The 56,581-nt window shown below is 63.9% G+C and carries 57 protein-coding genes (1 of these 57 cut by a window edge); 31 read left to right on the top strand and 26 right to left on the bottom strand.

Annotated elements, in window-relative coordinates; translation table 11 throughout:
- Positions 1-159 carry the 3' portion of an autotransporter domain-containing protein gene (locus CG471_RS09885; RefSeq protein WP_099231757.1) on the top strand. Its footprint begins 3,057 nt before the window's first position, so 159 of the gene's 3,216 nt are visible here — the last part of the coding sequence; its start codon lies off the left edge, out of view; the stop codon is at positions 157-159.
- Positions 160-431: 272 nt separating this feature from the next.
- Here the strand turns inward: CG471_RS09885 and gatB are convergent, their stop codons facing one another.
- The 3 genes from gatB to gatC all read right to left on the bottom strand — a co-directional run bounded on the left by gatB (position 432) and on the right by gatC (position 3,834).
- Entirely contained in the window at positions 432-1,937 is a 1,506-nt protein-coding gene (gatB, locus tag CG471_RS09880) for an Asp-tRNA(Asn)/Glu-tRNA(Gln) amidotransferase subunit GatB (protein WP_010337156.1), read from the bottom strand.
- Between the two features lies 1 nt (position 1,938).
- Entirely contained in the window at positions 1,939-3,423 is a 1,485-nt protein-coding gene (gene gatA / locus CG471_RS09875) for an Asp-tRNA(Asn)/Glu-tRNA(Gln) amidotransferase subunit GatA (protein WP_099231756.1), read from the bottom strand.
- A gap of 123 nt (positions 3,424-3,546) precedes the next feature.
- Positions 3,547-3,834: an Asp-tRNA(Asn)/Glu-tRNA(Gln) amidotransferase subunit GatC gene (gene gatC / locus CG471_RS09870; RefSeq protein ID WP_004211845.1), complete on the bottom strand. Its 288-nt coding sequence runs from the start codon at positions 3,832-3,834 to the stop codon at positions 3,547-3,549.
- A gap of 171 nt (positions 3,835-4,005) precedes the next feature.
- Between gatC and CG471_RS09865 the strand changes: the two genes are divergently transcribed.
- The 3 genes from CG471_RS09865 to CG471_RS09855 all read left to right on the top strand — a co-directional run bounded on the left by CG471_RS09865 (position 4,006) and on the right by CG471_RS09855 (position 6,200).
- The gene (locus CG471_RS09865) at positions 4,006-5,130 is read left to right on the top strand and encodes a DUF3089 domain-containing protein (protein WP_099231755.1); all 1,125 of its coding nucleotides are present in this window, start codon (positions 4,006-4,008) and stop codon (positions 5,128-5,130) included.
- 132 nt (positions 5,131-5,262) lie between these two features.
- A complete protein-coding gene (ruvX, locus tag CG471_RS09860) occupies positions 5,263-5,736 on the top strand; it encodes a Holliday junction resolvase RuvX (protein WP_004211843.1) in 474 nt (157 codons plus the stop codon).
- A 299-nt stretch (positions 5,737-6,035) separates the two neighbouring features.
- The gene (locus tag CG471_RS09855) at positions 6,036-6,200 is read left to right on the top strand and encodes a hypothetical protein (RefSeq protein WP_004211842.1); all 165 of its coding nucleotides are present in this window, start codon (positions 6,036-6,038) and stop codon (positions 6,198-6,200) included.
- Here the strand turns inward: CG471_RS09855 and CG471_RS09850 are convergent.
- Positions 6,182-6,589, bottom strand: coding sequence for a MerR family transcriptional regulator (locus CG471_RS09850; protein WP_099231754.1), 408 nt, complete (start codon positions 6,587-6,589; stop codon positions 6,182-6,184). The genes CG471_RS09855 and CG471_RS09850 overlap by 19 nt on opposite strands.
- A gap of 78 nt (positions 6,590-6,667) precedes the next feature.
- Between CG471_RS09850 and CG471_RS09845 the strand changes: the two genes are divergently transcribed.
- On the top strand, positions 6,668-7,417 hold the full coding sequence (locus CG471_RS09845; protein WP_099231753.1) for a MauE/DoxX family redox-associated membrane protein: 750 nt from the start codon (positions 6,668-6,670) through the stop codon (positions 7,415-7,417).
- 18 nt (positions 7,418-7,435) lie between these two features.
- Here CG471_RS09845 and CG471_RS09840 read toward each other — a convergent pair whose 3' ends face one another.
- From CG471_RS09840 to serB, 3 genes are all read right to left on the bottom strand, one after another.
- A complete protein-coding gene (locus CG471_RS09840; RefSeq protein ID WP_099231752.1) occupies positions 7,436-8,929 on the bottom strand; it encodes a murein L,D-transpeptidase in 1,494 nt (497 codons plus the stop codon).
- A 68-nt stretch (positions 8,930-8,997) separates the two neighbouring features.
- Positions 8,998-9,255, bottom strand: a complete 258-nt coding sequence (locus CG471_RS09835; protein WP_099231751.1) for a hypothetical protein — start codon at positions 9,253-9,255, stop codon at positions 8,998-9,000.
- Between the two features lie 160 nt (positions 9,256-9,415).
- Positions 9,416-10,294: a phosphoserine phosphatase SerB gene (gene serB, locus CG471_RS09830; RefSeq protein WP_099231750.1), complete on the bottom strand. Its 879-nt coding sequence runs from the start codon at positions 10,292-10,294 to the stop codon at positions 9,416-9,418.
- On the opposite strand from serB, the gene miaA reads away from it, so the two are divergent.
- The 8 genes from miaA to leuA all read left to right on the top strand — a co-directional run bounded on the left by miaA (position 10,293) and on the right by leuA (position 18,435).
- The gene (gene miaA, locus CG471_RS09825; RefSeq protein ID WP_099231749.1) at positions 10,293-11,237 is read left to right on the top strand and encodes a tRNA (adenosine(37)-N6)-dimethylallyltransferase MiaA; all 945 of its coding nucleotides are present in this window, start codon (positions 10,293-10,295) and stop codon (positions 11,235-11,237) included. The two genes, serB and miaA, sit on opposite strands and share 2 nt — an antisense overlap.
- A gap of 104 nt (positions 11,238-11,341) precedes the next feature.
- Positions 11,342-13,093 carry an acetolactate synthase 3 large subunit gene (locus CG471_RS09820; RefSeq protein ID WP_099231748.1) on the top strand — a complete coding sequence of 584 codons (1,752 nt, stop codon included), beginning with the start codon at positions 11,342-11,344 and terminating at the stop codon, positions 13,091-13,093.
- Positions 13,090-13,437 carry a hypothetical protein gene (locus tag CG471_RS09815; RefSeq protein WP_010337168.1) on the top strand — a complete coding sequence of 116 codons (348 nt, stop codon included), beginning with the start codon at positions 13,090-13,092 and terminating at the stop codon, positions 13,435-13,437. The genes CG471_RS09820 and CG471_RS09815 overlap by 4 nt, the downstream gene beginning before the upstream one ends.
- On the top strand, positions 13,437-13,952 hold the full coding sequence (gene ilvN / locus CG471_RS09810; protein ID WP_004211828.1) for an acetolactate synthase small subunit: 516 nt from the start codon (positions 13,437-13,439) through the stop codon (positions 13,950-13,952). Before CG471_RS09815 ends, ilvN begins: the two co-directional genes overlap by 1 nt.
- A gap of 184 nt (positions 13,953-14,136) precedes the next feature.
- Positions 14,137-15,156: a ketol-acid reductoisomerase gene (gene ilvC, locus CG471_RS09805; protein WP_004211826.1), complete on the top strand. Its 1,020-nt coding sequence runs from the start codon at positions 14,137-14,139 to the stop codon at positions 15,154-15,156.
- A 144-nt stretch (positions 15,157-15,300) separates the two neighbouring features.
- The gene (locus CG471_RS09800; RefSeq protein ID WP_099231747.1) at positions 15,301-15,921 is read left to right on the top strand and encodes a YceI family protein; all 621 of its coding nucleotides are present in this window, start codon (positions 15,301-15,303) and stop codon (positions 15,919-15,921) included.
- Between the two features lie 4 nt (positions 15,922-15,925).
- Positions 15,926-16,531, top strand: coding sequence for a YceI family protein (locus CG471_RS09795; protein ID WP_099231746.1), 606 nt, complete (start codon positions 15,926-15,928; stop codon positions 16,529-16,531).
- Positions 16,532-16,761: 230 nt separating this feature from the next.
- Positions 16,762-18,435, top strand: coding sequence for a 2-isopropylmalate synthase (leuA, locus tag CG471_RS09790; RefSeq protein WP_097382649.1), 1,674 nt, complete (start codon positions 16,762-16,764; stop codon positions 18,433-18,435).
- Between the two features lie 137 nt (positions 18,436-18,572).
- Here leuA and CG471_RS09785 read toward each other — a convergent pair whose 3' ends face one another.
- Positions 18,573-19,955: a M20/M25/M40 family metallo-hydrolase gene (locus tag CG471_RS09785; protein ID WP_257211489.1), complete on the bottom strand. Its 1,383-nt coding sequence runs from the start codon at positions 19,953-19,955 to the stop codon at positions 18,573-18,575.
- 194 nt (positions 19,956-20,149) lie between these two features.
- Between CG471_RS09785 and CG471_RS09775 the strand changes: the two genes are divergently transcribed.
- The gene (locus tag CG471_RS09775; RefSeq protein ID WP_099231743.1) at positions 20,150-21,451 is read left to right on the top strand and encodes a dicarboxylate/amino acid:cation symporter; all 1,302 of its coding nucleotides are present in this window, start codon (positions 20,150-20,152) and stop codon (positions 21,449-21,451) included.
- Positions 21,452-21,487: 36 nt separating this feature from the next.
- Here CG471_RS09775 and CG471_RS09770 read toward each other — a convergent pair whose 3' ends face one another.
- The 3 genes from CG471_RS09770 to CG471_RS09760 form a co-directional block, all read right to left on the bottom strand.
- On the bottom strand, positions 21,488-22,255 hold the full coding sequence (locus CG471_RS09770) for a ThuA domain-containing protein (protein WP_099231742.1): 768 nt from the start codon (positions 22,253-22,255) through the stop codon (positions 21,488-21,490).
- A gap of 71 nt (positions 22,256-22,326) precedes the next feature.
- The gene (locus CG471_RS09765; RefSeq protein WP_099231741.1) at positions 22,327-22,713 is read right to left on the bottom strand and encodes a RidA family protein; all 387 of its coding nucleotides are present in this window, start codon (positions 22,711-22,713) and stop codon (positions 22,327-22,329) included.
- Positions 22,713-23,867 carry an alanine racemase gene (locus CG471_RS09760; protein ID WP_099231768.1) on the bottom strand — a complete coding sequence of 385 codons (1,155 nt, stop codon included), beginning with the start codon at positions 23,865-23,867 and terminating at the stop codon, positions 22,713-22,715. Before CG471_RS09760 ends, CG471_RS09765 begins: the two co-directional genes overlap by 1 nt.
- A gap of 219 nt (positions 23,868-24,086) precedes the next feature.
- Between CG471_RS09760 and trmFO the strand changes: the two genes are divergently transcribed.
- Positions 24,087-25,433, top strand: a complete 1,347-nt coding sequence (gene trmFO, locus CG471_RS09755) for a methylenetetrahydrofolate--tRNA-(uracil(54)-C(5))-methyltransferase (FADH(2)-oxidizing) TrmFO (RefSeq protein WP_099231740.1) — start codon at positions 24,087-24,089, stop codon at positions 25,431-25,433.
- A 16-nt stretch (positions 25,434-25,449) separates the two neighbouring features.
- Here the strand turns inward: trmFO and CG471_RS09750 are convergent, their stop codons facing one another.
- Positions 25,450-25,914, bottom strand: a complete 465-nt coding sequence (locus tag CG471_RS09750) for a hypothetical protein (protein ID WP_099231739.1) — start codon at positions 25,912-25,914, stop codon at positions 25,450-25,452.
- A 45-nt stretch (positions 25,915-25,959) separates the two neighbouring features.
- Positions 25,960-26,619, bottom strand: coding sequence for a hypothetical protein (locus tag CG471_RS09745; protein WP_099231738.1), 660 nt, complete (start codon positions 26,617-26,619; stop codon positions 25,960-25,962).
- A gap of 139 nt (positions 26,620-26,758) precedes the next feature.
- Here CG471_RS09745 and CG471_RS09740 point away from each other — a divergent pair, with 139 nt between their 5' ends.
- The 3 genes from CG471_RS09740 to CG471_RS09730 are packed head-to-tail and all read left to right on the top strand — an operon-like array spanning position 26,759 to position 29,939.
- Positions 26,759-28,678, top strand: a complete 1,920-nt coding sequence (locus CG471_RS09740; RefSeq protein ID WP_099231737.1) for a TadE/TadG family type IV pilus assembly protein — start codon at positions 26,759-26,761, stop codon at positions 28,676-28,678.
- Between the two features lie 59 nt (positions 28,679-28,737).
- Entirely contained in the window at positions 28,738-29,271 is a 534-nt protein-coding gene (locus CG471_RS09735) for a TadE/TadG family type IV pilus assembly protein (RefSeq protein WP_257211488.1), read from the top strand.
- Complete coding sequence (locus tag CG471_RS09730; protein WP_099231735.1) at positions 29,268-29,939, top strand: TadE/TadG family type IV pilus assembly protein; 672 nt, start codon at positions 29,268-29,270, stop codon at positions 29,937-29,939. Before CG471_RS09735 ends, CG471_RS09730 begins: the two co-directional genes overlap by 4 nt.
- A 64-nt stretch (positions 29,940-30,003) precedes the next feature.
- Here CG471_RS09730 and CG471_RS09725 read toward each other — a convergent pair whose 3' ends face one another.
- From CG471_RS09725 to eno, 4 genes are all read right to left on the bottom strand, one after another.
- Complete coding sequence (locus tag CG471_RS09725) at positions 30,004-31,371, bottom strand: pyruvate dehydrogenase complex E1 component subunit beta (protein ID WP_004211797.1); 1,368 nt, start codon at positions 31,369-31,371, stop codon at positions 30,004-30,006.
- On the bottom strand, positions 31,371-32,444 hold the full coding sequence (gene pdhA, locus CG471_RS09720) for a pyruvate dehydrogenase (acetyl-transferring) E1 component subunit alpha (protein WP_004211796.1): 1,074 nt from the start codon (positions 32,442-32,444) through the stop codon (positions 31,371-31,373). The genes CG471_RS09725 and pdhA overlap by 1 nt, the downstream gene beginning before the upstream one ends.
- 230 nt (positions 32,445-32,674) lie before the next feature.
- A complete protein-coding gene (locus CG471_RS09715; RefSeq protein WP_004211795.1) occupies positions 32,675-32,986 on the bottom strand; it encodes a septum formation initiator family protein in 312 nt (103 codons plus the stop codon).
- Between the two features lie 90 nt (positions 32,987-33,076).
- Positions 33,077-34,351: a phosphopyruvate hydratase gene (eno, locus tag CG471_RS09710; RefSeq protein ID WP_004211794.1), complete on the bottom strand. Its 1,275-nt coding sequence runs from the start codon at positions 34,349-34,351 to the stop codon at positions 33,077-33,079.
- Between the two features lie 793 nt (positions 34,352-35,144).
- Here eno and CG471_RS31760 point away from each other — a divergent pair.
- From CG471_RS31760 to CG471_RS09690, 4 genes are all read left to right on the top strand, one after another.
- The gene (locus CG471_RS31760) at positions 35,145-35,453 is read left to right on the top strand and encodes a phage holin family protein (protein WP_180275659.1); all 309 of its coding nucleotides are present in this window, start codon (positions 35,145-35,147) and stop codon (positions 35,451-35,453) included.
- The gene (locus tag CG471_RS09700; RefSeq protein ID WP_099231734.1) at positions 35,450-35,773 is read left to right on the top strand and encodes a hypothetical protein; all 324 of its coding nucleotides are present in this window, start codon (positions 35,450-35,452) and stop codon (positions 35,771-35,773) included. Before CG471_RS31760 ends, CG471_RS09700 begins: the two co-directional genes overlap by 4 nt.
- A complete protein-coding gene (locus tag CG471_RS09695; RefSeq protein WP_099231733.1) occupies positions 35,766-36,419 on the top strand; it encodes a hypothetical protein in 654 nt (217 codons plus the stop codon). Before CG471_RS09700 ends, CG471_RS09695 begins: the two co-directional genes overlap by 8 nt.
- Before the next feature lie 104 nt (positions 36,420-36,523).
- The gene (locus tag CG471_RS09690) at positions 36,524-36,745 is read left to right on the top strand and encodes a DUF4170 domain-containing protein (protein WP_004211788.1); all 222 of its coding nucleotides are present in this window, start codon (positions 36,524-36,526) and stop codon (positions 36,743-36,745) included.
- Positions 36,746-36,808: 63 nt separating this feature from the next.
- Here the strand turns inward: CG471_RS09690 and CG471_RS09685 are convergent, their stop codons facing one another.
- The 6 genes from CG471_RS09685 to carA all read right to left on the bottom strand — a co-directional run bounded on the left by CG471_RS09685 (position 36,809) and on the right by carA (position 43,270).
- Positions 36,809-37,468: a rhomboid family intramembrane serine protease gene (locus CG471_RS09685; protein WP_099231732.1), complete on the bottom strand. Its 660-nt coding sequence runs from the start codon at positions 37,466-37,468 to the stop codon at positions 36,809-36,811.
- A 4-nt stretch (positions 37,469-37,472) separates the two neighbouring features.
- Entirely contained in the window at positions 37,473-37,949 is a 477-nt protein-coding gene (gene greA / locus CG471_RS09680; RefSeq protein ID WP_004211784.1) for a transcription elongation factor GreA, read from the bottom strand.
- Between the two features lie 81 nt (positions 37,950-38,030).
- Positions 38,031-41,366, bottom strand: coding sequence for a carbamoyl-phosphate synthase large subunit (gene carB, locus CG471_RS09675; RefSeq protein ID WP_099231731.1), 3,336 nt, complete (start codon positions 41,364-41,366; stop codon positions 38,031-38,033).
- A complete protein-coding gene (locus CG471_RS09670) occupies positions 41,359-41,727 on the bottom strand; it encodes a hypothetical protein (protein WP_099231730.1) in 369 nt (122 codons plus the stop codon). Before CG471_RS09670 ends, carB begins: the two co-directional genes overlap by 8 nt.
- On the bottom strand, positions 41,727-42,095 hold the full coding sequence (locus CG471_RS09665; RefSeq protein WP_099231729.1) for a ribonuclease E inhibitor RraB: 369 nt from the start codon (positions 42,093-42,095) through the stop codon (positions 41,727-41,729). Before CG471_RS09665 ends, CG471_RS09670 begins: the two co-directional genes overlap by 1 nt.
- Positions 42,092-43,270, bottom strand: a complete 1,179-nt coding sequence (gene carA, locus CG471_RS09660) for a glutamine-hydrolyzing carbamoyl-phosphate synthase small subunit (RefSeq protein ID WP_099231728.1) — start codon at positions 43,268-43,270, stop codon at positions 42,092-42,094. The genes CG471_RS09665 and carA overlap by 4 nt, the downstream gene beginning before the upstream one ends.
- Positions 43,271-43,423: 153 nt before the next feature.
- On the opposite strand from carA, the gene CG471_RS09655 reads away from it, so the two are divergent.
- From CG471_RS09655 to CG471_RS09625, 7 genes are all read left to right on the top strand, one after another.
- Positions 43,424-43,876, top strand: a complete 453-nt coding sequence (locus CG471_RS09655; protein ID WP_099231727.1) for a GatB/YqeY domain-containing protein — start codon at positions 43,424-43,426, stop codon at positions 43,874-43,876.
- Between the two features lie 64 nt (positions 43,877-43,940).
- Positions 43,941-44,384, top strand: a complete 444-nt coding sequence (locus tag CG471_RS09650) for an endonuclease domain-containing protein (RefSeq protein ID WP_099231726.1) — start codon at positions 43,941-43,943, stop codon at positions 44,382-44,384.
- Complete coding sequence (dnaG, locus tag CG471_RS09645; RefSeq protein WP_099231725.1) at positions 44,381-46,270, top strand: DNA primase; 1,890 nt, start codon at positions 44,381-44,383, stop codon at positions 46,268-46,270. Before CG471_RS09650 ends, dnaG begins: the two co-directional genes overlap by 4 nt.
- 43 nt (positions 46,271-46,313) lie before the next feature.
- A complete protein-coding gene (gene rpoD, locus CG471_RS09640; protein WP_099231724.1) occupies positions 46,314-48,353 on the top strand; it encodes an RNA polymerase sigma factor RpoD in 2,040 nt (679 codons plus the stop codon).
- 220 nt (positions 48,354-48,573) lie between these two features.
- Entirely contained in the window at positions 48,574-49,257 is a 684-nt protein-coding gene (locus CG471_RS09635) for a hypothetical protein (protein ID WP_099231723.1), read from the top strand.
- Positions 49,258-49,356: 99 nt separating this feature from the next.
- Positions 49,357-50,202 carry a MoxR family ATPase gene (locus CG471_RS09630; RefSeq protein WP_099231722.1) on the top strand — a complete coding sequence of 282 codons (846 nt, stop codon included), beginning with the start codon at positions 49,357-49,359 and terminating at the stop codon, positions 50,200-50,202.
- A gap of 250 nt (positions 50,203-50,452) precedes the next feature.
- The gene (locus tag CG471_RS09625; RefSeq protein ID WP_099231721.1) at positions 50,453-51,505 is read left to right on the top strand and encodes a hypothetical protein; all 1,053 of its coding nucleotides are present in this window, start codon (positions 50,453-50,455) and stop codon (positions 51,503-51,505) included.
- Between the two features lie 64 nt (positions 51,506-51,569).
- Here the strand turns inward: CG471_RS09625 and CG471_RS09620 are convergent, their stop codons facing one another.
- A complete protein-coding gene (locus CG471_RS09620) occupies positions 51,570-52,439 on the bottom strand; it encodes a DUF3617 family protein (protein ID WP_099231720.1) in 870 nt (289 codons plus the stop codon).
- Positions 52,440-52,562: 123 nt separating this feature from the next.
- On the opposite strand from CG471_RS09620, the gene CG471_RS09615 reads away from it, so the two are divergent.
- On the top strand, positions 52,563-53,417 hold the full coding sequence (locus CG471_RS09615; protein WP_099231719.1) for a DUF817 domain-containing protein: 855 nt from the start codon (positions 52,563-52,565) through the stop codon (positions 53,415-53,417).
- Here CG471_RS09615 and CG471_RS09610 read toward each other — a convergent pair.
- Complete coding sequence (locus CG471_RS09610) at positions 53,405-54,769, bottom strand: methyl-accepting chemotaxis protein (protein WP_180275658.1); 1,365 nt, start codon at positions 54,767-54,769, stop codon at positions 53,405-53,407. The two genes, CG471_RS09615 and CG471_RS09610, sit on opposite strands and share 13 nt — an antisense overlap.
- 146 nt (positions 54,770-54,915) lie before the next feature.
- Between CG471_RS09610 and CG471_RS09605 the strand changes: the two genes are divergently transcribed.
- The gene (locus CG471_RS09605; RefSeq protein WP_099231717.1) at positions 54,916-56,091 is read left to right on the top strand and encodes a VWA domain-containing protein; all 1,176 of its coding nucleotides are present in this window, start codon (positions 54,916-54,918) and stop codon (positions 56,089-56,091) included.
- Between the two features lie 330 nt (positions 56,092-56,421).
- Here CG471_RS09605 and CG471_RS09600 read toward each other — a convergent pair.
- Positions 56,422-56,581: transposase (locus CG471_RS09600; RefSeq protein ID WP_143560160.1), on the bottom strand; the 160-nt coding region annotated here is incomplete at its 5' end.

Genomic DNA, 56,581 nt, shown 5'->3' with positions numbered 1-56,581 from the left:
TTCGTCCTGGTCGCCGACAAGCGCACCAGCGGCTGGACCGGCCGGGCCCGCCTCTATGGCGGCACCGACACGTTCCGCGTCGGCGGCGAATTCGGTGCGGAAGAACAACAAAATCACGTCGCAATCTCATTCCGGGCGACGGTTAACTTCGTCCTGTGACGTCTGAATAAGGAATTGGCGGGCCACACCCCACAGACCCTCCCGGTCCGCCAGTTGCGCCACGGCATGATGTTCCTCCCCAAGGGACGCCAAGGCAAAAAGAGGGGCGTCGCATGGGTTTCACCCGAGCGGCGCCCCTTTTTCATGGGCTAGTTCCGTGCCGCCCTCGCAGTCGCTTGGTGCAGCAACGTCCAAGCATGTGGCTACGACTAAAAAAAGGGGCGATGGCATCGCCATCACCCCTTCCTTGCCTATCAATTGACGTCCTGCTGTCAGCCGGCGAGCGCCTTCTTGACCAGTTCGTTGACGACCTGGGGGTTGGCCTTGCCCTGCATCGCCTTCATCGTCTGGCCGACGAAGAAGCCGAACAAAGCTTCCTTGCCGCCGCGATACTGCTCGACCTTGTCGCCATTCTTGGCGAGGACATCGGCCACAGCCGCCTCGATCGCGCCAGTGTCGCTGGTCTGCTTCAGGCCCTTTTCCTCGACAATCTTGCCAGGCTTGTCGCCGGTTTCCAGCATGATCTCGAACACCTGCTTGGCGATCGTGCCGCTGATCGTGCCATCGGCTACCAGTGCCAGCAATTCGGCGCCTTCCTCGGGGCTTACCGGGCTTTCCTCAAGGCTCTTACCAATGCGGTTGAGCGCGCCATACAGTTCCGACAGCAGCCAGTTGGCCGATGCCTTGGCGACCTCGCCCTCGCTCTTCTTCTGAATACGCGCGCCTTCCGCCAGCAGCGCCTCGAACCAGCGGGCGGTGTCGGCGTCGGCGGTCAGGGTCGCGGCATTATAGGCGGACAGGCCCAGATCCTGCGCATAGCGGCGCAGCTTCGCGTCCGGCAGTTCGGGCAGCGACTGGCGGCATTCCTCCAGGAAGGCATCGTCCAGTTCCAGCGGCAACAGGTCGGGATCGGGGAAGTAGCGATAGTCGTGCGCATCTTCCTTCGACCGCATCGAACGGGTCTCGTTGCGATCCGGGTCATAGAGGCGCGTTTCCTGCACGATCTTGCCGCCGGCCTCCAGCACGTCGACCTGGCGGTTCGCCTCATGCTCGACCACGGCCATCACGAAGCGGACCGAGTTCACATTCTTGGTCTCGGTGCGGGTGCCGAACTCTTCGCCCGGACGACGCACGGAGACGTTGACGTCCGCGCGCATCGACCCCTGGTCCATATTGCCGTCGCACGACCCGACATAGCGAAGAATGGTTCGTAGCTTCGAGAGATAAGCCCCTGCTTCGGCAGGCGAACGCATGTCCGGCTTCGACACGATTTCCATCAGCGCCACGCCCGACCGGTTGAGGTCGACATAGGAGCTGGTGGGATGCTGGTCGTGCATCAGCTTGCCGGCATCCTGCTCGACATGGATGCGCTCGACGCCGATCACCTTGGTGCTGGCTTCGGGGTTCTTCTCGTCGAGGACGATCTCGATCTGCCCCTCGCCCACGATCGGGTGATAGAGCTGGCTGATCTGATAGCCCTGCGGCAGATCCGCATAGAAATAATTCTTGCGGTCGAAGCGCGACCATTTGTTGATCTGCGCGTCGATCGCCATGCCGGTGCGCACGGCCTGGCGGATGCACTCGCGGTTGGGCACGGGCAGCATGCCGGGCATGGCCGCATCGATCAGGCTGACCTGCGTATTGGGCTCTGCGCCGAACGCCGTCGCGGCACCGGAAAAGAGCTTCGCGTTCGACGTCACCTGCGCATGGACTTCCAGGCCGATCACGACCTCCCACTCGCCGGTTGCGCCCTGGATGCGATAGGTTGATTCAGTCATATTACCACCACTTGTCCGGGCGTGCGCTGAAGCCAGCGCGTTCTTCAATTGCGAGCGATGCGTTCAGCACGGTCTGTTCGTCCAGCGCCTTGCCGATCACCTGCAGGCCGATCGGCAGGCCAGCCGAATCCAGCCCGCCCGGAATCGCCATCGCCGGCAGCCCGGCCAGCGAGGCCGGCACGGTGAAGACGTCGTTCAGATACATGGCCAGCGGATCGGCCTGCTTCTCGCCCAGCGCGAAGGAGGCGCTCGGCGCGGTCGGCGTCAGCAGCAGGTCGCACTTTTCGAACGCCAGTTCGAAATCGCGCGCGATCAGCGCCCGCACCTTCTGCGCCTGGGTATAATAGGCGTCATAGAAGCCGGCCGACAGCACATAGGTGCCGATCATGATGCGGCGCTTCACTTCCGGGCCGAAGCCGGCCGCGCGGGTCGCGGCATACATGTCCTGCAGCCCCGCCCCATCGGGCAGGTCGCGCTGGCCATAACGCACGCCGTCATAGCGGGCGAGGTTCGACGAAGCTTCGGCCGGCGCGATGATATAATAGGTCGGCAGCGCATATTGGGTATGCGGCAGCGACACTTCGACCACTTCGGCGCCGGCGTCCTTGAGCCATTCGATGCCGCGATCCCACATGGCGGAGATTTCGGCGTTCAGGCCATCGGGGCGATATTCCTTGGGAATACCGACCTTCTTACCCTTGAGATCGCTCGACAAATTGGCTTCCCACTGCGGCACGGCCAGATCAAGCGAAGTCGAATCCTTGGGATCGAAGCCCGACATGACTTCCAGCAGGATCGCATTGTCGCGCACGGTGCGCGCCATCGGCCCGGCCTGGTCCAGCGAGCTGGCGAAGGCAACGATGCCGAAGCGCGAGCAGCGGCCATAGGTCGGCTTGATGCCCGAAATGCCGGTGAAGGCGGCAGGCTGGCGGATCGACCCGCCGGTGTCGGTGCCGGTCGCCGCCGGGCAGAGCCGCGCGGAGATGGCCGAGGAGGAACCGCCCGACGAACCACCGGGCGCCAGTGCGGCATTATCACCGCCGCCGCGCCGCCAGGGCGAGATCACATTGCCATAATAGCTGGTCTCGTTGGACGAACCCATGGCGAACTGGTCGAGATTGAGCTTGCCCAGCATGCCGGCGCCGGCCGCCCACAGCTTGCTCGACACGGTCGATTCATAGGTCGGCACGAAGCCTTCCAGCATGTGCGACGCGGCAGTCGTCTGCGTGCCTTCGGTGCAGAACAGGTCCTTCATGCCGATCGGCACGCCGGCAAGCTGGCCCAGCGTCTCGCCGGCAGCCTTGGCCTTGTCGGCGGCGTCGGCCGCTGCCAGCGCCTTTTCGGGCGTCTCGACGATGAAGGCGTTCAATGCCTTGGCAGCGGCGACATTGGCATTGAAACCCTCGGCCACTTCGCGCGCCGAAAAATCGCCCGCGCGGAAGCCGTCGCGGATTTCCGCCACTGTAAGATCAGTAAGATCAGTCAAATTCTTTTCCCCGTTCGGGCTGAGCGAAGTCGAAGCCCTCTACTGAGCGAAGCGAAGCTGCCTCCCTGCGGTCGGCCGAGCCCTTCGACAGGCTCAGGGCGAACGGATGGGGAGGCACCCGCATCATTCGATAACTTTCGGCACCGCGAAGAAGCCATGTTCGGCCTGCGGCGCATTGGCCAGCACCTTGTCACGCACATTGCCGTCAGTGACGACATCGTCGCGCAGGCGTTGATGGTTGGGGATGACGGCCGTCATCGGCTGCACGCCGGTCACGTCCACCTCGCCCAGCTGTTCCACCCAGCCAAGGATATTGTTGAGTTCGGGCACCATGGCTTCCGCTTCCGCATCCGTCACCGAAATGCGCGAAAGGCTGGCGATCTTTTTCACGGTCTGAAGGTCTATCGACATGGGCCAAGCCGCTAGCACCCGCACCAGTCCGCTTCAAGTGTCCTGCTGCACCATCTGCCATCTTGCATGCGCCCATCTTGCATGCCCCCATCTTGCATGACTGCCGCGCATGGGCCAGACAGGCCGCACGAAGGCGGGGCGATCCCCGCACAGGGATGGAGACGAGAGCAAGTGGCCCGCAAATTCCTCTATATCGTCGCCGGCCTGGTCGTGCTGGTGCTTGCGATGCTGCTCGCCTATCGCATCTGGGGGATGCAGATCATGCGGGCGGTGATGGTCCCGCGCGAAGCGTTCCAGCCGCTCCAGCCCCTGCCCGCCAACGCCTATGACGATCCGAAAATGTGGATCGCCCGCCCCGACCTGACCAAGGACAATCCCGCGCTCTGGACACCGCAGGGCGCGGCCAGGCTCGCGCCGCCCGCGCAGAAGGCCGCCGTCTTCTTCATCCACCCGACCAGCTATGTGACGCCGCTTGGCAATGCCCATTGGAATGCACCGCTGGACGATGCGGAAAGCAATGCGACCGCGCGCCGCTTCGTGCTCGGCCAGGCCAGTGCCTTCAGCGCCGCCGGCAATGTCTGGGCGCCGCGCTATCGCCAGGCCAATTATGGCGCCTTCCTCACCACCGGGGCAGAGGGCGACCAGGCGCTCGCAGCCGCCTATCGCGACGTGACCCAGGCCTTCGCCGCCTTCCTCAAGGCCAATCCCACCGGCCCGCTGATCCTCGCCGGCCACAGCCAGGGGTCACGCCACCTGCTGCAACTGGTGCGCGAACAGGTGGCGGGCAAGCCGGTCGCCGACCGGATCGCCGCCATCTATGCCGTGGGCTGGCCGATCTCGGTCGAGGCCGACCTGCCTGCATTGGGCTTCCCCGCCTGCGCCAGGCGGGATCAATCACACTGCATCGTCAGCTGGCAAAGCTATGCCGAACCGGCCGATCCGTCCGCCGTGGTCGAAAGCTTCGAGCGCAAGCAGGGCCTCAATGGCCAGCCGCGCAAGGGCACGCACATGCTCTGCACCAATCCGATCACCGGCACCTTCAACGGCAATGCGCCCGCCAGCGCCAATATCGGCACGCTCGACGCCCGCACCGCCGACAAGCCAGCTCATCTGGTCGCCGGCATCGTGCCTGCCCGCTGCGACACCAGCGGCGTGCTGATGATCGGCGAGCCGGTCGACATGGGCCCCTACACGCTGCCCGGCAATAATTATCACGTCTATGATTATAGCCTGTTCTGGGGCAATGTGCGCGACGACGCCCGCCAGCGACTGGCGGCCTTTACCAAGACACACTAGACCTTGATCGCTGCAAGCCGAACCGGCTTGAAGCATGAATCAAGGCCCAGGAACAAAGAAGAGAACCTGATCCACGTTATCGGCGGAAGCGCCGCGCGCTTCCACCTCAAACGATCAGGTTCAGGGGACGTAATGAAACTTGTCACGACTGACCGCGCGGAATTTCGCGCAGCCCTGCCCGAGGGTGGCCGCCTGATCGGCATGGATGTGGGCACGAAGACGATCGGCCTGGCCCTGTGCGACGCGCAATGGTCGATCGCCAGTCCCGCCTACACCGTCAATCGCGGCAAGTTCAGCAAGGACAAGCCGGCGCTCGAAGCCTTCATGGCGCAGCAGCAGGTCAAGGGCATCGTCATCGGCCTGCCGCTCAATCTCGACGGCACCAACAGCCCGCGCAGCCAGGCCAGCCGCGCCTTCGCCCATAATGTCGCGGATATCGGCCTGCCCGTGCTGCTGTGGGACGAGCGCTGGTCGACCCAGGCCGTCACCCGTACCCTGCTGGAAGCCGACGCCAGCCGCGCCCGCCGCGACGAACTGGTCGACAAGCTCGCCGCCAGCTACATCCTTCAGGGCGCGATCGACGGCCTCGTCGCCGGGCTGGAATAGGCACGCCTGTCCTACAGCGTGCCGCCCGGCTATATTCCCGGCGGCTCTTTCCTATCGTGATCCCCCGCCACTTTCCGATAGGATCAGCGGAACGCAACATAATGTCAGAATGTGCGGGAAATGTGCGAAGTTAAGCGCACGATTTCCAACATTTACCCTGCCCCGCTCGCGCCGCCCAAGTTGCATATATCTGAACTAACAGCGTTAAAGCGCCGTTTACGTGATCGCGCTCACGGATTGATCGGTGCGAAAGCGATATTCCCTGCCCTGCAATCGAACGGAAAAGGGCGGACGGATCGATGACCGAAGGCAAGAGTCCGGAAGATATCTGGCACATCATCAGCGAACAGCGGCGCATGATGCGCGACCATTTTCGCCGTGATCCCACCAGCTACTCGGTGCGTCGGGAAATGTCGCGCCGGCAGATGGCGCAGAAGCAGGACGATCAGACGCAGGACGTCTGAGCGCCGTCGTCGAACGCCGCGATGATCGGGCATGGCCCCTCATCGGAGGCATGGCATTGCCGGGCCAGCCGCGTCAGCGCCGCCCGCGCCGCCTCCAGTTCCGCGATCTTCACATCCAGCGCCGCGATCCGATCGGCCGCCAGCTCGCGCGCCCGCTTGCGATCCTGCCCGGCATCGAGCTGCAGCAGTTCGCCAATCTGCTCCAGCGTGAATCCCGCCGCCTGCGCCGACCGGATGAAGCGCAACCGCCGCACATCGCCCTCGCCATAGCGGCGCACGCTGCCCACCGGCCGATCGGGCGCATCCAGCAGGCCGCGCCGCTGGTAGAAGCGCACCGTCTCCACCCCGACATCGCCCGCGCGGGCCAGTGCGGAAATTGTCATGCTCATGCCTTGACTCCGTACCATGGTACAGACCCTATATGAGCGGCATCGCACTCGATACAAGCCTGACACAAGGACGATGCAATGCCCCAAGGACCGGAAAAGGTCGCTCAACTCTACCGTATGGTGATGCCCGGCCATGTCTGTCCCTATGGCCTCAAGGCGCGCTGGCTGCTGCGCCGCCATGGCTATCGGGTCGACGATCACGCCCTCTCCAGCCGGGCCGAGACCGATGCGTTCAAGGCGCAGCATGATGTGAAGACGACGCCGCAAATCTTCATCGATGGCCGGCGGATCGGCGGTCACGACGATCTGCGCCGCTTCCTGGGCCTCAAGGTGCCGGTGCCCGGCGCGACCAGCTATGTGCCGGTGCTGGCCGTCTTCGCCGTCGCCGCGCTGCTGGCGCTGGCGATCAACTGGCTGACCTTGGCGCCGCTCATAGGCCTGCTGACGCTGGAGCGGTTCATCGCCATCGCCATGATGCTGCTCGCCATGCTGAAGCTGCAGGATGTGGAGCGGTTCGCGACCATGTTCCTCAACTATGACCTGCTCGCCCGCCGCATCATTCCCTATGGCCGCGTCTATCCCTTCCTGGAACTGGGCGCGGGCGCGCTGATGCTGACCGGTCTTGCCCCCTGGCTTTCGATCCCGGTCGCCCTGTTCATCGGCGGCATCGGCGCGATATCGGTGTTCAAGGCGGTCTATATCGAGAAGCGCGAACTGAAATGCGCCTGCGTCGGCGGCAGCAGCAACGTGCCCCTGGGCTTCGTATCGCTGACCGAGAATGTCATGATGGTCGCCATGGCGCTTTGGATGGTCGCCGGCATCCATTGAGCCGGTTGGACGGGGAGACTACTCCCCGTCCCGTCCATAATCGTCGGGCAGAAACTGCACCCCGTCCGCCGTCGGCACCACCGTCAGATAGGTGAGATAGACCGGCACCGGCCGGGGCAGCGGCACATATTGTTCGGGCGCGTCGCTCTCTGCCGTCGGCGTCTTGCCGAAGAACCAGCGCCCCAGACGCTGCGCATCCTCCAGCCGGACGCAGCCATTGCTGAAATGGCGCACCGGCTTGGCGAACAGCGCCCGATCGGGCGTGTCGTGCAGATAGATGCCCAGGTCATTGGGGAACATGAACTTGATCTTCCCCATGGCATTATTGCCGCCGGGCAACTGGCGCACGCGCAATTCGCGCTGCCCCGCTGCCACCGCCTGCCAGTCGATCTCGCTCTGGTTCAGCGTCTGCGCGTCGGCGGTCCAGTCGCTCAGCGCCTCATAGCGCATCTTCCTGAGCGTCGCCCCATCCAGGATCTTGGGTGCGATCTTGCGCTCGACCAGGTCGGGCGGGACATTCCAATAGGGGTTGAGCGTCGCATAGCGGATCATGCCCGCCATCATCGGCGTCTGGCTTTCCTTGGCGCCGGCCACGACCTTCATCGATCCGTCCAGTTCGCCGCCGCTATAATAATAGAGCCGCGCCGATGCCGCATCGACCTCGACATGCCGCACCCATGGGCCGGGCAGCAGCCGCGCCCGCTCCAGATTGAGCGTCAATATCCGGCCATAATGGCCCGGACCACGATTGAGCGCCGCGATCGTCTGCGCGCCGGCAATGCCGTCCGCATCCAGCCCATGATCGGCCTGGAACAGCTTGACCTTGGCCGCCAGCGCCTTGTCATAATCGACCCCGTCGGGCAGCCCCAGCCGATGGCGCAGGATCGCGATCTCGCCACTCGATCCGCCCGGCCGCAGCTTGATGTCGGTCGGCACACTCACCGCCGGCAGGCCGCCCCAGCGCGTTGCATAGGCGCCGCTCGCCGCGCGCAGCTTCATGTAGAGCGGGCTCATCCAGCCCGCCTTCTCGACATAGGTCGCCAGCGACGGCGCCACCGCCGCCGCGCGCAGCACCTCGGCGGCATCGGGCGCCTGCGGCTCCACCTCGGGGTCGAGATAGCGCATCTTCACCGCCTTGGACGGGCGGCGGACATCGGCGACATAGGTGGCCAGCGCCTTTGACAGGGCGACATCGACCCGCGCCAGCGCCTTGGGGTCGCCCGAGGCATCGGCCTCCTTGATCGCCCGCAACAATCCCCTGGCATCATAGTCGCGCGATCGCAGCCCGTCCTGATCGGCACTGTCGAGCAGCGTCAGCAGCGCTTGCGCCGGTTCGGCGCGGACCTTGCCCTTGTCGCTCCACAGCGGCCAATAGCCGCGCGTGCCATAGAAATCGCGCAGCTTGCCACTTGCCGCCGACCGGATTTCCGCAGCCACGCTCGACCGCGCCGCCGTATCGCTGGCGGCCGGCTGCGCAGCCGCCATCCCCGGCACGGAGCCGGCGATCAGCATGGCGAGGATCAGGGAAACAGGATGTCGGGGGGCGCGGCGGAAATGCCGCGCCCGGAAAGGAGGATTGCTCAGCCGCGTTCTCCGGAACGGGGCGGCGCCGGCGGCGGCGGCGGGGGCGGACAGGGCGCCCCCTGGACCGGGTGATAGATGCCATCCGACGTATAATAGCCGTCGACATAGCCATCGCCGTTGCGGTCTGCGGCCACCGTGCCGGCAATCGCACCCGGCCCCAGCGGCGGCGCGCTGGTCACCGGCGCATCATTTTTCGAGCAGGCGCTCAGCGCCAGCAGGCTACCGGCGACCAGCGCCATTGTCTGGATTTTCATACCATCTCCCTGTGCGCCACGATCCTGTCGCGACGCCAATTGGACCCACTGCCGGGATGCAGTGCGACGACAACGGTTCAGGGGCGAAATGGAATCCATTACCCTTGTGCAATGACGGCAGGACGTGCCTCAAGCGCGCCCAGCCGTTAAGCATATGGGATCAGTCGCGGACCCAGTCGGTCGAAGCGATACCCTGCGCATAGAGTAGCACCGACAGGTCGCCATGGACGATCTCGGCCGCCGCCGCTGCGCGGGTCTTGGGCTTGGCATGATAGGCGACGCCCAGCCCTGCCCCCTCGATCATCGGAATGTCATTGGCGCCATCGCCCACCGCCAGCGTCAGCGCACGGTCGATCCCGCCGTCGATCGCGGCTTCCAGTTCGATGCGCTTGCGCGCGGCATCGACGATCGGCACGGTGACGGTGCCAAGCAGCGCGCCATCGTCAATTTCCAGCACGTTGGCGACGTGGACGTCGAATCCGATTTCCGCCGCGACCGGCCCGGTGAAGCGGGTGAAGCCACCCGACACGAGCAGTGTCCGAGCACCACGCGCCTTCATCGTGCGCACCAGTTCGCGCGCCCCGCCCATGATGACCACCCGCTCCTCGCGGCACTGGTCGATCGCGCTGTCTGGCAGGCCTTTCAGCAGGGCGACGCGGCCATGCAGCGCGCCTTCGAAATCCAGCTCGCCGCGCATCGCCCGTTCGGTGATCTCGGCAATCTGCGGCTTAATCCCGGCATAATCGGCCAGTTCGTCGATGCACTCGACCGTGATCATGGTCGAATCCATGTCGGCGATCAGCAGCTTCTTCTCGCGGCCCGCCGCCATCTGCACGATCACGTCGACCCGGTCGCCAATATCGGTCAGCGCAGCTCGGGCGGTGACGGGATCGCTGCCGAAGAAAATATCGGCCGCCTTGCCCTCGTCCAGCCAGACGCTATCGACCGGAGCGCAGCCGGCAGAGGCCAGCCGTCCGGCCGCATCGGCAATATCCGCCTGTTTCAGGGTCTCAACTGCCACTAAGGTCGCGACGAACATGAACACTCCCGCACATATGCCGGGCGAATCCCGCCCACCGGTCGCGCTTATTGCCGGGCCGACCGCCAGCGGCAAGAGTGCGCTCGCCGTCCGCCTGGCCCAGATCGCCGACGGCATCGTCATCAATGCCGATGCCAGCCAGGTCTATGCCGACCTCGCCATCCTGTCCGCCCGCCCGTCGCAAGAGGAAATGGGCGGCGTGCCCCATCGCCTGTTCGGCCATATCGACGGAGCGGAAGCCTGCTCCGCCGCGCGCTGGGCCGCCGAGGCCAGGGCGGAGATCGACGCCGCCCATGAAGCCGGCAAGCTGCCCGTACTGGTTGGCGGCACGGGCCTTTATATACGGACCTTGCTCGACGGCATCGCGCCAGTGCCGGGAATCGACGCCGATATCCGCGCCGCCGTGCGCGCCATGCCGGTGGCGCAGGCGCATGAAGCATTGCGCAGCGAAGACCCGGAGGCCGCCGCCCGCCTCGCCCCGGCGGACACCACCCGCGTTGCCCGCGCGCTGGAAGTGGTGCGATCGACCGGCAAGCCGCTGAAGATATGGCAGCAGCACAAGCAGGGCGGTATCGCCGACCGCATCAGCCTGTCCCCGATGATCCTGCTGCCCCCGCGCGACTGGTTGATCGAACGGTGCGACCGGCGTTTCGAACTGATGATCGATCAGGGCGCCGTTGCCGAGGTGGAGGCGCTGCTGCCCCGCAACCTCAATCCCGACCTGCCGGTGATGCGGGCGATCGGCGTGCCGGAAATCGCGGCCTGGCTCAAAGGTGACATCGATCATGACACGATGATGGCCCGCGGCCAGCTCGCCACGCGCCAGTATGCCAAACGCCAATATACCTGGTTCTCCAACCAGCCGCCGCAGGACTGGCACCGCGAAAAGAGATCGATTGATGCTGAAATTGCCAATGAATTAGCAATTAAATTACAACAATAGGGGTTGACCACGCATTTTATGTCCTCTAGACGCTGGCGCCTTGCCAATGCGGGCGCGACGGCGCAGACCCGCGAGCCAGCATCTTAAAAAAGAGGAGTTTCATCGTGGCCGAAAAGAGCGGCGCGGACATTTTGGTCGAGTGCCTGGTTGATCTGGGCGTCGAAGTTGTGTTCGGCTATCCGGGCGGCGCCGTGCTGCCCATCTATGACGCGCTCTATAATCACCCCACGATCAAGCATGTCCTAGTGCGCCACGAGCAGGGCGCGACCCACATGGCGGAGGGCTATGCCCGCTCGACCGGCAAGCCGGGCGTCGTCCTGGTCACCTCCGGTCCGGGCGCGACCAATGCCGTCACCGGTATCACCGACGCGCTGCTGGATTCGATCCCGATGATCGTCATCACCGGTCAGGTGCCGACGCAACTGATCGGCACCGACGCCTTCCAGGAAGCGGACACGGTCGGCATCACGCGCCACTGCACCAAGCATAATTATCTGGTGAAGGATCCGGCCAAGCTGGCCGGCATCGTCCATGAGGCGTTCCATATCGCCACCACCGGCCGCCCCGGCCCGGTCGTCGTCGACATTCCCAAGAATGTCCAAATCGCGACCGCGCCCTATGCCCGGCCGGAACTGAAGGTCCATGCCAGCTATCATCCGCAGACCAAGGCGGATGCCGCCGCGATCGATACGGCGGTCGAAATGCTGGCCGCGGCCGAGCGGCCGATCTTCTACACTGGCGGCGGCGTTATCAATTCGGGTCCGCAGGCCAGCGCCTTGCTGCGCGAACTGGCGGCGATGACCGGCGCGCCCGTCACCTCGACCCTGATGGGTCTGGGTGCCTTCCCCGCTTCGTCCGACCAGTGGGTCGGCATGCTGGGCATGCACGGCACCTATGAAGCCAATTGGGCGATGAACCAGGCGGACCTGATCTTGTGCATCGGCGCGCGTTTCGACGATCGCGTCACCGGCCGGCTGGACGCCTTCGCGCCCAACAGCCGCAAGGTGCATATCGATATCGACCGCAGCTCGATCAACAAGATCGTCGACGTCGATGTCGCGGTCGTCGCCGATGTCGGCAGCGCGCTGGAGGACATGATCGCCCTGTGGAAGCAGCGCGGCCATGAAAAGGCGGACTTGTCGGCCTGGTGGGCACGGATCGCCGAATGGCGTGCCAAGAAGAGCCTGTCCTACCCCGAAAGCGGCAGCGAGATCATGCCGCAAAAGGCGATCGCGGACCTCTACAAGGCGACCCGCGCGACCGGCAAGGACATCATCATCACCACCGAAGTCGGCCAGCACCAGATGTGGGCGGCCCAGCATTTCGGTTTTGAAGACCCCAATAAATGGCTGACCTCGGGCGGCCTGGGCACGATGGGCTATGGCTTCCCCGCCGCCATCGGCGCGCAGATGGGCAATCCCGACAGCATCAGCATCTGCATCGCCGGTGACGCCTCGATCCAGATGAACATCCAGGAAATGGGGACGGCCAGCCAGTATCGCCTGCCGGTCAAGATCTTCATCCTGAACAATGAATATATGGGTATGGTCCGCCAGTGGCAGGAACTGACCTATGAAAGCCGCTATTCCAACAGCTATTCGGACAGCCTGCCCGACTTCGTGAAGCTGGGCGAAGCCTATGGCTGGACCGGCATCCGCATCGAAGGGCCGCAGGAACTGGAGGCCGGCATCCGCCAGATGCTGGAAACCGACGGCCCCGTGATCGTCGACTGCCGCGTGGCAAAGCTGTCCAACTGTTTCCCGATGATCCCGTCGGGCGCGGCCCATACCGAAATGCTGCTCGATCCCAACCAGATCGAAGGCGTCATGTCGGACGAGGCAAAGGCACTGGTGTGACCACCCCCGCCAAGGTCCGCATTTTCGTGACCGAACCCTGGGATTTCGAACGGATCACAGGCACGACCGAACTCACCGGCTGGACCAGCGACCATGCTGACCCCGACAATGAGGAATGGGAAGTGCATCTGGATAGCGGGTTCGAATATCATGGCCTGCAGGTCGATCGGCTGCTGGCCGGCCCACGCTATGTGGGCGAACATCTCCTGCGGATGTTCGACGCGGTGACGGCCTTTCCCGTTCGCCTCGCCCACCCGCAGGACGATGATTGGCACTATGCCTTTATCGGCATGATCTCGCCGCGCCCCGAGCGCGAAGAAATGGAAGACGGGAACAGCATCTGATGCATATCCACGAAGAACAGAGCGAGCGGCACGTCCTGTCGCTGACGGTGTCGAACGAGGCGGGCATCCTGGCCCGCATCGCCGGCCTGTTCACCGCGCGCGGCTATAATATCGACAGCCTGACCGTGGCCGACATTACCGACGACCATGCGATCAGCCGCATCACCATCGTCACCAACGGCCCACCCAAGGTGATCGACCAGATCATCGCCCAGCTCGACCGGCTGGTCCCGGTCCACAAGGTCACCGACCTGACCGACGCCGGCCCGTTCGTCGAGCGCGAACTGGCGCTGGTCAAGGTCGCCGGCACCGGCGAAGACCGGATCGAGGCGCTGCGCCTGGCCGACGTGTTCCGTGCCAAGGTGGTCGACACGACGATCGAGAGCTTCATCTTCGAGATTACCGGCACGACCGAGAAGATCGACAATTTCGTCGGCCTGATGCGCCAGATCGGCCTGGTCGAGGTCGGTCGCACCGGCGTCGCCGGCCTGATCCGCGGCAAGGAGCCGGCCTGATATCTGCCCCTCTCCCACCGGGAGAGGGAGGGGCCCATCGCGCAGCGATGGGAGGGTGAGGGCGCGAAATGCGCCGACGCCCGGTGGTTCCCCCTCACCAACTTCGACTAGGGCCGGTCGGCCCAAGTCTTCGTATCCTCTCCCTCCAGGGAGAGGGTCAGGATATGAAAAGGGAAGACGAACAATGAAGGTTTATTACGATCGCGACGCAGACATCGGCCTGATCAAGGGCAAGAAGGTCGCCATTCTGGGTTATGGCTCGCAGGGCCACGCCCATGCACAGAATCTGCGCGACTCCGGCGTTGCCGAAGTCGCCATTGCGCTGCGCCCCGGTTCGCCCAGCGCCAAGAAGGCCGAAGGCGCCGGTTTCAAGGTGCTGCCGAACAAGGAAGCCGCCCAGTGGGCCGACGTGCTGATGATCCTGGCGCCCGACGAGCATCAGGCCGCCATCTATGAAGCCGACATCAAGGGCAATCTGCGCCCCGGCGCCGCGCTCGCCTTCGCCCATGGCCTGAACATCCATTTCGGCCTGATCGAAGTCCCCGCCGACATCGACGTCATCATGATCGCGCCCAAGGGCCCCGGCCACACCGTGCGCGGCGAATATCAGCGCGGCGGCGGCGTCCCCTGCCTGATCGCCGTCCATCAAGACGCGACCGGCAACGCCCATGACATCGCCCTGTCCTACGCTTCGGGCGTCGGCGGCGGCCGCAGCGGCATCATCGAAACCAACTTCCGCGAGGAATGCGAAACCGACCTGTTCGGCGAGCAGGCCGTTCTGTGCGGCGGCGCCACCGCGCTGGTCCAGGCTGGTTTCGAAACCCTGGTCGAAGCCGGCTACGCCCCGGAAATGGCCTATTTCGAGTGCCTGCACGAGCTGAAGCTGATCGTCGACCTGATGTATGAAGGCGGCATCGCCGACATGCGCTACTCGATCTCGAACACCGCCGAATATGGCGACATCAAGACCGGCCCGCGCATCATCACCGAAGAAACCAAGAAGGAAATGAAGCGCGTTCTGGCCGACATCCAGTCGGGCCGTTTCGTCAAGGACTTCATCCTCGACAACCGCGCCGGCCAGCCCGAACTCAAGGCCAGCCGCAAGCAGGCTGCCGCCCACCAGATCGAAAAGACCGGTTCGCAGCTGCGCGCCATGATGCCCTGGATCGGCGCCAACAAGCTGGTCAACAAGGACAAGAACTAAGCGGATAGCAGCCCCTCCCTGAAAAGGGAGGGGAGAAATAGCGGCAAACCGGAACGATCCGTTTCCGGTTACGCCTCTGGAACAATCGAGGGACGTGGCATATTCTGTGCCGCGTCCCTTGAATGCTTTTGGAGAGCGTTTCCCATGCGCAAATATCTGATCTCTGCCGCTGCCCTGATCGCGGTCGCCGGCGGCACTGTCGTCATCGCCCAGGCCCCGATGGCCGTCCCCGGCAGCAAGGATGTCGCCAAGGTCACCGCCGGCACCTATAGCGTCGAACCCAGCCACACCCAGATCGTCCTCCCCCATTACCATATGGGCTTCACCAACAATATGGGCGTCATCACCCAGCCGACCGGCACGCTGACGCTGGACAAGGCCAACCTCTCGGCTTCGAAGGTGTCGATCACCCTGCCGATCGCCAACCTCACCACCGGCATCCCGGCGTTGAACGAGCATCTCGCCAAGCCCGAATTTTTCGACGCAGCCAAGTTCCCGACCGCGACCTTCGTGTCGACCGGCGTGAAGCCCGACGGCGCGACCGGCGCGGACATCACCGGCAACCTGACCATCAAGGGCATCACCAAGCCGGTGACGCTGGATGCCGAATTCTACGGTGCCGGTGCGAACCCGATGAACAAGAAGGAAAATGTCGGCTTCGTCGCGACCGGTACGATCAAGCGCAGCGATTTCGGCATGGGCGGCTTCGTTCCCGTCGTCGGCGACAATGTCGAACTGAAGATCATCGTCGCCTTCCAGAAGTGATGCGATGATCCCCCGCCCGGCCCGCGCGATCCTGCTTCTGAGCCTGATCGCGTGCGGGCCGGCGGTGGCCAGTCCGGATGGCGGCCCCGCGCTCTATGCGCCGGGCCGCTATCTGGTGGATGGCGCAGCGACCAAAGTCCACTTCCATGTGAAGGCGCTGGTCGGCGGCTATGAAGGCGATTTCAACCAGCCTGAGGGCATGGTGATGATCGACCCCGCCCGGCCTGAACGGGCCGACGTCGACATCAGCTTCCCGGTCGAGAAGATGACCACGGGCGATGCTTCGACCGACGCCATGCTGAAAGGCGACAGCTTTTTCGACATGGCCCATTTCCCGATCGTGCGCTTCACTGCACAGGATGCGCCCCTCGTCGGCAGCGACAGCGCGACGATCATTCCCGGCGAACTCACCATGCACGGCCAGACCCGCGCGGTCGCCCTGTCCGTCCGGCTGACCGGCGTCACGCCCGACGAAGCGCCCGGCATCGCCACCCTTCATTTCACCGGCAGCATGACCGTCGAGCGCAGCGATTATGGCATGGGCTTTGGTCGCCGCTTCGTGTCGGACAAGGTCGACCTGACCATCGACGCAATTTTCCGTCGCGCCTGACGCCCCTTTCGCAAGAAACGGCTTTACGCTCCCCCTGTCCGCGTTTATGGGGACAGCATCATGCAGAGCGTCGCGCTTCTTACCCTGCTACGACTTACACGCCCTTAGGCGTGGCTTTTGTGCTGCCTTCCGGCTAAGGGCAGCGTCGATCCGCCTAAGGGCATTCATCACAGTCAAGTCGTACCCCGGAGCGCGCCATAGCGTCCCGAGCCAGGAAGTAGTTTGATCCCATGATGCTGACCGATCCTTCGCAGAAATACCGCCCCTTCCCCCAGGTGGACCTGCCCAATCGCCAATGGCCGTCCAAGGTCATCACCAAGGCGCCCCGCTGGCTGTCGACCGACATGCGCGACGGCAACCAGTCGCTGATCGACCCGATGAATGCGGAAAAGAAGCGTCGCTTCTTCGACCTGCTGGTCAAGGTCGGCGTCAAGGAGATCGAGGTCGGCTTCCCCGCCGCCGGTGCGACCGAGTTCGACTTCATTTCGGGCCTGGTCAAGGAAGGCGCGATCCCCGATGATGTCATGCCCCAGGTGCTGACCCAGGCGCGCGAGGATCTGATCGCCACCACCTTCGAAAGCCTGCGCGGCGCGAAACAGGCGATCGTCCATGTCTATAACGCGATCTCGCCGGCCTGGCGCAACATCGTGTTCCAGATGGAACGGCCGGAAATCAAGCAGATCGCGATCAACGCCGCCAAGCTGCTGCGCGACAACGCCGCGCGCATGCCCGACACCGACTGGCATTTCGAATATAGCCCCGAAACCTTCTCGACCGCCGAGCTGGATTTCAGCCTGGAATGCTGCGAGGCGGTGATGGACATCCTGCAGCCGACGCCGGAACGGCCGCTGATCCTGAACCTGCCCGCCACCGTCGAGTGCGCGACCCCCAACATCTATGCCGACCAGATCGAATGGATCTGCCGCAACATCTCGCGCCGTGACAGCGTGGTGATCTCGCTGCACACCCATAATGACCGCGGCACCGGCGTTGCCGCCGCGGAACTGGGCATCATGGCCGGCGCCGACCGCGTCGAAGGCTGCCTGTTCGGCAATGGCGAGCGCACCGGCAATTGCGACCTGGTGACCGTCGCGCTCAACATGTACACGCAGGGCATCGACCCGGAACTGGACTTCAGCGACATTGACGAGGTCATCCAGACGGTCGAATATTGCAACCAGCTGCCGGTCCACCCGCGCCACCCCTATGCCGGAGAACTGGTGTTCACCGCCTTCTCTGGCAGCCATCAGGACGCGATCAAGAAGGGCTTTGCCGCGCAGGAAGCGCGCAACGACCTGTTCTGGAACGTCCCCTATCTGCCGATCGATCCCAAGGATCTGGGCCGCGACTATGAAGCGGTGATCCGCGTCAATTCGCAGTCGGGCAAGGGTGGCGTCGCCTGGGTGCTGCAGCAGGACAAGGGCTACAAGCTGCCCAAGCGGATGCAGGCCGACTTCTCGAAGGTGGTGCAGGCGCTGGCCGACCAGTCGAGCCGCGAACTCAACGCTGCCGACATTTCGGCCGCGTTCGACGACTATTATCACCAGACCGGCGACCAGGCCTATAGCCTGATCGACTATCATGAGAGCGGCAGCGCGGGCGACCGCATCTTCACCGGCAAGATCGTCCATGAAGGCGGCGAGCGCTCGATCTCGGGTCGCGGCAACGGGCTCATCTCGTCGGTGCTGGCTGCGCTGCGCGACGAACTGGGCGTGGTGCTGGAGGTCGCCGACTATAATGAGCACGCCATCGGCGCCGGCACCGACGTGAACGCCGCCGCCTATGTCGAATGCCGCACCGCCGACGGCCGCACCGTCTTCGGCATCGGCACCGACAGCGACGTCGCGACCGCCTCGGTCAAGGCCGTCCTCTCCGCCGCCAATGCGGTGGCCGTGCGGGGCTGATATTTGCCGACGCATGCATAAATAGCCGTCATTCCCGCGAAAGCGGGAACCCATCTCCTGACCTTGCCCAACAGACCGTCCTTCGGGAGATGGGTCCCCGCTTCCGCGGGGATGACGAGCTTTTTAAGCGGCGGTCATTACTTCGCCAGCGCCCGCACCACGCTGTCCCACTGGGCCAGCGATGCGGCGATACCCGCCACCGGCACCCGTTCATTGAGCCCATGGGCAAAGCCGTCCTCGGCCTTCATGAACAGGCTGGAGACGCCATAGCTGGGCACGCCCAGCGCGCGGAAATAGAGGCTGTCGGTCGCACCGGCCGACATGCCCGGCATCACCGTGATCGCGGGCGAGCGCGCCTTGATCGCGGCAGCCACCGCCTTCACCACATCGTCGCGCAACGGCGAGGCATCGCTGCCAGTCGGGTCGTTGAGCGTGGTTAAGGTCGCGCTCGGATCATCCACCACCTTGACCAGTTGCGCCTTCACGTCGTCGATCTTCACGCCGGGGAAGATGCGGCAATTGACGCTGACCTTGGCACTTTGCGGCAGGGCGTTAAGCGCATGGCCGCCCGACAGCATGGTCGCGACGCAGGTGGTGCGCACCTGTCCCACAAATTCGGGCCGGCTCGACAATAGTTCCGCAGAGGCCGGATCCTGGGTCGCGGCATAGAGGCGCATCGCTTCCCCTACATCGCCGCCGATCCGCTGCGCCGACAGGCTGAGCGACGCCTTGGTCAGCTCGTTGATCATCGGCGGAAACTGATAGGCCGCGATCCGGTCGATCGCCCTGGCCAGCCGATAGATCGGGTTGCCCGGCGTCGGTGCGCTCGAATGGCCGCCCGGATCGGTGAAGCCGATCTCGAAATCAGCATAGGTCTTCTCGCCCGCTTGCAACTGATAGAGGACGGGCTTGCCCGTCTCATCGAGCAGGCCGCCGCCGCCATCACCGTTCAGCAGCAGCTCGGCATCCTTATACTTGGCCGCCAGCGCCTTGGTGGTGACCATGTTGGTCTCCTCGTCGCCCGACAAGAGCAGGATGACGGTGCGGCGCGGGGTCCAGCCCTCCTTCTTGAGCTGCGCCAGCGTCGCGACCATCATCGCGACATCATATTTATTATCTTCCGACCCGCGCCCGAAAATATAGCCATCCTCCTCGACCGGGACGAAAGGATCGCGCGCCCAGTCGGCCCGGTTGGCGGCCACCACGTCCATATGACCGATCATCAGCATCGGCTTCAGGCTGGAGTCGCGCCCCTTGATCGTCGCCGCCAGCGTCGCGGTCTCGCCCATCGGGGTGATGACGATATCGCCATCGGCAAAGCCCGCCTGCTTCAGCACCGACGCATAATAGGCGGCCAGCGCGGGCACCTGCCCCGCGCCCTCGACCGTTTTGAACGCGACCGATCGCTTCAATATCTCCTTGGCCGCGCCGGCATCCGCTGCCGCCTGTGCGCCAACCGGCATTGCCAGCCCCCCTACTGCCAACATCGCCCCTGCCAGCAATATCCCCCGCAATTGCATATATTTATACTCCCTGATGGACCCGAGCGGCGATTGTGGCATAGCGGATCGCGCCGTTCCATGCGTTTGATCGGACGGCGCGCGGAAAGAGGGCCACCTTATCCGCACTGAACCCCTTGAAAGAATTGCTTGCGCGCAATCGGACAGATGCCATCCGATATAGCGCGCCGGTCGTCCAAAGGAATAAAGCCATCATGGCCCTCAATTATCGCAGCTTCGGCTTCCAGGTTTTGCTCGGCATGGTCGTGGGCCTCGCCCTCGGTCTCGTCGCGCGCCAGATCGGCGCAGGCCCCAATGGCGACCTCAACTGGCTCGCGACCACGCTCAAAACGGTCGGATCGATCTTCGTCTCGCTCTTGAAGGCGATCGTGCCGCCTCTGGTGTTCGCCGCGATCGTCGCGTCGATTGCCAATCTGCGCGCGCTCGACAATGCCGCCCGCCTCGCCGGCCAGACCCTGCTCTGGTTCGCGATCACCGCGCTGATCGCGGTCAGCATCGGCCTTGCCATCGGCCTGATCGTCCAGCCGGGCGCGGGCCTGCACGGCACCGCGCTCGCCATGGGCAAGGCGGATAGCGTGGGCGGCTGGCTCGATTTCCTCAAGGGTCTGGTCCCCGGCAACAGCCTGGCCCTGTCGGGTAGCACCAAGATCAGCGACGGCAGCGCCAGCACCAGCATCTCGTTCAACATCCTGCAATTGCTGGTCATCTCGATCGCGGTCGGCCTTGCCACGCTGAAGGTCGGCGACAAGGCGGAGCCCTTCCTGTCCTTCGTCCGCTCGCTGCTCGCCGTCGTCCGTGCGATTCTGGGCTGGGTCATCCGCCTGACGCCGATCGGCTCGGCCGCGCTGATCGGCACCGCGATCGCCACCTATGGCTGGAGCGCGCTGGCGCAGCTCGGCACCTTCACTGCCGCCATCTATCTGGGCCTCGGCCTCGTCCTGCTGGTCGTCTATCCGCTGCTGCTGATCGCCAATGGCCTGAAACCCGGCCCCTTCTTCGCCAAGGCCTGGCCGGCGATCCAGCTTGCCTTCGTTTCGCGCTCGTCGGTCGGCACCCTGCCGGTGACCGAGACCGTTACCGAGCGGCTGGGCGTCGACAAGGGCTATGCCGCCTTCGCGATCCCGCTCGCCTCCACCACCAAGATGGACGGCTGCGCCTCCATCTATCCCGCGCTGGCGGCGATCTTCGTTGCGGGCTTCTATGGCATCCCGCTGCACTTCATCGACTATGTGCTGATCGTCTTCGTCTCGGTCATCGGTTCGGCCGCGACCGCCGGCCTGACCGGCGCGATCGTGATGCTGACCCTCACCCTCTCGACGCTCGGCCTGCCGCTGGAAGGCGCCGGCCTGCTGCTGGCGATCGACCCGATCCTCGACATGGGGCGCACCGCCGTCAACGTTGCGGGCCAGGTGCTGGTTGGCGTGATCGTCGCCAAGCGCGAGGGCATTCTCGACGAAAGCGCCTATTATGGCGAGGGCAAACTGGTCGCCGCCTGATCGAAAACCGGGCGGCGCGGGCGTTCCGCGCCGCCGTCAGGGCAGCTGGCCGCGCCCGGTCGCCGTCCAGTAGATGCCGCCCATCAGATGGTCGAGATAGCGCGGATCGCGATACATCTCGCCATTATGGCCCAGCGTGGTGACGAACACCCGCCCCTTCTCATAGGCATGATACCAGGCGACGGGATGCTCCCGCCCCATCGGCCTTGCCACCTGCCCCGGCCAGATTTTGGTCGGGTCGTAGCTGCTTTCCTCGACATGCAGCACCGGATGGATCGTCACCTTATAGGGGTTGGCGGTGACATAATATTCGTCGGTCCAGATCCAGCGATCGGGCAGACCATAGGTGGCGGGAAAACCCTTGTCGGTCGGCGTCACCACCGCCGTCTGCACCATCGGATGGATGACGAAGCTGCGCCCGACCAGCTTTTCGTACCAGACCCATTCGCCCGGCGGCGTGATGAGCGCGCGATGCACGACGATGGCATTGCCACCCGCGCGCATATATTCCTCGAACCTCGCGCGCTGGGCCGGGGTCAGTTCCTCGCCCGGCGTGTTGAGGAACATCACCGCCGCATATTGGCTGAGATCGCCGTCGAAGACCGACGTATTGTTGGCCCAGGTGAAGCTGAAATCCTGCAGTTTGCCCAGATGCTCCAGGCTGTCGCGCGCGATCGGTATATATTCATAATGATATTTGTTCGGGATGGCGAGGACGAGCAGCTTATACTGGTCCTCCGCCTGCACCGCTGCGGGCACCGACAGCGCCATCAGGGCGATGAGTGCCCCGACCTTGTTTCTCATCCGCCTGCCTCCTTCGCTCGCCTATCGCTAGGACAGGCGGCGACGGAAAGATAGCGCTCCCATGGTCGTAGTCAGCCCGGCAGCAGACCGATCGCGTCCACCTCGACCAGACAGCCATGATGAAGTTCGGGTGCGGGCACCACCGTACGCGCCGGCCGGGCATCCCCCATCATTTCGGCATAGATGGCGTTGAAACGCGGCCAATTCTCGACGCCGACGATATAGGCGGTGACGCGCGCGATCCGGTCCGGCCCACATCGCGCCTCTGCCAGGATTGCCAGCATGTTGCCGATCGCCAGCCGCGCCTGATCCTCGAACGACAGGTCGCTGCGCGGCCCCCGCCCTGCCACCACCGGCAATTGCCCCGACACGAAGACGAAGCCATTGGCAATCGTCGCCTGCGCATAATGGCCGGCGGGAACCGGCGCCTTGTCGGTCTCGATCCGCTGCACGTCCATTACCATCCTCCAAATCGCGGCCAGACCGCTTCCACCATATCGCTGCCGCCCCGCACCACATGATAGCGATCATGCTGCGCCCCGGTGGCACAGGCATGGTTGGGCAATATTCGCACCCGATCACCCACCGCCAGGTCCGGCAGCGCGCCGGATGCCCCCGGCCGCAGCGCGATGATGCCATGTTCCTGATTGGCATCGACCAGGATCAGATCGCCATAGGGCCGCCCGCCCCGGTCGCAGACCTGGCCATAGCCCTGATCGACATCCTGCTTGGCCGTGCCGCGATCGCGCGACATCGCCATCCAGCCGGCATCAACCAAGATCCAGCCCTTGTCCCGCTGGTGCCCGATCACCGTCGCCAGCACCGACAGGGCGATGTCGTCCACCGAGCAAATGCCGATCCCGGCCATCACCAGATCGAAGAAGACGAAGACGCCGGCGCGTACCTCGGTCACGCCGCTCAAGTCCGTGGCATGATGGGCGGTCGGGGTCGATCCAGCGCTGATCACCGGGCAATCATGTCCCGCCGCCCGCAAGGTCCGCGCCGCCACCAGCACGGCATCCCGTTCGGCATCGGCGCAGGCGCGCAGTTCGGCATCGCCCCGCGCGCCATAGCTGCCGCCGGCATGGGTCATCACACCGCGCAATGCGCCGCCCTGCGCCAGCGCCGCGCCGATCGCCCGCAGCCGCGCCGCATCGTCGGGCTGCACGCCCGACCGATGGCCGTCGCAATCAATCTCGATCAGCGCCGGAATGGCGGTACCGGCCGCGCGCGATGCGGCCGCGACCGCCTCAGCCTGCTCGACCGAATCCAGCACGATCGCCAGGTCCACGCCCTGCGCCCGCAGCGCCAGTATCTCGGGCAATTTGGCCGGGCTGATGCCGACCGCATAGAGAATGTCGCGCACCCCGGCCGCCGCAAAGCGGCGCGCCTCCTGCAGGGTCGATACCGTCGCCGGCCCCTGCGCCGTCGGCATCAGCCGCTGCGCAACCTCGACCGACTTGGCGGTCTTGAGATGCGGCCGCATCCCCACGCCCAGCCCGTCCAGATGCGCGCGCAGCCGCGCAATGTTGTGATCCATCCGGTCGGCATCCAGCACCAGGCAGGGCGTCGGCAATGTATCGAGCGAGGCGGAATCGGCAGAAGAAGGCATCGGCATCAGGGGCTCCTTATCGCCCCTCTGATTGCCGAGGATCGCTGCCCGTTCAACGGCTTTTGCTCGTGCGGGAGCAACAATGCCGATGACATCCGCGCGCCTGCCCCTGTCCTATTGAACCATGCCCCGCTATACTGATTGCATCTCATAACAATATGTCCCACTGGCGTTCGGAAATTGCCGAATGTGCGGGAAAAGTGCGAAGTTAAGCGAAATATGTCCAATCATCAGATCCATGTCATCGGCGGCGGTCTCGCCGGTTCGGAAGCCGCCTGGCAGCTTGCCCAGGCCGGTATCAAGGTCCGCCTGTCGGAAATGCGCGGCACCGGAGAGATGACCCCGGCGCACCAGACCGACGGGCTGGCGGAACTGGTCTGTTCTAACAGCTTCCGTTCCGATGACGCGGACAAGAATGCCGTCGGCCTGCTGCATCAGGAAATGCGCCGCCTCGGCTCGCTGATCATGGACCGGGCCGAACCGGCCAAGGTGCCGGCCGGCTCTGCCCTGGCGGTCGACCGCCATGTCTTTTCCGAGGGCGTTACCCGCGCGCTCGCCGAACATCCCAATGTCGAGATCGTGCGCGAACGGATCGACACGCTACCTACGCAAGGCATGACCATCGTCGCCACCGGGCCGCTGACCGCAGCGGCGCTCGCCAGCAGCATCGGCGAAGCGGCCGGCATGGAGCATCTCGCCTTCTTCGACGCGATCGCGCCGGTCATCCATTTCGACAGCATCGACATGGAAGAATGCTGGATGGCCAATCGCTGGGACAAGATCGGCCCCGGCGGTGGCGAGGGCAAGGACTATATCAACTGCCCGATGAACAAGGAGCAGTATCAGGCTTTCGTCCAGGGGCTGCTCGACGGCGAGAAGACCGAGTTCAAGGAATGGGAGTCGAGCACCCCCTATTTCGAGGGCTGCATGCCGATCGAGGTGATGGCCTCGCGCGGGCCGGAAACGCTGCGCCATGGCCCGATGAAGCCGATGGGGCTGGACAATCCCAAGACCGGCCGCTGGCCCTATGCCGTGGTCCAACTGCGTCAGGACAATGCCTCGGGGACACTATGGAACATGGTCGGTTTCCAGACCAAGCTGAAGCATGGCGCCCAGGTCGAGCTGTTCCGCACCATTCCGGGGCTGGAAAAGGCCGAGTTCGCGCGGTTGGGCGGCTTGCACCGCAACACCTTCATCCAGAGCCCGAAGCTGCTCGACCCGACGCTGCGCCTGAAAAGCGCGCCGCATATCCGCTTCGCCGGGCAGATGACCGGGTGTGAAGGCTATGTCGAAAGCGCCGCCATCGGCCTCATCGCCGGGCGTTTCGCCGCGGCCGAAATATTGGGCCAGGAATTGGCGCCGCCGCCGGCCGACACGGCGCTCGGCGCGCTGCTCGGCCACGTCACCGGCAATGTCGAGACTGCCGACTATCAGCCGATGAACGTCAATTTCGGCCTTTTCCCGACGCTGGACGACGTCAAGAAGAAGCAGCGCAAGGAAGCCTATACCGCCCGCGCCCGCGCCTCCTTCGGTCGCTGGCTGGGTGAGGTGGTGGAACCGGCCTGATCCATCCGGGACAGGCTCAGCATTTGCAGCGCGGTTTCGCCGCCCGCTTCGGCGCGGTGGTGGCGAATTCGGCCGGGGTCAGCTTGCCGTTCTTGTCGGCATCGGCCCCGCTGAAGCGGTCCGCCGTCGCCACCGCCCATTCCTCGAACGACAGGAGATTGTCCTTGTTCGTGTCGAGTTGTTTGAAGGCGACGGTGCGACTGCCCAGCATCTCGATCCGGCTGATGATGCCGTCGCGATTGCGATCATAACGGGCGAAGCGCTTTTCCTCGCGGCTCTGGGGACTGGCCTCGCCGGGCATCGGCGGCGCCTCCCCGACCGCATCGGGATCGCCCTCTGGCAAGGCTTCGTTGGCTGGCGGTGGCGGCGGCGCGAGCAGCGCCTTGGGCGGCGGCTCGTTGGTCGCCCGCCCCTGCCACCAGAACAGGCCGGCCGCGACCAGCAGCAACGCCCCCATGCCACCTGCCAGCAACCGTCCCATCGCCCGCTCCCCCCTTCGTGACGGCAGCGAACCTATCGCGATCGACTAGCGCCCGACAAGGGCGATCCGCATCAGCCGCCATGCCATGTTCCGCGTCAGCCCGACCGGCGCCCGCTGTCCCCGCTCGACATCATGCCGCGCCAGCAGATAGGCGATGCGCAGCGGCTTCCACGCCCTGGGCCACAGCGGATCGCCCACCTGCGGTAACAGGTCGCGGGCAAGGCCAATGGCCGCGTCCGCCAGTGCCTCGTCGCCGCTATGGGCGGACAGATCCCACAGCGCCCAGACCTTGCCGGCCGCGACCAGCCAGTCGGGCGCGTCAGCCACATCGGCCAGCGCCTGGAACAGCCCGCCGCCGCGGCCGGCGGCATAGTCGCGCAGGCCGGTGAGATCGATCTCCGGCTCCACCACCAGCACTTCCCAGCCGTCGAGCATCGCCGGGATACCGGGCGCGTCCAGCGCACCGATCGCGCGGAGCCAGTCGACCACCGGTTCGCCCTGCCCCTTGACGCCCGCCTCGTCCATGACGACGCCCAGCCACCAGGCGAGGCGCATCTGCCCGATCGCCGCATCGCTGGTCGTTCGCGCAATTTGCGCAAAGCGCTGATCCAGCGCCCAGAGCGCCCGATGCCGCTCGGCAAAGCGCCCCGCATGCCCGGAAAGCAGGCGCGCCAGCGGCGCCAGATCGTCCGTGCGATCCATCATTTCGATCCCGATCTAAAAATGGCTTATCAATCCTTTAACCAGACTTCGCATAGAGACCCTAACCAGTCCCGTTGCATGGCCGACGATGGCCCTGTCCAGATTTCTGGGGGGAAACGGGCGACATGGGTGAATGCGGAACATGGGCAAGCAGATCAAGCGCGCGATGACATTCCTTGGCCGGCTTCGGCGCAACCAGGCGGGCAACACGCTCGCCATGGTGGCCGCGGCCGTCATTCCCCTTGCCGGCCTGATCGGCGGCGGCGTGGACATGAGCCGCGCCTATATGGTGCGCGCGCGCATGCAGCAAGCCTGTGACGCCGCCGCACTGGCGGGGCGCCGTGCGATGACCGCTTCATCCATGACCGATGCCAACAAGGCCGAGGCGAAGAAATTCTTCGACTTCAACTTCCCGCAGCAAACTTTCGGCGCCGCGAGCTTCACACCCGTTATCCAGAGCAAACCCGGCGAGACGACGACTGTCCAGGTGTCGGCTGAAACCACCATCCCGACCACCATCATGCGCATCTTCGGCGTTCAGACATTGTCGCTCGCGGTAAATTGCGATTCCCGTTTCGACATCGGCAATACCGACGTGATGCTGGTGCTGGACACGACCGGGTCGATGGCCGATTCCATTTCCAATGGCTCAGGAGGCACGGTTGTAAAGCTCACCGCCTTGCAGCAGGCGGTAAGAGATTTCTATGATACGCTGGGTCCTGGCTCCGACAGCAGTGGCCGCATCCGCTACGGCTTCATGCCCTATAGCTCCACTGTCAATGTAGGTTACCAATTGCCCACCAGCGCGGTACTCGGAGGCACGGCCGGCGAGACATGGACTTATAACAGCCGCTATGCGTGGTATTACTGGGAAAACACGTCGACGGACACGACCTGCTACAAGCGCAACGGCTCAAACACCTGCTACACATCAGCCCAGAATGCGATCAATGGATCAGGTGGGACCAATCTGAACGGGACCGACTGCTCCAACTGGCAGAATGCCTCCGCGACCACAAGCGGCAGCGCGCCCAGCAACACCGCACGGACCGTCTACAGCTATGGCGGCTGGAACAACAGCACTTCGAACGCCCCATCGGGCAGCACCGCGCGCGTGTGCGTGCGCAAAGAACTCACAACAACCAAGACCTACTTCACCTCAACCACTCCTGGTCCGGGACGCACCCGTTACACCAACTGGACCTATACCAACGTAGCGTTCAACATGAGCGACTTCATCAAGGGCGAACCCATCCAGAATCCCGCCTTTGAGTGGGGCACCAACGCGACATGGTCTGGCTGTATCGAGGAACGCGATACGGACAGCACCATTAACGCAAATTCGTCGACGTCTTCCATTCCAGCGACAGCCTTTGATCTTCAGATCGATACGGCACCGACGACGACTGCTACAAAATGGCGCCCATTTTGGCCCGATGTCGAATACACACGCGGCGGCTCTTGGCTCAACAGTTCGAACAATATCAGCAACGGCTATGTCGCCTGCCCCAGCCAGGCACGTAGGCTGACCTCTTACGCCAGCCGCACCGCCATTCCGGACGGTCAAACGAGCAGCTATGACAGCTATGTCGACAGTCTGGTTGCAGTTGGCGGCACCTATCACACCATTGGTATGATGTGGGGCGCGCGCTTCCTGTCGCCGACCGGCATATTCGCATCGGATAACGCCAACGCGCCCAACGGCTTCAACATTTCACGCCACATCGTGTTCATGACCGACGGCGTCATGCAAGCCTACAACAATGTCTACGGTGCCTGGGGATATCAGACTCTCGATCAGCGCGACGGTCCCGCCGGCGCTTCCAATGACGACCTGACGGCCATTCACAACCGTCGCCTGGAAATGATGTGCAATGCAATCAAGTCCAAGGGGATCACCATCTGGGTGATCGGATTCAGCAATTCGAACGTGATGAGCACTCCTTTGCAGAATTGCGCCAGCAGCGCCAATCATTGGAGCATGAACTATTCCGCAGCGCAGTTGAAAACGACCTTCCAGAACATCGCCAAGAATATTGGCGGCTTGCGGTTGTCCAACTGATGCGCTGGCCGTTTCACCTCCCCCGTGATCTACAGCGTGATCAACGTGGCGCGACGCTGATGGAGTTCGGCCTGATCGTCACGCCGCTCTGCCTGTTCATCATGGGCGTCGGCGACTTGGGCTATCAGTCCTATCTGCGCTCGGTGACCCAGGGTGTGCTCGACAGAGCCGCTCGCGCGGCATCGGTCGGGACACTCAACAGCACCCAGATCGACGCCTATATCGATACGCAGATGCAGGCGATCAACAGCAAGAACGGCTCCACTTCGGTGACCAAGAAGAGCTATTACAACTTCTCGCGCGTGGGGAAGCCTGAAAAGATCACCACGGATACGGCACCGCTTGGCAGCTTCAACACGGGCGATTGCTTCGAGGATTCCAATGGCAATGGCAGTTACGACAGCAGCGCCGGCTCCACGGGCCTTGGTGGAGCTGATGATATCGTCTTCTATCAGGTAACCGTGTCCATGCCCCGCCTGTTCCCGATGGCCAAACTGCTGGGCTGGAGTGCAACCCAGACCGCCACGGCCAACGCCACCATCCGCAACCAGCCCTGGTCCAACCAGGCAACATTGCCGATCATCTGCACATGACCCCGATCCACCTTTCCCTCGCGCGCTGGGCGCGCCATCTGCGCGACGACCAGTCGGGCCTGGCCCTTATTGAGTTTGCCTATTCCTTGCCGGTGCTGATGGTGTTGTCGATGGGTGGGCTGGAAATCGCCAATCTGGCGACCGCCCATATGCGCGTCAGCCAGATCGCGATGCTGGTCGCCGACAATGCCTCCCGCGAGCGAACCTCGATCGATGAGGCCGACATCAACGAGATTTTCACTGGCGCGGAATTGGCCGGTGCCAACCTCAAGAACTTCAAGGCAAACACCCGCATCTTCCTGTCCGATCTGGAACCCAACAACCAGACGGGCAGCAACGCCGGCCAGTATATAAGATGGCAGCGCTGCTGGGGCAGCGGCAGTTTCACATCAAGCTACGGCAAAGCGGGTGATGGCACGAACGATGCGACGTTGAGGGATGGCCTGGGCCCTGACACCACGGCCGCGACCAAGATCACTTCGGGCGGCGGCACGGCTGTCATGTTCGTGGAAGTCGCCTATACCTATCAGCCGCTGATCTCGAACGACATTTTCGGTTCGAAAACCATTCGCTATACCAGCGCCTTCAACGTGCGCGAGCGGACCGATCAGGCGATGAAGAATGCGGGCAGCCTGCCCAACAGCCAGATCGCCTCCTGCCCTGCCTGACCGCAAGCGGACAACGAACCGATAGAAAAAGGGGCGATCCGATCGGACCGCCCCTTTTTCATTCTTACTTGTAGCAGACCTTCTTGGCCGCTTCGACCACGCGGGCCGCGTCGATCAGCGCCAGCTTTTCGAGGTTGGCGGCATAAGGCAGCGGCACATCCTCGTTGGTGACACGCAGGACCGGGGCGTCGAGATCGTCGAAGCCCTTTTCCATCACGACGGCAGCGATTTCCGATGCGATCGAGCAGGTCGGCCAGCCTTCTTCCACCACCACCAGGCGGTTGGTCTTCTTGAGGCTTTCCAGAACCGTCGCGGTGTCGAGCGGACGCAGCGTGCGCAGGTCGATCACCTCGGCATCGATGCCTTCGGCAGCAAGCTGCTCGGCCGCGTCGAGCGCCAGGCCCACGCCGATCGAGTAGCTCACCAGGGTCACGTCCTTGCCCGGACGCATGATGCGCGCCTTGCCGATCGGCAGGACATAGTCGTCGACCTTGGGTACGTCGAAGCTGCGACCGTAGAGAAGTTCATTCTCCAGGAACACGACCGGATCGGTCGAGCGGATCGCGGCCTTAAGCAGGCCCTTGGCATCGGCCGCGTCATAGGGCGCGATGACGATCAGGCCGGGAACTGCTGCGTACCAGGGGCCGTAGTTCTGCGAGTGCTGCGCGCCGACGCGGCTGGCCGCGCCGTTGGGACCACGGAACACGATCGGGCAGCGCATCTGGCCACCGGACATATAGTTGGTCTTGGCCGCCGAGTTGATGATGTGGTCGATCGCCTGCATGGCGAAGTTGAACGTCATGAACTCGATCACCGGACGCAGGCCACCCATGGCCGCGCCCGAACCGATGCCGGCAAAGCCATATTCGGTGATCGGCGTGTCGATGACGCGCTTGGGACCGAATTCGTCGAGCAGGCCCTGGGTCACCTTGTAGGCGCCCTGATATTCAGCGACTTCCTCGCCCATCACGAAGACGCGCGGGTCCGACCGCATTTCCTCGGCCATGGCGTCGCGCAGCGCTTCGCGCACGGTGGTCTTGACGAACTCGGTGCCGGCCGGGAGGTCCGGATCCTGCACGGTCGCCTTGGCTTCCGACGCCAGCTTGGAGGTGCCGCTTTCCGCCTTCTTGGGCGCTTCTTCGGCCTTGGGGGCTTCAGCCTTGGGCGCAGGTGCCGGAGCAGCCTCCCCGCCCTCGCCCGCCATCGTCGCGATGACGGTGCCGACCTTCACGCCCTCGGTGCCTTCGGCAATCACGATCTGGCCGATCTTGCCTTCGTCGACGGCTTCGAATTCCATCGTCGCCTTGTCGGTCTCGATCTCGGCGAGAATGTCGCCGGACTTCACTTCATCGCCTTCCTTCACCAGCCACTTGGCCAGCGTGCCCTCTTCCATCGTCGGCGAGAGCGCCGGCATCTTGATTTCGATACCCATTAATATTGCTCCACCAGCACGTCGGTATAGAGTTCATGCATCTCAGGTTCGGGCGAGGTTTCGGCGAAATCGGCCGCCTCGGCGACGATCTTGCGGATATCCTGATCGATGACCTTGATCTCGTCCTCGCTGACGCCGGCATCGATCAGATATTTCTTCACGCCCTCGATCGGGTCGCTGTTGTCGCGCACCGCCTGGACCTCGTCACGCGAACGATATTTGGCCGGATCGGACATGGAGTGGCCGCGATAGCGGTAGGTCTTCATTTCGAGCAGGATCGGGCCATTGCCGCCCTGGACCCACTTGAGCGCTTCCTCGGTCGCACCGCGCACCGCCAGAACGTCCATGCCGTCGACCTGGATGCCGGGGATGCGGAAGCTCTCGCCACGGCGATAGAGCTGGTCTTCCGACGAGGCGCGGTTGACGCTGGTGCCCATGGCATATTGGTTGTTCTCGATCACGAAGATGATCGGGAGCTTCCACAGTTCGGCCATGTTGAACGATTCGTAGACCTGGCCCTGGTTGGCCGCGCCGTCGCCGAAATAGGCAACGCACACGCCGCCATCGTCATTATATTTGTGGGCGAAGGCCAGGCCTGCGCCGAGCGACACCTGGGCGCCGACGATGCCGTGGCCGCCATAGAATTTATGCTCGACGCTGAACATGTGCATCGAACCGCCCTTGCCGCGCGAAATGCCGGCTTCGCGGCCGGTCAGTTCGGCCATGATGACCTTGGGATCGATGCCATAGGCGAGCATGTGGCCATGGTCGCGGTAGCCGGTGATCACGCTGTCCTTGCCGGGCTTCAATGCCGACTGGATGCCGACCGCAACCGCTTCCTGGCCGATATAGAGGTGACAGAAACCGCCGATGAAACCCAGACCATAAAGCTGGCCGGCCTTTTCCTCGAAGCGGCGGATCAGAACCATCTGCCGATAGAATTCCAGCAGCTCTTCCTTGCTGGCCTTGTAGTCGGTGGGCGTTTCGGGGCGCGGACGATTATGGTCCGCACCGGCCGGCACTGCGGCCTTTGCCTTTGCGCTGTCGGCGCGCGGCGTGGTTGGTTTCGCCAAGGCTATTATCCTTTTGCGTGGGTAGGATGGAAGGAAGCCCGATATGCGTCAGAGTTGCATAGATTGCAACGGCGGACCCCACGGAATCCCGGCATAATGAATGTCGCGAGTGCAAAAACGACAATCCATGACAACGCTGTCGAAAACGGGTCACGAACGGCTGGCAACAAAATGTTGCCGCGACATGATTTTACCAAATAAATGGAAAGCGCACCCCGTCGGCGTGCGGATCAGTTCAGCGGAACGATCACTTCGTCATGGTGAATCACGCCGAGCTGACGACGGATCAGCTCGTCCGACAGGTCGGGATCGACGCGGCGCGGATTGAGCAGATCGACCCGGTTGCGCAGCTCCTGGCGATGCAGCTGGACGATCTTGAGTTCAGCCTTCGCATCGCGCAGCTGGCGCGAATAATCGCCCCAGGCAAGCACGCCATTGGAGCCCAGCACCACATAGCCGGCGAAGAACAGCAGCAACAGCACCGCGATTGCCGGCCCGAGGGCCGACATCAATAGCATGCGGAGCTTCGCGATATGCGCCATGAATCGCTTGAATCACAGGATTCGACCGGTCGCAAGCAAAAACATGCCCGATGCGACCAGCCGAATCCCTAACCTGAAATCAGCCGTGGATCAGCGGAAGATCGAACGACCGGCATAGACCGCCATGTCGCCCAGTTCTTCCTCGATGCGGATCAGCTGATTATACTTGGCAAGCCGGTCCGAACGGGCGAGCGAGCCGGTCTTGATCTGACCGCAATTGGTGGCGACAGCGAGGTCGGCGATGGTCGAATCCTCGGTCTCGCCCGAACGGTGCGACATGACCGCCGTGTAGCGGGCACGATGCGCCATATCGACGGCAGCGAGCGTCTCCGACAGCGTGCCGATCTGGTTGACCTTCACCAGCAGCGAGTTGGCCAGCCCCTTGCCGATGCCCATCGACAGGCGGGCTGGGTTGGTGACGAACAGATCGTCGCCGACCAGCTGGACCTTGTCACCGATCTTGTCGGTCAGTGCCTTCCAGCCCTCGAAATCATCCTCGCTCATGCCGTCTTCGATCGATTTGATCGGATAGTCGGCGGCCAGCGCGGCGAGATAGTCGGCCATTTCGACCGGCGAGAGCGACAGGCCTTCGCCCGAAATCTCATATTTGCCGTTCTTGAAGAATTCGGTCGCTGCGCAGTCCAGCGCCAGCACGACATCGTCACCGGGCTTGTAGCCGGCCTTTTCGACCGACAGCATGATGAAGTCGAGCGCATCGCGGGTCGAGGCGATGTTGGGGGCAAAGCCGCCCTCGTCACCGACCGAGGTCGCCAGGCCCTTGTCGTGCAGGCCCTTCTTGAGGGTGTGGAAGATTTCCGAACCGATGCGCACGGCGTCGGCGATGCTCTCCGCACCGACCGGCATGATCATGAATTCCTGGAAGTCGATCGGATTGTCGGCATGCTCGCCGCCGTTGATGATGTTCATCATCGGCACCGGCAGGACATGCGAGGAGACGCCGCCGACATAGCGATAGAGCGGCAGGCCGCGCGCGTCGGCGGCAGCCTTGGCGGTGGCCAGCGACACGCCCAGGATCGCGTTGGCGCCCAGACGCGACTTGTTCTCGGTGCCGTCGAGCGCGATCATCGCGGCATCGACTTCGCCCTGGTCTTCGGCGTCGAGGCCGATGAGCTGCTCGGCAATTTCGTCATTGACGGCGGCGACAGCGGCCAGCACGCCCTTACCCAGATACTTGCTCTTGTCGCCGTCGCGCTTTTCGACCGCCTCATAGGCACCGGTCGACGCGCCCGAGGGCACGGCGGCGCGGCCGAAGCTGCCATCTTCCAGCATCACATCGACTTCGACGGTCGGATTGCCGCGGCTGTCGAGAATCTGGCGGGCGTGGATATCGAGAATGGCGGTCATGATCGCTCCCTGATCTGGGCCCGGACACGCGCCGGGCGGCCTTTTCGCGGCCCCGCTTAGCCAGCAGCCCCAAACTTGGCAATCCGGGGGACTTGCCATCGGACAAAAAATGCCGATGCTCAAAATAGTAACGGCGCCGGAACTGTAGGCCGCCGCCAAGCATTAGGATCATGACAGCCCGCCCCGCGCGGGACCATGAGGTTGAGCTTTAGGGAGACTTTGGACAATGGCCGACACCCCGGAAACCCCGCCCGTCAAGCGCGCGAAGAAGGCGGTTGCCGCCAAGGCGAAGCCGGCGTCGACCAAGGCCTCCACCCCGGCCGTCAAGGCCGCGCCGGTGAAGAAGGCCGCCACCCGCAAGGCCCCCGCAAAGCCCGGAAACGGGGCCGCCCATGGCTGGTCCGCGCAGATCGCCCCGATCAAGGCGCAAGCCGAAAAGGCCGCCAAGGCCGCAACCGATAAGATCAATTCGGTCGACTGGAAGGCGCATATCGATCCGATCAAGGAACAGGCCGGCAAGACCGCCAAGTCTGCGGCAAGCAGTGCCAAGGACAAGACCGGTTCGGCCATGCAGAGCCTGTCGAAGCTGATTGCGGACACCGCCGGCACGGTCGATGCGAAGCTCGGCCCGCAATATGGCGATTATGCCCGCCAGGCGGCGGAATCGGTGGCCAGTGCTGCAGATACGCTGGATAGCAAGGACGTCGACCAGTTGATGACCGAGGCGCGTGATTTCGTGCGCAAGAGCCCGGCCGTTGCCATCGGCGCGGCCGCCGTGGTCGGCTTCGTGCTGATGCGCCTTGCCAAGGGATCGTCCGACGGCCGCGCCTATGCGCAGGCGGAGGTCGAGCGCCAGAAGCTGCGCGCGGGCATTGCCGGCGCCGGCGTCCGTAACGCCGCGATCCTGGGGATCGTCGCCCTGATGCTGCTGTTCGCCGCGATCGTGACCCTGTTGATCGGGTTGGTGATTGCGCTGTCCGCGATGATCGGGCCGCTCTGGGCAACGCTGGCGGTGTTCGGCGGCGCCGTACTGATCGCCGTCCTGCTGCTGCTGCTGGCCAAGGGGCAGATCAGCCATATGTTGAAGACGATCAAGTCATGAGCCGGGAACAGGCCTATCGCGAAGCGACCGAACGCGCGGCACATCTGCGCAGCAAGGCGGTCCTGAGCCTTGCCGATGCCCAGGCGCGGATCGCACCCGATCGGCTGAAGGCCGATGCCGAGGCGAAGATCACGGCGACTGCGCTCGACGGCGTCGCCTATGTCGGTGCCAAGGTGCGCCAGCGGCCGGTTGCCACCGGCGCGGCCGCAACCGGCATCGTCCTGTTTCTCTTCCGCCGCCCCCTCACGGCACTTTTCGGACGCCTGTTCGTTCGACTGAGGAACCGTAACACGGAAATTTCGGAGATTGATGATGGCTGACATCCGCGCCCAACTGACCCGCGTCCGCGAAGCGGCCAATGACGCCGCCGGCAGCGCGACCGACATGATCAAGGACAGCACCGGCAAGGCGCGCGAAAGCGCCGGCGAACTGATCCAGACCGGCAAGGACAAGGCGAGCGAGGCCTATGGCGACGCGCGCGACCGGGGCCAGCGGGTCGCTGCCCGCGCCAACGAGATCATTCAGGAGCATCCGGTTGCGGCTGTTGCCGGCGCGGTGGCGGCCGGCGCGGTCATCGCCTGGATGTTCCCCAAGAGCCGGAAGGTGATGAAGGCGCTGCCGGGCCTGGCCGCCACCGCCGGCGCACGTGTGCTGGAAGCCGCCGCCACCGCCCGTACCGCCGCGAGCGAGAATAGCGAGTCGCTGCGCCATAATGCGGGTGAAGCGCTGGCCAGTGCGCGGGACAATGCCGGCGAAGCGCTGAACAAGGCCCGCGAAACGGCAAGCCATGCGCTGTCGAGCGCCAAGGAAAGCGCAAGCGACACCGCAGCAGCGGCCCGTGACGCTGCGGCATCGGCCGATCTTGGCGGCAAGGCATCAAAGCTGGCGGACGAACTGGTGGCGCTCGTCTCCACCCGCGTCGAGGCGCTGGGCGACGCGATCAAGGCGCGATTGCCGAAAAGCTAATCGCGATTGCCGCAAACGCAATCGACACATAGGCCGCTTTCCTTGGCGGATCGCAGGGACGATGCTAAGGCACCGCGATCAGTCAAAGGAGAACATATAACGCCATGAGCAAGATGCATCTGGTGATGGGTGGCCGCGTAACCAACCCGCAGACGCTGGAATTCCAGGACCTGAGCAAGGTCGATCTGGTTGGCGTCTTCCCCGACTATGCCTCGGCCGAAAAGGCCTGGCGCGGCGCGGCGCAGCGCACCGTCGATGACGCCGAAATGCGTTATGTGATCGTCCATCTGCACCGTCTGCTGGAGCCTGAACTGCCGGCAGCCTGATGGCCCGTTTCGGGCGAGACCGGATCATGCCCCGGTTTCGCCCGAACACATATTATCGAACGATCAATTGATAGCCTGGGGCCGTTTGCGGAAGCGCCAGCGCAGCAAGGGCCGGGTCAAGGCCAGCCCTGCAAGGAAGCCGCCGATATGCGCGGCAATCGCGATCTGACCCAGATCGCCCAATCCCCCCGCCGTCGCCACGCCGATCATCAGCTGGATCGCGATCCAGGCGGCCGCCAGCCACAGCACCCGCACGAAATTGGCCGACAACGGCCCGATCCGCCGCACCTGTTGCTGGCTGTAGAGCAGCGCATAGGTTGCGATGATCGCGGAAATGGCGCCACTCGCCCCGACCATCGGATTGGTCGATTCCGGCGTGATCGCCCATTGCGCGAAGCAGGCGGCATAGGCGCCGACGACATAGAGGATCAGCGTGCCGGTGCGGCCCAGCACATGTTCGACCTGCCGCCCGCAGAAAAGCAGCATCAGCAGGTTGAAGGCGATATGCAGCCAGCCGGCATGGACGAAGGTGCAACTGAGCGGCGTCAGCCACCAGGGCACCGCCGCCATGCCGTCCAGCAGGCCGGGGTTGCCAATGCGGGCGGGAATGAACCCGCCCAGCAAGGCCGCATTGTCGATCTGCCCGGTTGCCAGCAGCAACAGGAACAGGACGAACGTGACCAGCGCGATCGCATTGGTCGTGCGTCCGGCAGGCAGTTTCATGGGATCAGATGAACGCGATCTTGTCGACCAGGTAGAATTTGTCGCCCGACGGGACCGACACTTCCACCTCGTCACCGACCTCGCGGCCGATCAGCGCACGGCCCAGCGGGCTGTTATAGCTGATCATGCCCGCCTTGGCGTCCGCCTCGGCCTGGCCCACGATCTGATATTTGACCGGCTTGTCGTCCTCGTCCAGCAGGGTCACGGTCGCGCCGAACACGATCTTGTTACCCGACAGGGTGGTCGGATCGATGATCTGGGCGCGCGACAACTTGTCTTCCAGGTCGGAAATCGTTGCCTCGACCTGCCCCTGCCGTTCCTTGGCGGCGTGATACTCGGCATTTTCCGACAGGTCGCCGTGGGCACGAGCTTCCTCGATGGCGTCCACGATCAGAGGGCGCTCGGCCTTCAGTTCGCGGAGCTGCGCATTGAGCTTGTCATAGCCCACCTGCAGCATCGGCATCTTCTCGACGGTCGCCATTATTGCAAATCCTTCGTCAAAACTTCCCTTTGGCGGCGCCGAACGTGGCGCCACCCGCAGCATGCTTCCTGGTGAAGGGGATCAGGCGTGCGACCCGGGATAATAGGACTGGAGCGAGCGCACTTCAAGGGCGCGGTCCCGCAAAGCCTCGATTGCGTCCGCCGCAGCGACGCTGGCGGTCGCGGTGGTGAAACTTGCAATCTTTGCGCGTAGAGCACTGGTGCGGATTGCCTTGCTGTCCTTCAGGGACTGCCAGCCTTCGGTGGTGTTGAAGATCAGCTGCACGTCGCCATCGGTGATCCGGTCGACGATGTGCGGGCGCCCTTCGGCCACCTTGTTCACATGCTCGACGGCAATCCCCTGCCCTTCCAGATAGGTCGCGGTGCCGCCGGTCGCGATGATGGTGAAGCCCATGCCCGCCAGCTTCTGCACCGCCGGCAGGATCACCGGCTTGTCGCTGTCCTTGACCGACACGAAGACGGTGCCGCTGGTCGGCAGCACGGTGCCCGCACCCAGCTGCGCCTTGGCAAAGGCGGTCGCAAAATTGCTGTCGATGCCCATGACTTCGCCGGTGCTCTTCATTTCCGGCGAGAGCACGGGGTCGACGCCGGGGAAGCGGTTGAACGGGAAGACGGCTTCCTTGACCGCGACATGGTCGATCGCGTTGCGATCGATCCTGGGCAGATCCTTGATCTTTTCACCGGCCATCACGCGCGAGGCGATCTTGGCGATCGGGGTGCCGATCGCCTTGGCGACGAAGGGTACGGTCCGGCTGGCGCGCGGATTGACCTCGATCAGATAGACGATGCCATCCTTGACCGCGAACTGGATGTTCATCAGGCCACGGACCGACAGGGCACGGGCCAGCACTTCGGTCTGACGCTCGATCTCGGCAATCACCTCGTCCGACAGGCTGTAGGGCGGCAGCGAGCAGGCCGAGTCACCGGAGTGAACGCCGGCTTCCTCGATATGCTGCAGCACGCCGGCGACGACCACATCGTCGCCGTCACACAGCGCATCGACGTCGACCTCGACCGCATCACGCAGATACTGGTCGATCAGCACCGGGGAGTCGCCCGACACCTGCACGGCGGTGGTGATATATTCTTCCAGCTGGGCCTGGCCGTCGACGATTTCCATGGCGCGACCGCCAAGGACATAGGACGGACGCATCAGCACCGGATAGCCGATGCGGTTGGCGACCGCGATCGCCTCCTCGCGGCTGCGGGCGATGCCGTTGGCCGGCTGGCGCAGCTTCAGCTTGTCGATCAGCGCGGCGAAACGCTCGCGATCCTCGGCCAGGTCGATCGCGTCCGGGCTGGTGCCCAGGATCGGGATGCCGGCATCTTCCAGCGCCTGCGCGAGCTTGAGCGGCGTCTGGCCGCCAAACTGCACCAGCACGCCCGCCAGCGTCCCCTTCGACATTTCGACATGCAGGATTTCCAGCACGTCTTCGGCCGTCAGCGGTTCGAAATAGAGGCGGTCGGACGTGTCATAATCGGTCGACACGGTTTCCGGGTTGCAGTTGACCATGATCGTCTCATAGCCGGCTTCGCTCAGCGCAAAGCAGGCATGGACGCAGCAATAGTCGAACTCGATGCCCTGGCCGATGCGGTTGGGACCACCGCCCAGGATGACGACCTTCTTGCGGTCGCTGGGCTGCGCCTCATTCTCCGGCTCGCCGAAGATCGGGGCTTCATAGGTCGAATACATGTAGGGCGTCTTCGCCTCGAACTCGGCGGCACAGGTGTCGATGCGCTTGAACACCGGACGCACGCCCAGCTTGTGGCGCAGGCTGCGCACTTCGTCCTCGGTGACGCCGCCGGTCATGGCGACGACGGCATCGTGGATCAGGCCGCTGCCGCGGGCGACGCCGCGCTCATTGCCGCGCAGATTGGCGGACTTGAGCGCCAGCCAGGCGAGACGCTTGTCGGAAAAGCCCATGGCCTTGAGGCGGCGCATGCCGTCCGCGTCGCGCGGCAGGCCATGTTCCAGCACCTCATTTTCGGCCTCGACGATTTCCTTGAGGCGCTCCAGGAACCAGGGGTCGAACTTGGCGATATTGTGGATTTCCGCGACGGTCAGACCTTCACGCAGCGCCTGCGCGGCGACCAGCAGACGATCGGGCGTCGGCTGTGCCAGGGCGGCGATGATGTCGTCCTTGGGCGCGCCGACCAGATGATCGACCTGGTTGAAGCCCGACAGGCCGGTTTCCAGACCGCGCAGCGCCTTCTGCATCGATTCATGGATGTTGCGGCCGATCGCCATGACTTCGCCGACCGACTTCATGGCGGTACCCAGCAGCGGCTCGGCACCCTTGAACTTTTCGAAGGCGAAGCGCGGGATCTTGGTCACGACATAGTCGATGGTCGGCTCGAACGAGGCCGGGGTCGCGCCGGTAATGTCATTCTCGATCTCGTCGAGCGTATAGCCGACGGCCAGCTTCGCCGCGACCTTGGCGATCGGGAAGCCGGTCGCCTTCGACGCGAGCGCCGAGGAACGCGACACGCGCGGGTTCATCTCGATGACGACCAGGCGGCCATCCTTGGGATTGACCGCAAACTGGACGTTGGAACCGCCGGTCTCGACGCCGATCTCGCGCAGCACCGCCAGGCTGGCGTTGCGCATGATCTGATATTCCTTGTCGGTCAGCGTCAACGCCGGCGCGACGGTGATGGAGTCGCCGGTATGGACGCCCATCGGATCGACATTCTCGATCGAGCAGATGATGATGGAATTGTCGTTGCGATCGCGCACGACTTCCATCTCATATTCCTTCCAGCCGAGGAGCGATTCCTCGATCAGGACTTCGGTGGTCGGCGAGGCATCCAGGCCGCCGCGGACGATGTTCATGAACTCGTCGCGATTATAGGCGATGCCGCCGCCGGTGCCGCCCATGGTGAAGCTGGGACGGATGATCGAGGGAAGGCCGGTAAACTCCAGCGCTTCCATCGCCTCTTCCATGGTGTGGGCGATGCGCGAGCGGGCCGATTCCAGGCCGATCTTGTCCATGGCGTCGCGGAACTTGATCCGGTCCTCCGCCTTGTCGATCGCCTCGGCATCGGCGCCGATCATCTGGACACCGAACTTCTCCAGCGTGCCGTCGTTGAACAGCGCCAGCGCCGTGTTGAGCGCGGTCTGGCCGCCCATCGTCGGCAGCACCGCATCGGGCCGCTCCTTCTCGATGATCTTGGCCACGATTTCGGGCGTGATCGGCTCGACATAGGTCGCGTCGGCAAATTCCGGATCGGTCATGATGGTGGCCGGGTTGGAATTCACCAGGATGATGCGATAGCCCTCTTCCTTCAGCGCCTTGACCGCCTGCGTGCCCGAATAATCGAACTCGCACGCCTGGCCGATGATGATCGGACCAGCGCCGATGATGAGGATGGAGGAGATGTCGGTTCTTTTAGGCATCGGGCTTTTCGCAATCCAGTTGCATGCGTTGTGGCTTAATCGGGAAGCCGGACCAGTGAAGTTTTTTAAGAAGCTTCGAAAGGGGCGGAGCGCCATCGCTGGCTTTGAACGTTATTCTTTCGCAGTTGTGTTCGGCGACCTCGCGCTTGACCAAATTCCAACCCATTGGCTCGGCTCGCTTTGCAATCCGGTCGCACATCCAACCTGCTGCACAGTACTGAAAGTACTTTATGTCATCGCAATCAAAAGCTTCGATTTTTCGAAGATCAACGATGAACTTGGCCAGCAGCGAGCCCGCCAGAAAAATGAGGAATACCGTCATGAGAACGGCTCTCCAATTGACGAAGAGCCAATCGAGCATCAATGCACGCCCCCCGCCTGCGCCTCGCAACCCCAGCCGTCATATTCGACGCCGCAGAGGATTTCGATCTGGAGGCATTTCCGGGTCAGCGCGCGGATCGAGGCTTCGTCGACCGGCTGCACGCATTCCAGGAACAGGAACAGGTCGCCTTCCTCATCTTCCTCGCGGTCCAGTTCGACGAAGCCGAACTGGCTGGCGATGGTCAGGACGCGCTCGAAATCCTTCTCGCTGCCCCGGAAGCTGACATCCACGGGCCGCGCGATGCGCGCGACGTCGCCGTTGCGCTTGAGGTTGGCGAGAACCTCACGGTCGGCCTCCCACTCTGCAGCAAGGCGCGCTTCATCAACCGGGGGCAGGTTCTGGCTCACGCCGCGACCACGCCCTTGAGGCCATCGACGAACTTCCTGAACAGGTAGAAGCTGTCCTGCGGCCCCGGCGAGGCTTCAGGATGATATTGCACCGAGAAAGCGTTCTTGTCGGTCAGCTCGATGCCGCAATTGCTGCCGTCGAACAGCGACACATGGGTCGAGCGGGCATTGGCAGGCAGCGTGTCGACATCGACGGCGAAACCATGGTTCATGCTGGTGATTTCGACCAGGCCGTCCGACAGACGCTTGACCGGATGGTTGGCGCCGCGATGGCCCTGATGCATCTTGATCGTCCTGGCGCCAACGGCGAGGCCCAGAAGCTGGTGGCCAAGGCAGATGCCGAAGACGGGGATGTCGGCGGCCAGTACCTGCTGGATCACCGGCACGGCATATTCGCCGGTCGCGGCCGGATCGCCCGGTCCGTTCGACAGGAACACGCCGTCGGGATTGAGCGCCTTGACCTGATCGAAGGTCGCGGTGGCGGGCAGCACGGTGACGCGCGCGCCGGCCTTCACCAGATTGCGGAAGATGTTGTTCTTCGCGCCATAATCGATGGCGACGACATGGGGGCGTTCCTCACCCGCTTCATTGAGGCCATAGCCATGGCCGATGTTCCAGATGCCGTCCTTCCACAGGCGGCTTTCCTTGCCCGTGACTTCGATGGCGAGGTCCATGCCTTCAAGGCCGGGCCAGGCAGCCGCCTTGGCAGCGAGCGCGGCGATGTCGAAATTGCCGTCGGGATCATGGGCGATGACGACGTTGGGCGCGCCCTTCTCGCGGATCATGCGGGTCAATGCGCGGGTGTCGACACCAGCGAGGCCGATGCGGCCCTTTTCCTTCATCCACTGGTCGAACGGTTCGACATTGCGGAAATTGCTGGGCGCGGTGACGTCCTGACGCACGATGCAGCCCAGCGCATAGGGGCTGTCAGCTTCGACGTCGTCGAGATTGGTGCCGACATTGCCGATATGCGGGAAGGTGAAGGTGATGATCTGCCCGGCATAGGAGGGGTCGGTCATGATCTCCTGATAGCCGGTGATCGAGGTGTTGAAGCAGAGTTCGCCGACCGCGTCGCCGACCGCGCCGAAGCCGCGACCGAAGACGGCGGAGCCATCGGCAAAAACCAATACCCCTGTCGCTCCTTTGGGCACAATGAGGGTCTTGGCGTCAGCCATGGTCTGCGGTCCTTTATGCTTTTGCGGGAACCCGTCTGGTGCGGGTTAAACGGCCGGTCACCTATTCCCGCAACGCGTGAAGGTCAACGTCTGTTAAAAATCTCTTTTCGCATTATATCTACTCCTTTCCCGAGAAACAGGATTAATTCGCCCATGATTCGCGACACCATCAAGAGCGCCCAAGTGGAGTCCATGAAGGCCGGCGACAAGGATCGCCTGGCTGCCGTGCGCCTGATCCTGGCCAAGCTCAAGGATCGCGACATCGAACTGCGCACCGCCAGCAATGTGCCCGACGACGACACCGTCGTGGTCGAGGTGCTGCAGAAGATGGTGAAGCAGCGCCGCGAATCGATCGACATGTTCAAGAGCGGTGGCCGCGACGAACTGGCCGCCAAGGAACAGGCCGAGCTGGACGTGATCGAAACCTTCCTGCCTGCACAGCTGAGCGAGGACGAGACCAAGGCGGCGATCGAGGGCATCAAGGCCGAGATTGGCGCGGAAAGCGTCAAGGACATGGGCAAGGTGATGGCCGTGCTCAAGGAACGCCATGGCGCCGTGATCGACATGAGCAAGGCGAGTGGGCTGGTGAAGGCGGCTTTGTCCTAACCTCGCGCTCGTGACTTCCCCTCCCGCTTGCGGGAGGGGTCAGGGGAGGGCATGTTCATGACCGATGGACAAAGGCTATGCTCGCCCTACCGCGAAAGCCCGCGCGCTGCGCAATAATGCCACGGAAGCCGAGCGCGCTCTGTGGCAGGTGATCAGCGCCCGCAAGATTTCCGGCATCCGCTTCAACCGTCAGGTGCCAATCGGCCCTTTCATCTGCGATTTCGTAGCCCGCGCGATCGGCCTGGTGATTGAGGTGGATGGCGGACAGCACAATGATGCCGTCGACGCTGATCGGACGCGCCATATCGAAGCACGAGGCTTTCGCGTGATCCGTTTCTGGAACAATGATGTTCTTGGCAATATCGAAGGCGTGACTGAGGAAATTGAACGGGTGATTGCGGACATGCCCTCCCCCGATTTGGGTAAACAGCGCCCCGCGCTGTTTAGGCCAAGCCGGGGGCTTGACCGACCCAAATCGCCCTCCCGCATGCGGGAGGGGAGATTTTGACCCTCACGCCCCAATGGCTGGACGAGCTGCGCGCGCGGACGTCGCTGTCGACGTTGATCGGCAAGACCGTGAAGGTGCAGAAGGCGGGCCGCGAATATAAGGCCTGCTGCCCCTTCCATAACGAGAAGACGCCCAGCTTCACGATCAACGACGAGAAGGGCTTTTATCACTGCTTCGGTTGCGGCGCACATGGCGATGCGATCCGCTGGATGACCGACCAGCGCGGCCTGCCCTTCATGGAGGCGGTAAAGGAGCTGGCCGCGACCGCCGGCATGGAGGTGCCCGCGGCCGATCCGCGCGCGGCCAAGCGCGCCGAGCAGGCCAAGGGGCTGCATGACGCGATGGCGGCGGCGCAGAACTTCTTCGAGGACCAGCTTGGCGGCATCGACGGCGGCGACGCCCGCGCCTATCTCGCCAAGCGCGGCATCACCGACGCGACCCGGCGCACGTTCGGCTTTGGCTATTCGCCGGATTCGCGTGGCAAGCTCAAGACATCGCTGCGCGATTTTGGCGAGCCGATGCTGGTCGAGGCCGGCTTGCTCATCGACCCTGACGGCGAACGTGACACATATGACCGATTCCGCGGTCGCCTCATGCTGCCGATCCGCGATATTCGCGGGCGGGTTATCGCCTTTGGCGGCCGCATCATCGGCCAGGGCGAACCCAAATATCTGAACTCGCCCGACACGCCGCTCTTCGACAAGGGGCGCACCCTCTACAATATCGACCGCGCCTCCCCCGCCAGCCGGCAGAGTGGCCGGGTGATCGTGGTCGAGGGCTATATGGACGTGATCGCGCTCGCCCAGGCCGGTTTCGGCGATGCGGTCGCGCCGCTCGGCACGGCGCTGACCGAGCATCAGATCGAACGATTGTGGAAGATGGTCGAGGTGCCGATATTGTGCTTCGACGGCGATGCGGCCGGGCAGAAGGCGGCGATCCGCGCGGCGACGCGCGCCCTCCCCCTGCTGCGCCCTGGTCACAGCCTGGCCTTCGCCACCCTGCCCGCCGGGCAAGACCCCGACGACCTGCTCCGCGCCGAAGGGCCGCGCGCGATGGACGCCGTGCTGGCTGGCGCCCAGCCGCTGGTCGATCGGCTGTGGGAGCATGAGCAGAATGTCGGTCCGCTCGACACGCCCGAGCAGAAGGCCGCGCTCAAGCAGCGCCTGGCCGCCCATAGCGACTCGATCCAGCATCCCGATGTCCGTGCGCTCTATGGCCAGGCATTCCGGGAGCGCTATGACGCGCTCTTCTTTGCCCGGCCGGATCGCTTCGGCGGCGGTCCGCGCGCGCCGCGCGGCGCTGGCGGCGGCGGTGCCCGCGCCGGCTGGCAACGCGACAAGAAGGGCAATTGGAAGCCCCCCGTCCCGCCCGCCGGCAACGAGGCGCGCGAGATCGGCGCGAGCGGCATGGAACATCGGCTGCTGCGGGCGATATTGGCCAGCCTGCTGCGCGATCCGGAGCAGATTGCCCTGCACCGCGAGACGCTGTCAGGCCTGCGAATCGGCGATCCCGCGCTGGCGCGATTGCTGGATGCGATGATCGCCGCATCCTTCCGCAAAGAAACAGTTGAAACGCAGGCCCTCCTTACCATATTGGGGCAAGGTGACTTGTATAATATGGCTAAGGGGATGCTCCGGGCCGATACGTTCACATTCACCCCACATAGGATGACAACCGACCCCAGTCGCGTGCAACGCGACCTGGACGAGGCCATCCGGGTGATGGCGCAAGGACCGGAGCTGGAAACGGCGCTGGTGGAGGCTACTAGACGGTTCGAGAGCGACTTCAGCGAAGAGAATTTCGCTGAACAGCAGCGCATCCGCGCGCTGAAAGCCGATCACGACAGCCGCCTGGCGGAACTGGCGCAGTCCGAAGACATTGTTTGATTGAGGCTCGTTCCTGTCGGGACGACGGAGTTAAGGCGAATAGATGGCGACCAAGGCGAACAGCAAGAATGGCGGGATGGGCGATGGCGAGGATGGCGATGCCCCCCTGCTCGACCTCAACGAAGCGTCCGTCAAGAAGCTGATCGCCCGCGCGAAGAAGCGCGGCTACATCACCTATGACGAACTGAACGACGCCCTGCCGCAGGACCAGATGTCCTCCGAGCAGATCGAAGACATCATGTCGGCGCTCAACGAGATGGGCGTCAACATCGTCGAGAATGAAGAGGCGAGCGAAGACGGCGATGAGCAGCGCGAGCGCGAGGAAGCCGACGACGCCGACGATGATTCGAGCGACGATGACGGCCCCAAGCTCGTCACCGAGAAGAAGAAGGAAACGGTCGATCGCACCGACGATCCCGTGCGCATGTATCTGCGCGAGATGGGCGCTGTCGAACTGCTCAGCCGCGAGGGCGAAATCGCTATCGCCAAGCGCATCGAGGCCGGTCGCGACACGATGATCCTGGGTCTGTGCGAAAGCCCGACCACCTTCAACGCGATCATCGAATGGTCGACCGCGCTCAACAATGGCGAGATGCAGCTGCGCGAGATCCTCGATCTCGACGCCATGCTGTCCAAGGATCCTGCTCCTGAAAATATGGAGGAAGGCGCCGAGGACGACGATGGAGAGATCAGCGAGAAGACCGCTGGCCCCAGCTTCAAGGAAGAGGAAGAGCCGGAGGAGGAATCCGCCGACGGCGACGAGGACGAGGATGGTGCGCCCCGCGCCGGCCGCGAGGAGGACGAGGAAGAGGACAACACCCTGTCCCTCGCCCAGATGGAAGAGACTTTGAAGCCGATGGCGCTGGAGAAGTTCGCGACCATCACCGAAATCTTCCGCGCCTTCTCCAAGGCCCAGGAATCGCGTATGGTCGCCATGGCCAATGGCGAGAGCCTGAGCCAGAAGGCCGAGGACAGCTATCATGAGCTGCGCGAGCAGTTGACCGCCGAGGTCGAGAGCGTCCAGTTCCACCAGCAGAAGATCGAATATCTGGTCGACCAGCTCTATGCCTATAACCGGCGCCTGACCGCGCTGGGTGGTCAGATGCTGCGCCTGGCCGAGCGTCACAAGGTGAGCCGCAAGGACTTCCTTGAGCGCTATATGGGCCATGAGCTGGACGATGCCTGGCTGGAAAAGGTGCAGGGTCTCGACAAGAAATGGGCTGCCTTTGCCGCTGCCGAAGGCCGCGCCGTCGAACGCATCCGCAACGAAGTGAGCGAGATCGCCCAGGCGACCGGCATGTCGCTCAGCGAATTCCGCCGCATCGTGAATATGGTGCAGAAGGGCGAGCGCGAGGCCCGCATCGCCAAGAAGGAAATGGTCGAGGCGAACCTGCGCCTCGTCATCTCCATCGCCAAGAAATACACGAACCGCGGCCTGCAGTTCCTGGATCTTATCCAGGAAGGCAATATCGGCCTGATGAAGGCGGTGGACAAGTTCGAATATCGCCGCGGCTACAAGTTCAGCACCTATGCCACCTGGTGGATTCGTCAGGCGATCACCCGCTCGATCGCGGACCAGGCGCGGACCATCCGCATCCCGGTCCACATGATCGAAACGATCAACAAGCTGGTCCGCACCAGCCGCCAGTTCCTGCACGAGCAGGGCCGCGAGCCCACGCCGGAGGAAATGGCCGAGCGCCTGTCGATGCCGCTCGAAAAGGTGCGCAAGGTGATGAAGATCGCCAAGGAGCCGATTTCGCTCGAAACGCCGATCGGCGACGAGGAAGACAGCCACCTCGGCGACTTCATCGAAGACAAGAATGCGATCATCCCGGTGGATGCCGCGATCCAGGCGAACCTCAAGGAAACGGTCACCCGCGTCCTTGCCAGCCTGACCCCGCGCGAGGAACGCGTGCTGCGCATGCGCTTCGGCATCGGCATGAACACCGACCATACGCTGGAGGAAGTGGGCCAGCAGTTCAGCGTGACCCGCGAGCGTATCCGCCAGATCGAGGCGAAGGCGCTGCGCAAGCTGAAGCACCCCAGCCGCAGCCGCAAGATGCGCAGCTTCCTCGACCAGTAAATCCGGTCAGATTATCGCTTCAAACAAGGGCCCGGCCGGACATTCCAGCCGGGCCTTTTGTTTTTCAAGACGATAGCATCATTTGTTAACCATAACGGCCTAGACCATTGGTGCCACATTTGCGACCAGCCGAAGCGACAAGTTTAACCCGGCGTTTACGCACCTTGCCCTAAATTGTGCCCAGCGGCGCCCCTTACGCCGTTGCCACAGGGAAATTTCTATGAGCGAAGTGACGGCGCTGCGCCGGGGCGACGATATTGCGCAAATCCTGGACATGCTGGTTCGGGCCGATGGCAGCTATAGCCACAGCTATCTGTCCCAGGCGAGCCAGGATGCCCGCTCGCGCGATGGCCTTGGCCTGCCCGACCTTGCCGATGCCGCCTATTATCTCTGCCTGCTCCATGGTCGCCATCCTGGCGTGATCGATCACGCGGCCACCCGCTCGGTCGACAATGCCGCGCGCCGCTGGCTGATCGAGGCCGCCGATGCCTTTGCGCGGGAGCGCGCCTATCTGACCCAGGTCACCGTGGCCGCCGGCCCCGCCCCCAGCACGGCAGGCCAGAGCAGTTGCGAAACCATCGTCAGTCAGCAGCGCCATGCGCTCGACATGCTGGCCCAGTCCGACCGGCGCGGTTGCGCGATGGGCGCGGCGATCGCGCTGGTGCTGGACTGGCGCGCCGTGCGCAAGCTGCTGGACATTGCCGCGCTTCGCGCGGGCATTGAACCGGTTCCCTGCTCCTTGCCCGATCATCGCGCCACACTGGAAGTCGCTCGCGCCATTGGTGGCGATCCGGCCGTTGATCGCGCGATCCAGTTCGGCATGCGCCAGCTTCTGGCACAGCATCGTGGCCTGTGGGATGTGCTGGAGGCCCGCGCGGCCATCCGCCGGCAACAGCAGGACTGATCCATCGCCCCACCGCTTGCCGCAACGCACAAACGCGTTGCGCCCCAATCCCGCTTTGCCTAGTCCGGTCCTCCAGCAATGATGGAGCGGAAGAGAGCCATGCGCTTTGAGGGCACCCAGGATTATGTCGCCACCGACGATCTGAAGGTCGCGGTCAATGCCGCCGTGCTGCTGCGCCGCCCGCTGCTGGTGAAGGGCGAACCGGGCACCGGCAAGACCGTGCTGGCCCAGGAAATCGCCAAGGCCATCGACGCCCCCCTCATCGAATGGAACGTCAAGTCGACGACCAAGGCGCATCAGGGCCTGTATGAATATGATGCGGTTGCCCGCCTGCGCGACGGCCAGCTGGGCGACGAGCGGGTCCATGACATCGCCAACTATATCCGCAAGGGCAAGCTGTGGGAGGCCTTCACCTCCCCCACCCTGCCCGTCCTGCTGATCGACGAGATCGACAAGGCCGATATCGAATTTCCCAACGACCTGTTGCAGGAACTCGATCGCATGACCTTTCATGTCTATGAGACCGGCGAGACGGTCGCGGCCAAGGAACGGCCGGTCGTCATCATTACCTCGAACAACGAGAAGGAACTGCCCGACGCCTTTCTGCGCCGCTGTTTCTTCCACTATATCAAATTCCCGGATCGCGAGACGATGCAGGCGATCGTCGATGTCCATTTCCCCGGCATCCAGAAGATGCTGGTCAGCCGGGCGATGGACATTTTCTACGACATTCGCGAAGTGCCGGGCCTCAAGAAGAAGCCCAGCACCAGCGAATTGCTCGACTGGCTGAAGCTGCTGCTGAACGAGGACATGCCCCTCGACGTGCTGCAGAATGCCGATCCGACCAAGGCGATCCCGCCACTGCACGGCGCGCTGCTCAAGAATGAGCAGGACATCATGATGTTCGAGCGCCTGGCCTTCATGGCGCGCCGCCAGGGGCGCTGAGGCCGCCGTCCAACCTGGCCGAATCGCGATACTGACATTGGGCGCACCCGGCCCGGTCGTGCCCGAAGGCATCATCCGAACCGATGCTGCATCGCAATGGGCCTGCCACGACCCGCAATTGTCGCAATTTCCGGGGCAAATGGCACCGGCAGCGTGAAGGCGGCTTGCGCCCCTGCGGAATCCGTGATTTTCTGATCCTCTGTCATTCAAGGCCGCGCCAAGACGGTCTGGATCGAGAGAGAGGATGCCAATGCCCCGACGTGCGTTGTTCCTATGTTCGATGGCCCTCTGCCTGGCCCTGCCCTCGCTGGCGCAGGCGCAGGCGGCGGACGATATCGAGGCATGGACGCCCAGTGATACTGCCATAAGTGCCACCGCCGCTGGCATCAGCCTGCCGCAGACGGTCGCCAGCCTGTCGCTGGCCAAGAGCGGCGAAGTATCGAACGGCGGCAAGGGCATCGACAATTATGCCCAATATATTTCGCAGGATGGCGCCATCCAGGCGACCCTTTATGTCTATCTGCCCGCCTATGCCGACGCTTCGCTTGCCGCTTACATGACCGACAAGGCGGTGATGGAGCGGTTCGGCGGCAGGACCCATCGCACCGCCTATGACAGCGTCGCCGCCGGCGGCCGCGCGGGCACGGCGATCCGCGCCGTCTATGACGATGCCGCCGATGGCGCGCTGACGACGGCGGCGGCCTTTGCCCATGCTGGTCGCTGGATGGTGAAGCTGCGCGTCACTGGCCCGACCGAGCGCCGCGCCGAAGTGCTGGCCGGGTTGGACGGCATGCTGGCCGGCCTGAAATTCGACGATGCGGCGAGCCTGCACGCGACCAGCCCGGCCAGCTTCGGCGCCTGCCCGACCGGCGATGGCGGCGACGCGCGCCTGACCAAGGCCGTGCCAAGCGGCACCGCCGGCCAGCCCGTGCCGCAGGAAGTCCGCATCCCGCGCGAGGGCAAGGATAATCTGTGCATTCGCGGCACCGTCCAGACCGCGCAGGGCAGCTATGACATGCTGCAGCAGACGGGGCGCAGCGATGGCGCGATCATCGTGCCGGTCGACGATAGCGGCACCGTTCTCACCTTCGATCCCGCCACCCGCGACCTTGGCTATCAACTGTCGATCCATATGGTCGGCCAGACCGATCTCTACGGCGTCTATGACAAGGTGCCGAGCGGCCGCCAGATCGCCGCGATCCTGGACGGCAAGGATCCCCAGACTGCCCAGGCCGAAGCCACCGCACTCTACGCCGCCAATGGCGAAGTGACGATCAGCCAGGGGGCACGCAAGCCCAACTGAGGCGTTTTTTTTTACAAAGTTCTGGGCGCTCCGGACATTATCCGGAGCGCCCTTTCGCTTCCGATCAGCGACCGGAGCACGCGCCGACACGCTCCCCCGACAATTCGGTCTTCAGGCTCCCGAAGAAGCGCGGCTTCTCGGGCCCCTTCCCGCGCGGCCCCCGTCCGCCAACCGTCTTGTGTTCGGCAGATGCCTCCAACGCATCGCCCGTGACCGTTCCGTTCATCCTGCCATAGGAAAAGCCGCCATGCGTACGGCCGCAATATAGTCGCCCCTCGAATTTGCTGCCCGACAGCTTGACCCGCCATTGGCGGCATCCATGCGGGCCACCGGCCCCAGCCGGCGAAGGCGGCCCCTCCACGGCATAGCGGATCGCCAGATCATCGCGGCGATCGGGGATGCACGCCTCCCACTGGCGGGTGCCGGGAGGATGATGTCCGGACATGCTGCTCACATAGGTGCCGATCTCGGTAAAGCGCCACAGGCCCGGATTGATGACATGGCGCGCGCCGGTGACGATGATCGCATCGGATGGCTCGACTTCGTCCGCTTGTGCATCCTGCCCGGCGGCGGCAGTTTCAAGCGCGGCCTCGCTCACCAGCGCAGGCAGGGTGCCACGATGATTGGCGAGATCGTCGATCCGGGCGTTGACGCATTGCTTGGCCTCTTCGCGCCGGGTCTTCCCGTCGAGCAGGCATTGCTGCAGCAACATGCAGATCGCCCGGTCGGCCGCCGGCGTGCCGGTCGTCCCGTCGAGATTGCAGGCCTTGAGCCAGGGACCGCGAAGCGCATATTCGATGTTGATGATCTTCATCCGGGCGGCGATCACGATGATCTCGTCCTCGGCCTGCTGGGGCGTATCGGTCCCCAGCGCCGCGCCCGAAGCGCCAAGCAGCGCCAAAGCCAGCCCCCGCGTCCATCGCCGTCCCGCCATCGGCAGCCTCTCCTCATTTTTTCTGTCGTTCCGTCAGCTTAATGATCATGCGCGCGCTGCAAAGCCCTTTCGTCGGGGCCGGAATGATTGGCGTCCGAGCCATGGCGCGCTAGACATGGGGGCATGAACGACCCCACGGGCGCGACCCGCTTTGCGCGGATACGCGCCCATCTGGAATCGGTCCGCGTCGCGGCGGGGCCGCGCGCCTGGGCCTATGAATTCCTGCTGTTCGGCTTCAAACAGGGCTGGGCCTGCCTGTTCGGCGGACTGATGCTGGCGCTGCTGCTCGCCACCCATCTATTCTACCCCGCCGACGCGCCGCTGCATCGCTATGATTTCCTGACCCTGGCCGCGATCACGATCCAGATCGCGATGCTGGCCCTGCGGCTGGAAAGTCCGCGCGAGGCACTGGTGATCTGCGCCTTCCACCTGATCGGCACGATCATGGAATTGTTCAAGACCCATGCGGGAAGCTGGGTCTATCCGGAGGCCAGCCTGCTCCATATCGGCCCGGTACCGCTCTTTTCCGGCTTCATGTATGCGGCCGTCGGCAGCTATATCGCGCGGGTCTGGCGCATCTTCGACTTCGGTTTCAGCCGCTATCCACCCGTCTGGGCGACGGCGCTGCTGGCGAGCGCCATCTATGTCAATTTCTTTGCCCACCACTGGCTGCCAGATGTGCGGATCGCGCTGTTCGCCGCCGCCATCCTGCTGTTCGGGCGAACGTGGATCTGGTTCACGCCCTGGCGGGAAGCACGGCGGATGCCGCTGCTGCTCGGCTTCTTCCTGGTGGCGCTGTTCATATGGCTGGCGGAGAATATCGGTACCTTCGCCAATGCCTGGACCTACCCCAGCCAGCGCCATGGCTGGGAGATGGTCAGCCTGATGAAACTGGCCGCCTGGTATCTGCTGATGATCATCTCCTTCGTGCTGGTCTCGCTGATCCACGGCATCAGGCGGGTGGATCAGATCAGATAGCCGACCTCATAGAGACCCCAGCGGCGCCCGGCGAAGCGCAGCGGCACGAACACACTGCGCAGTGCCCGATAGCGCCCCTCCCCCAGATTCTGGCGATAGGTGAAGAGGTAAAACTCATCGTCGCCGTCGAGCGCGCGGCGGGTCTGGGCGTCCATGAAGATTTGCCGATTGCGGGCATGCTCCATGTTCCAGCGCGGGTCGCCGATGCGCTGCGGCTGGCTGCGCGCGCTGATATGGGTGGGCAGATAGCCGTCCATGTCGATCAGGCAGCAGCCGATGATCGTCGCGTCCTTCGCGGTATGCCGGTCGAGCAGCGGCCGCACCCGCAGATCGGCATAGGCGGTGAAACCAGTCTGATATTGGGTCGGTTCGGACCCCGCTATCGGGCGATGGCTGCGATCGAACAAGGCCTGTTGGGACAGTTCGCCGCGGGCCAGCGCCTCCTCGATCAGCGCCGCGACCTCCGCCGCGCCATCCTCGGCCAGCGCGATGTAATGGCTGTTGCGGGTACGCAGCCGGCTCTGCGCCGCGGTGTTGAGCATGTCGTTGGCCAGGCTCTCCAGCGTCTCGATCTTGTCGCGGGCCATGTCGACACGCCCCGCGCTCTCGGTCGAGGAGCGGCCGAACAGCGCCAGCCCCTGATCCAGTGCCGCGACATGGGCGTCCGCCTCGTCAGTGCAGGCGACGATCGCGCTGGATCGCTCGCCGAACTGGGTCACCAGCGAGGCGATTTCCGCCATGGACAGGCGCAGCTGGTCGATATGGGTGCCGACGTCGCGACCGCGCTGGATATTCGCCTCCACCCCGCCGATCAGATGGCGGGCATCGCGGTCGAGCTGGCCAAGCTTGCTGCCGACCGAGGCCGAGGATTCGGCGGCCTGTTCGGCAAGCCGGCGGATTTCCTCCGCCACCACGGCAAAGCCCATCGTCGCCTCGCCGCCGCGCGCCGCCTCGATCGCGGCGTTGACGCCGAGCAGACGGGTCTGCCGCGCGATCGTGCCGAGCTGGTCGGAAATACCGCCCACCGCCTCGATCACCTGCAGGAACTGGCGCAAATGGCCTTCGAGGCCGGTGACATGCTCGACCAGCCCCGCCACCTCGCCCAGCGACAGGGAGATGACATCATGCCCCTCGGCAATGATGCGCCCGGCGCGCCCGGCGGTGAGGCTCAGTTCCTGGGCGGCCGCCACGCTCTCATTCTGGCTGGCGGTCAGCGTCTGCATGTTCGCCTGCAGGTCCGACAGGCGCGCCGAATCGCCCTGGATCCGGCGGTTCACTTCGCCCAGAAATCCAGCGGTTTCGCTGCATTGCAATGCTATGTCGCCCGACCGTTCCCCCAGGTCAGCCAACAATTCTCCGTTTTCCAAGCCGCCCCCGCAACTTAACTGTCATAATGAATACTGAACTGTTTACCGTGCGGCGCAACACTTAATATTTCGCCAATGCGATCCGCCCGGCGCTTGCATCGCCCGGCGCGCTGGCCGACAAGATCGGCACCATGATGCTCAATTTCCTCGACGCGCTGCGCGCCGCCGGCATCCCCGCCAGCATCAAGGAGCATCTGCTGCTCCTGGAAGCGCTCGACCGCGACGTGATCGATCGGCGGCCGGAGGATTTCTATTATCTTGCCCGTGCCACCTATGTGAAGGACGAGGGCCTGATCGACCGGTTCGACCAGGTCTTTGCCCGCGTGTTCAAGGGACTGCTGGGCCAGGACGGGGTCGAGGCGGAGATACCCGAGGAATGGCTGCGCCTGGTCGCGGAGAAATTCCTCAGCCCCGAGGAGATGGAGAAGATCAAGTCGCTGGGCGACTGGGACGAGATCATGAAGACGCTGAAGGAGCGGCTGGAGGAACAGAAGGGCCGGCACCAGGGCGGCAGCAAGTGGATCGGCACTGGCGGCACATCCCCCTTCGGCCATGGCGGCTATAACCCCGAGGGCGTGCGGATCGGCGGGGAAAGCCGACACAAGCGCGCGATCAAGGTCTGGGAAAAGCGCGAATTCGCCAATCTGGACAGCAATCGCGAGATCGGCACCCGCAACATCAAGGTCGCGCTGCGCCGGCTGCGCCGCTTTGCGCGAGAGGGGGCGGCCGACGAACTGGACCTGGACGCCACGATCCGCGGCACCGCGCGGCAGGGCTGGCTCGACATCCGGATGCGGCCCGAGCGGCACAATGCGGTCAAGCTGCTGCTGTTCCTGGACGTGGGCGGATCGATGGACCCGCATATCAAGCTGTGCGAGGAGCTGTTTTCGGCCGCGACCAGCGAATTCAAGAATATGGAATTCTTCTACTTCCATAACTGCCTCTATGAAGGCGTGTGGAAGGATAATCGCCGCCGCTTTGCCGAGCGCACCCCGACCTGGGACGTGCTGCACAAATATGGTCATGACTATAAGGTGATCTTCGTCGGCGACGCGGCGATGAGCCCCTATGAGATCAGCCATCCGGGCGGGTCGGTGGAGCATATGAACGAGGAAGCCGGTGCCGTCTGGCTGCAACGGGTTGCCGATACCTATCCCGCGACCGTGTGGCTGAACCCCGCGCCGGCGGAACATTGGGGTTATAGCCAGTCGACCCGCATCATCCGCGACCTTATGAGCGAGCGCATGTATCCGCTGACGCTGGAGGGGCTGGACGAGGCAATGCGGGAATTGACGCGCAAGCGGTAGAGTCGGCCTCCGCGGCGCGCGGGCATATCCGACAGGTCAAAGAGCCGTCCGCATAGTGGCGGAGGGGTGCGGTGTAGGACAGCGCGAATTTGCCGCCTTGAGGGTCAGCGTGTCGGGGCGGATGACGCGACAGTTTGTTTCGGCCCGAAGTTCACAGTGTCGTCGCGCCATTTAGGGCCTTTTGCACCTGTCACGCGCCCGCGACGCGACACCCACGCGCCTGTGACGCGACACTTGGGTCACGATCAGGGTCACCGTCCCGCACCACCGACGCGACAGTCAGGCGACAGAGACGCGACAGTGGTGCGACAATTCTAGCGCGTAGACTCATTACGCACTGCACCAGATGCGCACGCAGATGAGCTTGATGGCTGCGAGGAAGTTGGCAGGGTCTTTGTCATAGCGGGTGGCGATGCCACGGAACTGCTTGATGCGGTTGAAGAATCGTTCGACGAGGTTTCGCTGTTTGTAGAGCCACGGCGAGAAGGCG

Origin of the sequence: Sphingobium sp. IP1, from assembly GCF_002708645.1 — a bacterium.
In the GTDB taxonomy this organism is placed as follows: domain Bacteria; phylum Pseudomonadota; class Alphaproteobacteria; order Sphingomonadales; family Sphingomonadaceae; genus Sphingobium; species Sphingobium yanoikuyae.
Note: the sequence above shows the minus strand (reverse complement) of the source record. Positions and strands in the feature narration are given on the sequence as shown.

Coding starts and splice junctions, on each gene's coding strand:
- ruvX (WP_004211843.1), top strand. CDS start 5,263: ATGAAACTTGTCACGACTGACCGCGCGGAATTTCGCGCAGCCCTGCCC.
- CG471_RS09630 (WP_099231722.1), top strand. CDS start 49,357: ATGCGCTTTGAGGGCACCCAGGATTATGTCGCCACCGACGATCTGAAG.
- leuA (WP_097382649.1), top strand. CDS start 16,762: ATGATGCTGACCGATCCTTCGCAGAAATACCGCCCCTTCCCCCAGGTG.
- CG471_RS09725 (WP_004211797.1), bottom strand. CDS start 31,371: ATGGGTATCGAAATCAAGATGCCGGCGCTCTCGCCGACGATGGAAGAG.
- CG471_RS09730 (WP_099231735.1), top strand. CDS start 29,268: ATGACCCCGATCCACCTTTCCCTCGCGCGCTGGGCGCGCCATCTGCGC.
- CG471_RS09615 (WP_099231719.1), top strand. CDS start 52,563: ATGAACGACCCCACGGGCGCGACCCGCTTTGCGCGGATACGCGCCCAT.
- CG471_RS09800 (WP_099231747.1), top strand. CDS start 15,301: ATGCGCAAATATCTGATCTCTGCCGCTGCCCTGATCGCGGTCGCCGGC.
- CG471_RS09625 (WP_099231721.1), top strand. CDS start 50,453: ATGCCCCGACGTGCGTTGTTCCTATGTTCGATGGCCCTCTGCCTGGCC.
- CG471_RS09690 (WP_004211788.1), top strand. CDS start 36,524: ATGAGCAAGATGCATCTGGTGATGGGTGGCCGCGTAACCAACCCGCAG.
- CG471_RS09770 (WP_099231742.1), bottom strand. CDS start 22,255: ATGAGAAACAAGGTCGGGGCACTCATCGCCCTGATGGCGCTGTCGGTG.
- CG471_RS09620 (WP_099231720.1), bottom strand. CDS start 52,439: ATGGCGGGACGGCGATGGACGCGGGGGCTGGCTTTGGCGCTGCTTGGC.
- CG471_RS09650 (WP_099231726.1), top strand. CDS start 43,941: ATGGACAAAGGCTATGCTCGCCCTACCGCGAAAGCCCGCGCGCTGCGC.
- ilvN (WP_004211828.1), top strand. CDS start 13,437: ATGCATATCCACGAAGAACAGAGCGAGCGGCACGTCCTGTCGCTGACG.
- CG471_RS09685 (WP_099231732.1), bottom strand. CDS start 37,468: ATGAAACTGCCTGCCGGACGCACGACCAATGCGATCGCGCTGGTCACG.
- miaA (WP_099231749.1), top strand. CDS start 10,293: ATGAACACTCCCGCACATATGCCGGGCGAATCCCGCCCACCGGTCGCG.
- CG471_RS09635 (WP_099231723.1), top strand. CDS start 48,574: ATGAGCGAAGTGACGGCGCTGCGCCGGGGCGACGATATTGCGCAAATC.
- CG471_RS09785 (WP_257211489.1), bottom strand. CDS start 19,955: ATGCAATTGCGGGGGATATTGCTGGCAGGGGCGATGTTGGCAGTAGGG.
- CG471_RS09750 (WP_099231739.1), bottom strand. CDS start 25,914: ATGGGACGGTTGCTGGCAGGTGGCATGGGGGCGTTGCTGCTGGTCGCG.
- greA (WP_004211784.1), bottom strand. CDS start 37,949: ATGGCGACCGTCGAGAAGATGCCGATGCTGCAGGTGGGCTATGACAAG.
- CG471_RS09605 (WP_099231717.1), top strand. CDS start 54,916: ATGATGCTCAATTTCCTCGACGCGCTGCGCGCCGCCGGCATCCCCGCC.
- CG471_RS09850 (WP_099231754.1), bottom strand. CDS start 6,589: ATGAGCATGACAATTTCCGCACTGGCCCGCGCGGGCGATGTCGGGGTG.
- CG471_RS09655 (WP_099231727.1), top strand. CDS start 43,424: ATGATTCGCGACACCATCAAGAGCGCCCAAGTGGAGTCCATGAAGGCC.
- carB (WP_099231731.1), bottom strand. CDS start 41,366: ATGCCTAAAAGAACCGACATCTCCTCCATCCTCATCATCGGCGCTGGT.
- eno (WP_004211794.1), bottom strand. CDS start 34,351: ATGACCGCCATTCTCGATATCCACGCCCGCCAGATTCTCGACAGCCGC.
- serB (WP_099231750.1), bottom strand. CDS start 10,294: ATGTTCGTCGCGACCTTAGTGGCAGTTGAGACCCTGAAACAGGCGGAT.
- CG471_RS09740 (WP_099231737.1), top strand. CDS start 26,759: ATGGGCAAGCAGATCAAGCGCGCGATGACATTCCTTGGCCGGCTTCGG.
- gatC (WP_004211845.1), bottom strand. CDS start 3,834: ATGTCGATAGACCTTCAGACCGTGAAAAAGATCGCCAGCCTTTCGCGC.
- CG471_RS09760 (WP_099231768.1), bottom strand. CDS start 23,867: ATGCCTTCTTCTGCCGATTCCGCCTCGCTCGATACATTGCCGACGCCC.
- CG471_RS09765 (WP_099231741.1), bottom strand. CDS start 22,713: ATGGACGTGCAGCGGATCGAGACCGACAAGGCGCCGGTTCCCGCCGGC.
- CG471_RS09840 (WP_099231752.1), bottom strand. CDS start 8,929: ATGCTGATCGCCGGCTCCGTGCCGGGGATGGCGGCTGCGCAGCCGGCC.
- CG471_RS09845 (WP_099231753.1), top strand. CDS start 6,668: ATGCCCCAAGGACCGGAAAAGGTCGCTCAACTCTACCGTATGGTGATG.
- CG471_RS09745 (WP_099231738.1), bottom strand. CDS start 26,619: ATGATGGATCGCACGGACGATCTGGCGCCGCTGGCGCGCCTGCTTTCC.
- CG471_RS31760 (WP_180275659.1), top strand. CDS start 35,145: ATGCGCCTTGCCAAGGGATCGTCCGACGGCCGCGCCTATGCGCAGGCG.
- CG471_RS09695 (WP_099231733.1), top strand. CDS start 35,766: ATGGCTGACATCCGCGCCCAACTGACCCGCGTCCGCGAAGCGGCCAAT.
- CG471_RS09795 (WP_099231746.1), top strand. CDS start 15,926: ATGATCCCCCGCCCGGCCCGCGCGATCCTGCTTCTGAGCCTGATCGCG.
- CG471_RS09855 (WP_004211842.1), top strand. CDS start 6,036: ATGACCGAAGGCAAGAGTCCGGAAGATATCTGGCACATCATCAGCGAA.
- gatB (WP_010337156.1), bottom strand. CDS start 1,937: ATGACTGAATCAACCTATCGCATCCAGGGCGCAACCGGCGAGTGGGAG.
- carA (WP_099231728.1), bottom strand. CDS start 43,270: ATGGCTGACGCCAAGACCCTCATTGTGCCCAAAGGAGCGACAGGGGTA.
- CG471_RS09775 (WP_099231743.1), top strand. CDS start 20,150: ATGGCCCTCAATTATCGCAGCTTCGGCTTCCAGGTTTTGCTCGGCATG.
- CG471_RS09670 (WP_099231730.1), bottom strand. CDS start 41,727: ATGCTCGATTGGCTCTTCGTCAATTGGAGAGCCGTTCTCATGACGGTA.
- CG471_RS09735 (WP_257211488.1), top strand. CDS start 28,738: ATGGAGTTCGGCCTGATCGTCACGCCGCTCTGCCTGTTCATCATGGGC.
- ilvC (WP_004211826.1), top strand. CDS start 14,137: ATGAAGGTTTATTACGATCGCGACGCAGACATCGGCCTGATCAAGGGC.
- CG471_RS09715 (WP_004211795.1), bottom strand. CDS start 32,986: ATGGCGCATATCGCGAAGCTCCGCATGCTATTGATGTCGGCCCTCGGG.
- CG471_RS09835 (WP_099231751.1), bottom strand. CDS start 9,255: ATGAAAATCCAGACAATGGCGCTGGTCGCCGGTAGCCTGCTGGCGCTG.
- trmFO (WP_099231740.1), top strand. CDS start 24,087: ATGTCCAATCATCAGATCCATGTCATCGGCGGCGGTCTCGCCGGTTCG.
- rpoD (WP_099231724.1), top strand. CDS start 46,314: ATGGCGACCAAGGCGAACAGCAAGAATGGCGGGATGGGCGATGGCGAG.
- CG471_RS09700 (WP_099231734.1), top strand. CDS start 35,450: ATGAGCCGGGAACAGGCCTATCGCGAAGCGACCGAACGCGCGGCACAT.